Source organism: Amycolatopsis minnesotensis, assembly GCF_039529815.1.
Taxonomy (GTDB): domain Bacteria; phylum Actinomycetota; class Actinomycetes; order Mycobacteriales; family Pseudonocardiaceae; genus Amycolatopsis; species Amycolatopsis minnesotensis.
Map to the genome: position 1 here is coordinate 1 of NZ_BAAANN010000012.1, position 57,149 is coordinate 57,149.

At 70.7% G+C, this 57,149-nt stretch carries 53 protein-coding genes and 1 pseudogene (1 of these 54 running past the window's edge); 17 read left to right on the forward strand and 37 right to left on the reverse strand.

Annotation, left to right across the window (positions count from 1 at the left end):
• A partial coding sequence (locus ABD256_RS16280) for an HNH endonuclease signature motif containing protein (RefSeq protein ID WP_344418567.1) occupies positions 1–317 on the forward strand: 317 nt, incomplete at its 5' end.
• Positions 318–762: 445 nt separating this feature from the next.
• Here the strand turns inward: ABD256_RS16280 and ABD256_RS16285 are convergent.
• The 6 genes from ABD256_RS16285 to ABD256_RS16310 form a co-directional block, all read right to left on the reverse strand.
• Positions 763–3,087: a polysaccharide lyase 8 family protein gene (locus tag ABD256_RS16285; protein WP_344418570.1), complete on the reverse strand. Its 2,325-nt coding sequence runs from the start codon at positions 3,085–3,087 to the stop codon at positions 763–765.
• 80 nt (positions 3,088–3,167) lie between these two features.
• Entirely contained in the window at positions 3,168–4,631 is a 1,464-nt protein-coding gene (locus ABD256_RS16290; protein WP_344418572.1) for an aldehyde dehydrogenase (NADP(+)), read from the reverse strand.
• A gap of 13 nt (positions 4,632–4,644) precedes the next feature.
• Positions 4,645–5,799, reverse strand: a complete 1,155-nt coding sequence (locus ABD256_RS16295; protein ID WP_344418575.1) for a hypothetical protein — start codon at positions 5,797–5,799, stop codon at positions 4,645–4,647.
• 2 nt (positions 5,800–5,801) lie between these two features.
• Entirely contained in the window at positions 5,802–7,058 is a 1,257-nt protein-coding gene (locus tag ABD256_RS16300) for a glucarate dehydratase family protein (protein ID WP_344418578.1), read from the reverse strand.
• Positions 7,055–7,999 carry a 5-dehydro-4-deoxyglucarate dehydratase gene (locus tag ABD256_RS16305; RefSeq protein WP_344418581.1) on the reverse strand — a complete coding sequence of 315 codons (945 nt, stop codon included), beginning with the start codon at positions 7,997–7,999 and terminating at the stop codon, positions 7,055–7,057. The genes ABD256_RS16300 and ABD256_RS16305 overlap by 4 nt, the downstream gene beginning before the upstream one ends.
• A 51-nt stretch (positions 8,000–8,050) precedes the next feature.
• Positions 8,051–9,562: a sodium:solute symporter family protein gene (locus tag ABD256_RS16310; RefSeq protein WP_344418584.1), complete on the reverse strand. Its 1,512-nt coding sequence runs from the start codon at positions 9,560–9,562 to the stop codon at positions 8,051–8,053.
• 170 nt (positions 9,563–9,732) lie between these two features.
• Here ABD256_RS16310 and ABD256_RS16315 point away from each other — a divergent pair, with 170 nt between their 5' ends.
• A complete protein-coding gene (locus ABD256_RS16315) occupies positions 9,733–10,533 on the forward strand; it encodes an IclR family transcriptional regulator (protein ID WP_344418587.1) in 801 nt (266 codons plus the stop codon).
• 37 nt (positions 10,534–10,570) lie between these two features.
• Entirely contained in the window at positions 10,571–11,392 is an 822-nt protein-coding gene (locus ABD256_RS16320; protein ID WP_344418590.1) for an NAD-dependent epimerase/dehydratase family protein, read from the forward strand.
• Positions 11,393–11,441: 49 nt separating this feature from the next.
• Here ABD256_RS16320 and ABD256_RS16325 read toward each other — a convergent pair whose 3' ends face one another.
• The gene (locus ABD256_RS16325; protein WP_344418593.1) at positions 11,442–12,674 is read right to left on the reverse strand and encodes a lipase family protein; all 1,233 of its coding nucleotides are present in this window, start codon (positions 12,672–12,674) and stop codon (positions 11,442–11,444) included.
• A 142-nt stretch (positions 12,675–12,816) separates the two neighbouring features.
• Between ABD256_RS16325 and ABD256_RS16330 the strand changes: the two genes are divergently transcribed.
• The 3 genes from ABD256_RS16330 to ABD256_RS16340 all read left to right on the forward strand — a co-directional run bounded on the left by ABD256_RS16330 (position 12,817) and on the right by ABD256_RS16340 (position 14,747).
• Positions 12,817–13,425: a TetR/AcrR family transcriptional regulator gene (locus ABD256_RS16330; RefSeq protein ID WP_344418596.1), complete on the forward strand. Its 609-nt coding sequence runs from the start codon at positions 12,817–12,819 to the stop codon at positions 13,423–13,425.
• A gap of 9 nt (positions 13,426–13,434) precedes the next feature.
• Complete coding sequence (locus ABD256_RS16335; protein WP_344418599.1) at positions 13,435–14,328, forward strand: NAD(P)-dependent oxidoreductase; 894 nt, start codon at positions 13,435–13,437, stop codon at positions 14,326–14,328.
• Positions 14,329–14,390: 62 nt separating this feature from the next.
• Positions 14,391–14,747 (forward strand): EthD domain-containing protein, encoded by a 357-nt coding sequence (locus tag ABD256_RS16340; RefSeq protein WP_344418602.1) that lies wholly within the window; start codon positions 14,391–14,393, stop codon positions 14,745–14,747.
• Positions 14,748–14,752: 5 nt separating this feature from the next.
• On the opposite strand, the gene ABD256_RS16345 is transcribed toward ABD256_RS16340, so the two are convergent.
• The 13 genes from ABD256_RS16345 to mbhE form a co-directional block, all read right to left on the reverse strand.
• On the reverse strand, positions 14,753–15,733 hold the full coding sequence (locus ABD256_RS16345) for a DUF6461 domain-containing protein (protein ID WP_344418604.1): 981 nt from the start codon (positions 15,731–15,733) through the stop codon (positions 14,753–14,755).
• 444 nt (positions 15,734–16,177) lie between these two features.
• The gene (locus ABD256_RS16350; protein WP_344418607.1) at positions 16,178–17,503 is read right to left on the reverse strand and encodes a M1 family metallopeptidase; all 1,326 of its coding nucleotides are present in this window, start codon (positions 17,501–17,503) and stop codon (positions 16,178–16,180) included.
• A complete protein-coding gene (locus tag ABD256_RS16355) occupies positions 17,500–21,420 on the reverse strand; it encodes a Pls/PosA family non-ribosomal peptide synthetase (RefSeq protein WP_344418610.1) in 3,921 nt (1,306 codons plus the stop codon). Before ABD256_RS16355 ends, ABD256_RS16350 begins: the two co-directional genes overlap by 4 nt.
• 343 nt (positions 21,421–21,763) lie before the next feature.
• On the reverse strand, positions 21,764–23,197 hold the full coding sequence (gene der / locus ABD256_RS16360) for a ribosome biogenesis GTPase Der (RefSeq protein WP_425546460.1): 1,434 nt from the start codon (positions 23,195–23,197) through the stop codon (positions 21,764–21,766).
• Entirely contained in the window at positions 23,194–23,874 is a 681-nt protein-coding gene (locus tag ABD256_RS16365) for a lysophospholipid acyltransferase family protein (RefSeq protein ID WP_344418616.1), read from the reverse strand. The genes der and ABD256_RS16365 overlap by 4 nt, the downstream gene beginning before the upstream one ends.
• Positions 23,871–24,572, reverse strand: a complete 702-nt coding sequence (gene cmk / locus ABD256_RS16370) for a (d)CMP kinase (protein WP_344419198.1) — start codon at positions 24,570–24,572, stop codon at positions 23,871–23,873. Before cmk ends, ABD256_RS16365 begins: the two co-directional genes overlap by 4 nt.
• A 77-nt stretch (positions 24,573–24,649) precedes the next feature.
• Positions 24,650–24,964 (reverse strand): monovalent cation/H(+) antiporter subunit G, encoded by a 315-nt coding sequence (mnhG, locus tag ABD256_RS16375; protein ID WP_344419201.1) that lies wholly within the window; start codon positions 24,962–24,964, stop codon positions 24,650–24,652.
• Between the two features lie 23 nt (positions 24,965–24,987).
• Positions 24,988–25,254, reverse strand: a complete 267-nt coding sequence (locus ABD256_RS16380; RefSeq protein ID WP_344418618.1) for an MrpF/PhaF family protein — start codon at positions 25,252–25,254, stop codon at positions 24,988–24,990.
• Positions 25,255–25,402: 148 nt separating this feature from the next.
• Positions 25,403–25,906, reverse strand: coding sequence for a Na+/H+ antiporter subunit E (locus ABD256_RS16385; protein WP_344418621.1), 504 nt, complete (start codon positions 25,904–25,906; stop codon positions 25,403–25,405).
• Positions 25,903–27,438: a Na+/H+ antiporter subunit D gene (locus tag ABD256_RS16390; protein WP_344418624.1), complete on the reverse strand. Its 1,536-nt coding sequence runs from the start codon at positions 27,436–27,438 to the stop codon at positions 25,903–25,905. The genes ABD256_RS16385 and ABD256_RS16390 overlap by 4 nt, the downstream gene beginning before the upstream one ends.
• Positions 27,435–27,830 carry a Na(+)/H(+) antiporter subunit C gene (locus ABD256_RS16395; RefSeq protein ID WP_344418627.1) on the reverse strand — a complete coding sequence of 132 codons (396 nt, stop codon included), beginning with the start codon at positions 27,828–27,830 and terminating at the stop codon, positions 27,435–27,437. The genes ABD256_RS16390 and ABD256_RS16395 overlap by 4 nt, the downstream gene beginning before the upstream one ends.
• On the reverse strand, positions 27,827–28,336 hold the full coding sequence (locus tag ABD256_RS16400) for an MnhB domain-containing protein (protein ID WP_344418630.1): 510 nt from the start codon (positions 28,334–28,336) through the stop codon (positions 27,827–27,829). The genes ABD256_RS16395 and ABD256_RS16400 overlap by 4 nt, the downstream gene beginning before the upstream one ends.
• Positions 28,333–30,657 carry a hydrogen gas-evolving membrane-bound hydrogenase subunit E gene (mbhE, locus tag ABD256_RS16405; protein ID WP_344418632.1) on the reverse strand — a complete coding sequence of 775 codons (2,325 nt, stop codon included), beginning with the start codon at positions 30,655–30,657 and terminating at the stop codon, positions 28,333–28,335. The genes ABD256_RS16400 and mbhE overlap by 4 nt, the downstream gene beginning before the upstream one ends.
• A 199-nt stretch (positions 30,658–30,856) precedes the next feature.
• On the opposite strand from mbhE, the gene ABD256_RS16410 reads away from it, so the two are divergent.
• The 4 genes from ABD256_RS16410 to ABD256_RS16425 are packed head-to-tail and all read left to right on the forward strand — an operon-like array spanning position 30,857 to position 34,654.
• A complete protein-coding gene (locus tag ABD256_RS16410; protein WP_344418634.1) occupies positions 30,857–31,339 on the forward strand; it encodes a cation:proton antiporter regulatory subunit in 483 nt (160 codons plus the stop codon).
• Positions 31,340–31,345: 6 nt separating this feature from the next.
• Positions 31,346–32,539, forward strand: a complete 1,194-nt coding sequence (locus ABD256_RS16415; protein WP_344418637.1) for a cation:proton antiporter — start codon at positions 31,346–31,348, stop codon at positions 32,537–32,539.
• A 13-nt stretch (positions 32,540–32,552) separates the two neighbouring features.
• On the forward strand, positions 32,553–33,581 hold the full coding sequence (locus tag ABD256_RS16420) for a CobW family GTP-binding protein (protein WP_344418640.1): 1,029 nt from the start codon (positions 32,553–32,555) through the stop codon (positions 33,579–33,581).
• 41 nt (positions 33,582–33,622) lie between these two features.
• Positions 33,623–34,654 (forward strand): DNA polymerase IV, encoded by a 1,032-nt coding sequence (locus tag ABD256_RS16425; protein WP_344418643.1) that lies wholly within the window; start codon positions 33,623–33,625, stop codon positions 34,652–34,654.
• Positions 34,655–34,780: 126 nt separating this feature from the next.
• Here ABD256_RS16425 and ligD read toward each other — a convergent pair whose 3' ends face one another.
• The 4 genes from ligD to ABD256_RS16445 form a co-directional block, all read right to left on the reverse strand.
• Positions 34,781–35,776 (reverse strand): non-homologous end-joining DNA ligase, encoded by a 996-nt coding sequence (gene ligD / locus ABD256_RS16430; RefSeq protein ID WP_344418646.1) that lies wholly within the window; start codon positions 35,774–35,776, stop codon positions 34,781–34,783.
• Complete coding sequence (locus ABD256_RS16435) at positions 35,773–36,852, reverse strand: ATP-dependent DNA ligase (RefSeq protein ID WP_344418649.1); 1,080 nt, start codon at positions 36,850–36,852, stop codon at positions 35,773–35,775. The genes ligD and ABD256_RS16435 overlap by 4 nt, the downstream gene beginning before the upstream one ends.
• Before the next feature lie 74 nt (positions 36,853–36,926).
• A complete protein-coding gene (locus ABD256_RS16440) occupies positions 36,927–37,391 on the reverse strand; it encodes an NUDIX hydrolase (RefSeq protein WP_344418652.1) in 465 nt (154 codons plus the stop codon).
• 47 nt (positions 37,392–37,438) lie between these two features.
• Entirely contained in the window at positions 37,439–38,365 is a 927-nt protein-coding gene (locus tag ABD256_RS16445) for an NADP-dependent oxidoreductase (protein WP_344418655.1), read from the reverse strand.
• A 76-nt stretch (positions 38,366–38,441) separates the two neighbouring features.
• Here ABD256_RS16445 and ABD256_RS16450 point away from each other — a divergent pair, with 76 nt between their 5' ends.
• Complete coding sequence (locus ABD256_RS16450; protein ID WP_344418658.1) at positions 38,442–38,759, forward strand: winged helix-turn-helix transcriptional regulator; 318 nt, start codon at positions 38,442–38,444, stop codon at positions 38,757–38,759.
• 59 nt (positions 38,760–38,818) lie between these two features.
• Here ABD256_RS16450 and ABD256_RS16455 read toward each other — a convergent pair whose 3' ends face one another.
• Complete coding sequence (locus tag ABD256_RS16455) at positions 38,819–39,361, reverse strand: hypothetical protein (protein ID WP_344418660.1); 543 nt, start codon at positions 39,359–39,361, stop codon at positions 38,819–38,821.
• Between the two features lie 67 nt (positions 39,362–39,428).
• Between ABD256_RS16455 and ABD256_RS16460 the strand changes: the two genes are divergently transcribed.
• On the forward strand, positions 39,429–40,022 hold the full coding sequence (locus ABD256_RS16460; protein ID WP_344418663.1) for a TetR/AcrR family transcriptional regulator: 594 nt from the start codon (positions 39,429–39,431) through the stop codon (positions 40,020–40,022).
• Here ABD256_RS16460 and ABD256_RS16465 read toward each other — a convergent pair.
• From ABD256_RS16465 to ABD256_RS16475, 3 genes and pseudogenes are all read right to left on the reverse strand, one after another.
• Positions 40,000–40,101: pseudogene (locus ABD256_RS16465) on the reverse strand (YnfA family protein); the annotation flags it as partial. The gene ABD256_RS16460 and the pseudogene ABD256_RS16465 overlap by 23 nt on opposite strands.
• Positions 40,102–40,113: 12 nt before the next feature.
• The gene (locus ABD256_RS16470) at positions 40,114–40,467 is read right to left on the reverse strand and encodes an ArsR/SmtB family transcription factor (protein WP_344418666.1); all 354 of its coding nucleotides are present in this window, start codon (positions 40,465–40,467) and stop codon (positions 40,114–40,116) included.
• Positions 40,457–40,885, reverse strand: a complete 429-nt coding sequence (locus tag ABD256_RS16475; protein ID WP_344418669.1) for an SRPBCC domain-containing protein — start codon at positions 40,883–40,885, stop codon at positions 40,457–40,459. The genes ABD256_RS16470 and ABD256_RS16475 overlap by 11 nt, the downstream gene beginning before the upstream one ends.
• A gap of 412 nt (positions 40,886–41,297) precedes the next feature.
• On the opposite strand from ABD256_RS16475, the gene ABD256_RS16480 reads away from it, so the two are divergent.
• Together ABD256_RS16480 and ABD256_RS16485 are read left to right on the forward strand one after the other, a co-directional pair.
• Positions 41,298–42,083, forward strand: coding sequence for an SDR family NAD(P)-dependent oxidoreductase (locus ABD256_RS16480; protein ID WP_344418673.1), 786 nt, complete (start codon positions 41,298–41,300; stop codon positions 42,081–42,083).
• 347 nt (positions 42,084–42,430) lie between these two features.
• Complete coding sequence (locus ABD256_RS16485; protein WP_344418676.1) at positions 42,431–42,559, forward strand: hypothetical protein; 129 nt, start codon at positions 42,431–42,433, stop codon at positions 42,557–42,559.
• A gap of 99 nt (positions 42,560–42,658) precedes the next feature.
• On the opposite strand, the gene ABD256_RS16490 is transcribed toward ABD256_RS16485, so the two are convergent.
• On the reverse strand, positions 42,659–43,936 hold the full coding sequence (locus ABD256_RS16490; protein WP_344418679.1) for an MFS transporter: 1,278 nt from the start codon (positions 43,934–43,936) through the stop codon (positions 42,659–42,661).
• Positions 43,937–44,360: 424 nt separating this feature from the next.
• On the opposite strand from ABD256_RS16490, the gene ABD256_RS16495 reads away from it, so the two are divergent.
• From ABD256_RS16495 to ABD256_RS16505, 3 genes are all read left to right on the forward strand, one after another.
• A complete protein-coding gene (locus ABD256_RS16495; protein WP_344418682.1) occupies positions 44,361–44,738 on the forward strand; it encodes a PepSY domain-containing protein in 378 nt (125 codons plus the stop codon).
• A 150-nt stretch (positions 44,739–44,888) separates the two neighbouring features.
• A complete protein-coding gene (locus tag ABD256_RS16500) occupies positions 44,889–48,485 on the forward strand; it encodes a GH116 family glycosyl hydrolase (RefSeq protein WP_344418685.1) in 3,597 nt (1,198 codons plus the stop codon).
• Positions 48,486–48,585: 100 nt separating this feature from the next.
• Positions 48,586–49,206, forward strand: a complete 621-nt coding sequence (locus ABD256_RS16505) for an L-threonylcarbamoyladenylate synthase (RefSeq protein WP_344418687.1) — start codon at positions 48,586–48,588, stop codon at positions 49,204–49,206.
• A 4-nt stretch (positions 49,207–49,210) separates the two neighbouring features.
• On the opposite strand, the gene ABD256_RS16510 is transcribed toward ABD256_RS16505, so the two are convergent.
• The 8 genes from ABD256_RS16510 to ABD256_RS16545 form a co-directional block, all read right to left on the reverse strand.
• Positions 49,211–49,855 (reverse strand): response regulator, encoded by a 645-nt coding sequence (locus tag ABD256_RS16510; protein WP_344418690.1) that lies wholly within the window; start codon positions 49,853–49,855, stop codon positions 49,211–49,213.
• An 18-nt stretch (positions 49,856–49,873) separates the two neighbouring features.
• The gene (locus tag ABD256_RS16515) at positions 49,874–51,325 is read right to left on the reverse strand and encodes a sensor histidine kinase (protein WP_344419205.1); all 1,452 of its coding nucleotides are present in this window, start codon (positions 51,323–51,325) and stop codon (positions 49,874–49,876) included.
• A gap of 14 nt (positions 51,326–51,339) precedes the next feature.
• Positions 51,340–51,963 carry a phosphatase PAP2 family protein gene (locus ABD256_RS16520; RefSeq protein ID WP_344418693.1) on the reverse strand — a complete coding sequence of 208 codons (624 nt, stop codon included), beginning with the start codon at positions 51,961–51,963 and terminating at the stop codon, positions 51,340–51,342.
• Between the two features lie 99 nt (positions 51,964–52,062).
• On the reverse strand, positions 52,063–52,926 hold the full coding sequence (locus ABD256_RS16525) for an ECF transporter S component (RefSeq protein WP_344418696.1): 864 nt from the start codon (positions 52,924–52,926) through the stop codon (positions 52,063–52,065).
• Positions 52,923–54,524: an ABC transporter ATP-binding protein gene (locus ABD256_RS16530; protein ID WP_344418699.1), complete on the reverse strand. Its 1,602-nt coding sequence runs from the start codon at positions 54,522–54,524 to the stop codon at positions 52,923–52,925. Before ABD256_RS16530 ends, ABD256_RS16525 begins: the two co-directional genes overlap by 4 nt.
• Complete coding sequence (locus ABD256_RS16535) at positions 54,521–55,600, reverse strand: CbiQ family ECF transporter T component (RefSeq protein ID WP_344418702.1); 1,080 nt, start codon at positions 55,598–55,600, stop codon at positions 54,521–54,523. Before ABD256_RS16535 ends, ABD256_RS16530 begins: the two co-directional genes overlap by 4 nt.
• Positions 55,587–56,447: a hypothetical protein gene (locus ABD256_RS16540; protein ID WP_344418705.1), complete on the reverse strand. Its 861-nt coding sequence runs from the start codon at positions 56,445–56,447 to the stop codon at positions 55,587–55,589. Before ABD256_RS16540 ends, ABD256_RS16535 begins: the two co-directional genes overlap by 14 nt.
• Positions 56,444–57,149 carry the final stretch of a hypothetical protein gene (locus tag ABD256_RS16545; protein ID WP_344418708.1) on the reverse strand. It continues 797 nt past the right edge of the window, so only the last 706 of its 1,503 coding nucleotides appear in the window; its start codon lies beyond the right edge, outside the window; its stop codon occupies positions 56,444–56,446. Before ABD256_RS16545 ends, ABD256_RS16540 begins: the two co-directional genes overlap by 4 nt.

Genomic DNA, 57,149 nt, shown 5'->3' on the forward strand with positions numbered 1-57,149 from the left:
GACGAGCCAAACGCCTGGTCACCGAAGCGATCCGATACATGCTCGCCATCCGCGATCGCGGATGCGCCTTCCCCGGATGCACCCGCAAACCGAGACATTGCGAAGCGCACCACGTGCTGCCGTGGCACGCGGGCGGCAAGACGGACCTGGGTAACCTCGTGCTGCTATGCGGCTACCACCACCGCCTGCTACACAACAGCGACTGGACACTCCGCATGGTCAACGGCATGCCAGAGTTCACCCCACCAGCATTCCTCGACCCCTGGCGAAAACCCAGAACCAACACTATCCACACCGCCCAACCCCGCGCCGCCTAACCCGGAACCCCGCCACACCAGCGGGACCCCCGGCAGCACTCGTGGACGGTTTACCGACAGGGGCCAGCACCACCCGCCCCTGTCGGGAAGACTTACTCGCCCGCCCCACCACCACCGCGCGCGGCCCGGCGAGCAATCCATTGCGTCCACAATGGATCACCAACTCCTGCCGCCACACAATTCCGACCTCGCCCTCGGCCCCCCAGTCTGGGGGCTACCGGGCTCTGCCCGCCTACCGATGTCAGCCGGGTACGGCAGCCACGGCGGCCACCTTGTCCGGTCCCTGGGGAACTGACGCTGGTGACCCACGACGCGACCCGCGCCGACGAGCGGCAGTTTCCCACGGCGCGCCACAGGCGTGCCTGAAACCCTCACCGCGCCCACCAAACACGCGAACCAAGACAAGCCGCTCCCGGATAAGGGACCGCCATGAGCCAAGCCCCAGCTACAACTGGATGATCTGTGTCGCGCCCAGGGTGCCCGCCACCTTCACCTCGACCGTGCGGCGGCGAACCGTGACCCGGATCGTGTCCTGCTGCTGCGTCGGGTCCGAAACCGCCAGGCGACAACCGGCCCGTGAGCGTCCTAACGCGACAGAAGCGGGCGCGGAGACCGAAAGCTCGTCCACAGCGCCTGCGGCGAAGAAGTTGGCGAGCAGGGTGTTGTCCCACAGGCGAACTGCTTGCGCGGTCGGCGTGTTGGAGCGGACCCGCCATGCGCCGGCCGAGGCGATGGTGCCGACCGGTGAAGCCGAAGGCAGTACCGCGTAGGCGTACTTCGCGTTCGTGGGAGCGGCGCCGTGGTCGATCACGATCTTCTGGTAGCGGCGGGTGTACGGAGTTGTGGTGCCGCCGGTGTTGGCGCCCGTGTCGACGTCGTGCCAGCTGCCGGTGCGGTCTTCGCGCAGCAGGGAGACCTCGGCGTCGTCGAGCAGCACGTATCCGGCCACGTCGTCGAGGTGCAGCCAGCGGGGATGGCGGAGGGTCGACGTCTTGCCTAGGCGGGTGTCGACCGGCCGGCCGTCGACGAGGAGCGAGCCGCCGTCGATGCTGCGGTTTTCCACGGTGGTGCGGACCTTCGCGCCGGAGGCGTCCATGATCCCGGCGCCGAGGCAGACGATGCCGGACGGGGTGAAGAACCACGACTTCTTGGCCGAGAGCGTGCCGTCCTGTGAGACGAAATCGAGCGCGTAGGTGCCGTGTTCGTCATCGAGCCGGACGCCGCCGGAATGCGCCTTCGAGGTCACCGGAACCTGTTCCAGCTTGGGCGGGTCCGAGTCCTTCTCGGTGGTGCCGGGGATCAGCTTCGCGTCCACCGTCGGCCAGTACGCGTCGCTGTAGTGGCCTTCGGCGCGGGGCAGGAACACGTACAGCGCGCCGTCGCCGGTGTACCAGCCGTGCAAATTCATACTGTTGACCGACTCGTACCGGCAGATCCGGGTGGAACTCACGCCGAGGGACGCCGACCAGTCCCGCGTCACGTGGACCATGCGGTCCTCCTGCGCGAAGATCCGGTGCCGGGACACCAGCGGCGGACGCTTCGGCCGGGTCGCCAGCAGTTCCTGCGCGTACTCGACCTCGGGTACGCCGACCGGTTGCAGGCCGCCCGAAAACCGCTGCACGTCACGGACATCGAGGAACGGCGCCCACTTGCCGCGGTCGATCCAGTCCGCGGCCAGCCCGGCGAGCCGCGACCTCGCTGGATCGGGTGCGGTGCGTGCCAGCAGCACTGCGGCGGCGGTGAGCTGGTGACCCGCGTCGTGGCCGGTCTCTCCCTGCCGCGACAGCATGCGGCCGCGCGCTGGTTCCATCAGGCAGCCCGAGAACATGAACGGCGCGCAGGCGTCGGGCAACACGTCGTAGATCTGCTGCCGCACCGGCGGCGGAAGCTCCCACGCCGTGCCCGAAGTGATCTCCAGCAGGCTCGCCACCGCCTGCAACAGCACGAGCGCGTAGTGCCCCGGATAGGGCACCACGTCGTGCTGGAGGAACGAGCCGTCGGTATGGAAGCCATCACCGTGGGTCACCCGCTCGACCAGGCTCGCCGCACCGCCGCCCGCCACGTCGGTCACCGCGTCGATCCCGACCTGGACGCGCTTCCCGTCGCCGAGCAACGCACCCGACACCACGGCGATCAGGGCCTTGTCCGCCCGGTTCGCACCCGTTTCGACCACGCTCGTGTTGTTCGTCCTGACGTTCGGGTCCGCCACGAACCGCAGCACCGGGCGCAGGTGGCGTTCCCGGTCCGCCGCGGGCAACTCGTCGCCGAGTGCCAGCAGGATCTGCAGCACCCAGTACGGCACGCCGATCTCGTACACGTACCAGTTGCCTTTTTCGGCGGTGTTTTCGTTGTACTGCAAGCGGTACAGGGTGTCCAAAGCGGACCGGATGCGCTCCGCCCGGCCCGGTTTCCCCGACAGCGCCGAGCCGGGTGTCGCCCAGTCGACGGCGATCGTGCGCAGCCGGTAGTACATCTTCGGGAAGTAGTCGCTGCCCTGCTGCACCGGAAGGTCCGCCCACAGCTGGTCCGCACCGCCGTTCATCGAGGCGTCGTACCCGGTGGCCACCTCGTCGAGTGCCCGCACCGCCTGGTCGCGCTCCTCGGACCGGCGACCGGTGCCGATCTGCAGCGCGCGGTAACCGGAAACGATCTTCGCGAAGTCCTCGGGCGGCGAGGTGACCGCGAACGCCGTCGCGGATCCGGTGGTGACGGCGATCGAGGCCGCGGCCGCCGCGCTTCCGCGCAGCATCGCCCTGCGGCTCAACGGCATTGTCGTTCCTCTCGGCAGGGAAAGGGAATGGCGGCGGCGGAAGCGAGGGTGCGGGCGGGGTGGCCCCCGCCCGCACGCGGTCAGCTCAGGGCGGCCGAACCGTCGGTGCGGCGGGGCAGCTGCCACGGGTTGCCCTCCCGCAACGCGGGCGGCAGCAAGGCGTCGGGGAAGCCTTGCCAGGCAACGGGGCGCAGGAACCGTTCGATCGCCGCGGTGCCCACCGAGGTGGTGGTCGGCGCGGTCGTCGCGGGGTACGGCCCGCCGTGCTGCTGCGCCCAGCTCACCGTCACCCCGGTGGGCCAGTCGTTCCACAGCAGCCGCCCGGCCAGCCTCGTCAGCGCGGGCAGCAGCGGCCGGACGTAGTCCACATCGGACTCCTCGCCCTGCACCGTCGCGGTCAGCCCCGGTTCGAGATCGCCGAGCAGTGCGAGCAACTCGGCCGAGTCCGCGTAGGTGACGATGAGGGAAGCAGGCCCGAAGCACTCCGACCGCGCCGTCTCACCGCCCTCGACGAACGCCTTCGCGGTGGTGGACAGCAGGGTTGCGGCGACGCCGGGGCCGTCCGATTCCGGTGAGGCGAGCACCGAAACACCGGGCAGTGCCCGCAGTTTCCCCAACCCGGACGCGAACCCGTTCGCGATGCGCTCGTTCAGCATCGGCTGTGCCGAGGTGGCTCCGACGGCTTCGCGCAGCACGTCATCGAGACCGTGTCCCTCCGGCAGGAACAGCAGCCCCGGCTTGGTGCAGAACTGGCCCGCACCGAGGGTGAACGAACCGACGTACCCCTTGGCGATCTGCTCCCCACGCGCCGCGACCGCACCCGGCGTCACGACCACCGGGTTGACGCTGCCGAGTTCGCCGTAGAACGGGATCGGGTTCGGCCGTGCCGCGGCGATGTCGAACAGCGCGCGCCCGCCGGGAACCGACCCGGTGAACGCGGCGGCCTGGATGCGCGGGTCCGTCAGCACGGTGACCCCGGCCTCGACACCGTGCACCACCTCGAACACGCCCTCGGGCGCACCCGCCTTCACCAGCGCGTCACGCAGCAGTTCACCGGTGCGCGTGGACAGTCCGGGATGCCCCGGGTGCGCCTTCAGCACCACCGGGCAGCCCGCGGCCAGCGCCGACGCGGTGTCCCCACCGGCGACGCTGAACGCGAACGGGAAGTTGCTCGCCGCGAACACCACGGTCGGCCCGATCGGCACGTTCGCGCGGCGGATGTCGGGCCTCGGGCCCATCGGCCACGCCGGGTCGGCGTGATCGACGGCGGCCCCGAGGAACGCGCCGTCCCGCAGCACCTCGCCGAACAGGCGTAGCTGGAACGTCGTCCGCGCCAGCTCGCCCTTCAGCCTCGGCGCCGCGGGCAGGTGGGTCTCCGCCGCCGCGAGCGGGATCAGCTCTTCGGCGGCCGCGTCCAGCGCGTCGGCACCCGCGGCGAGCCAGGCCGCGCGCTCGGGCGGTGTGCTCTCGGCCAGTGCGCCCGCCGCGGTCACCGCGGCGGCGACGATCCGGTCCAGCTCGTTCGCCCTTGTCTCCTCAGTCATCGAAATCCCCTTGCTAGACAACAGCTCGTGCACCACCGATGGCGGCGTGCAGGTCGGCACGACGGCCAGGTCCCGCGAGTCCGAGATGGTACAGGTGCAGTTCGGCGGCACCCGCGTTGCCGAGTTCGCCAACGTAGGACTCGATATCGGGAACCGGGTTCGCGCCCACCACCGTGACATAGCTCCCGATGTCCACAGTGGAGGGAAGTGAGGTACGCGCCGCCGAGACCGCATCGAGGCTTTCCATACCGGGAACCCAGTTCTGCAGCACCACGGCATCGACGTCCTCGGCGGCGGACGGAGTGAGACCGGGCAGTGCGCCGGTGACCCACGGGTCCACCGCGCCGTGCAGCACGATCCGCCTGCCACCACCGATCGCGGCCAGCACCTCGCGGCGGAGGTCGTCGGTGGAGCGCTGCCGGGCGGACAGCAGCCCATCCCGGAGCCCGCCCGGCAGCTTGTCTTCGGTGACGGCGAGATCGCCGGTCTCGATCAGCCGACGCACTTCGGCCCGCAGTTTCCGCTCGACCTCGTCCGGTTCCAGACCGGCCGTCGCCCACCGGCCACGGCACGCCGCGCAGCAGCACACCGAAAGCAGCCGGGAGGTCGCCGGCGCCCACACGGCATCGGTCTTCTCGTGGTGGCACTGGTGCACCGCGCCGAGCTGGCCGCACGCCTCCAGGACCACCGTCGGCACGTCGAGGTCGGCGACGCATTCGGCGGCGAGCGTAGCCGCGTAGGTCCGCACTTCCTCCTGCGCCGGGCACAGCGCCCACGGGTAGCTCTCACCGAAGCAGTTGCGCACCGCGACGTCTGGGAACTCCTCGCCCAGCCTGGAGTTGTGCGTCAACACGAGCCAGGCCGCGGTCGAGATCCCCGCGTCGCGGAGCGCGGTCACGGCGTCGCCCGCGCTGTCCTCGCGGTCGGCCCAGTCCGGGACGCCCGGCCGCAGGCGCGCGCCGTCCCATACCTGTTCGCGCACCGGCCGGTAGAGCGCTGCGTGCCTGGCGAGCACCGCGGTGCGGTCCGGCGCGTACGGGGTCGCGGCCCTGGTCGTGTGGTACGAGACGGCCACCGCGACCTCGTCCACGCCGAGTTCGAGCGCGCGCTCGGTGAAGCCGGGGGCATCGAGAACGTCCCACGGATAGGCATATCCGGTCACCCGCATGCTCACCACCGCGCCGTGTTGGGTTCGAAGTCCGGTACGAACCGGCGCATGTAGGTCACGTCGTCCCGTTTGGTCTGTCCGCATCGGACATAGTCCTCGTGCGCCTTCGCCAGCGCGTCGCGGTCGAGCACGACCCCGAGACCGGGCCCGTCCGGTACCGCCACCGCGCCTTCCCGGAACTCCAGCGCACCCGGCTCGATCACGTCCGCGGCTTTCCACGGCCAGTGCGTGTCGCACGCGTAGGTCAGGTGCGGGGTCGCCGCGGCCACGTGCACCATCGCGGCCAGGCTGATCCCCAGGTGGCTGTTCGAGTGCATGGACAGCCCGACGCCGAACGTCTCACACGTCACCGAAAGCGCTTGCGTGTCACGGAGACCGCCCCAGAAGTGGTGGTCGGAGAGCACCACCCCGACCGCGCCGGCGCGGAACGCCGGTGCCACGTCGGCGAAGCGCACCACGCACATGTTGGTGGCCAACGGCATCGACGCGCGCTCGGCGACGCGTGCCATGCCTTCGATCCCCGGCGTCGGGTCTTCCAGGTATTCCAGCACGCCTTCGAGCTTTTCGGCGACGTCGAACGAGGTTTCCGGTGTCCACGCGGCGTTCGGGTCGATGCGCAGCGGATGCGAGCCGAACGCCTCCGCCAGCGCCAGCACGCCTTCGACCTCCTGCTGCGGCGGCAGCACGCCGCCCTTGAGCTTGATCGAGCCGAAGCCGTACTCGTCGACCATCCGGCGCGCTTCGCCCACCAGCGCCTCCGGGGTCAGCACCTCGCCCCACGAGTCCTCCGCCGCGCCGACGTGCGCGCCGTACTTGTAGAACAGGTATGCCGAGAAGTCGACAGCGTCCCTCGCCCGCCCGCCGAGCAGGTCCACCACCGGGCGCCCGAGGCACCGGCCCTGTGCGTCGAGTGCGGCGACCTCGAACAGCGAATAGACGCTGGCCAGGGTCTTGCTGACCGAGAACCCGCCGGTGAGGCCGTGCTCGTCGGCGAAGACGGCATCGCCGAGCGCGCGCGCCACGCGGCGGCGCAGTCCGGGGAGGTCGAACACGTCCAGGCCGGGCAGCGCGGGGATCACCTTGCGCACCTGGTCGAGGAACGCGAGGTCGCCATAGGACTCGCCGAGCCCGATGACCCCGTCCTCGCACACCATTTCCAGCACGCCCCGCAGCGCGAACGGTTCGTGCACGCCCATCGCGTTGAGCAGCGGTGGATCGCTGAACGCCACCGGCGTCAGCACGAGCTCGGTGATCTTCACTTGCCCTCACCCAGCCCGGCGAGAACCGACGCGCCGCGGTCGAGCAGCGCTTCGAGCCGGTTGAGCTGATCCACCGACGGTTCCGTCAGCGGCGGGCGCACGCCGCCGACCTTGTGCCCGCGCAGCCGCGCCGCCGCCTTCACCAGCGACACCGCGAAACCGGGTGTTTCGTCGCGTAGCTGCACCAGTGGCAGGTAGAACCCGTCCAGCAACGCGTCCAGCACCGCGTTGTCCCCTTCGGACAGTGCGCGGTGGAACCGGTGCGCGATCTCCGGCGCGAAGCAGTGCACCGCCGAGGAGTACCTGGCGACCCCGATCGACGCGTACGCCTTCGCCGACATCTCCGCGGTAGGCAACCCGTTGAAGAACAAGAAGTCCCTCGCCCTGCCGGACCCCTCGGCCCTGATCGCGGTGACGATCCTGGTCATCAGGTCGACGTCGCCGAACCCGTCCTTCAACCCGGCCACCGACGGGATCGTGAGCAGTTCCCGCGCCGCGTTCGCGGTGAACACCCCCGTCGAACGGTGGTAGACGATGACCGGGATGCCGCTGTCCCGCAAGGTGAACCGCACGTGGTCGACGAGACCGGACGGCGGCCCCGTCACCAGGTACGGCGGGAGCAGCAGCACTCCGTCCGCGCCACCGGCCTCGGCCGCCGCGACGCCGGCGCGCGCCGTCGCCGCGCCGCCACCGGCACCCACCCAGATCGGCACCCGCCCGTCGGCGACCTCCTTCGCCGTGCGCAGCAGCGCGGCGAGTTCGTCCGGCGAGAGCGAGCTGAACTCCCCCGTGCCGCACGCCACGAACAACGCGCCGGCGCCCGCGTCCACATGAGACTCGACATGGTGCGCGAACGCGTCGAGGTTCAGCTCGAGATCGTCGGTGAACGGGGTGAGCGGGAAGGCGAGCAGGCCATCCAGCTCGATCTTGGGCTGGCTCATGTATTCAGCTCTTTCGTCCTCGTCGGTGCACGACCTGGTGCGGGTCGCGTTTCATGCACGCACCGCCTCGCCCTCTTCGGGCGCCTGAGCCGGTGCGGAACTTTCGCTGTTGACGGCCTCGATGATCCGGTCGGTGGTCTCCGCGCGTTCCGGGGCCGCCCAGCCGAGACCGGCGTACAGCACGAGCGAAACCAGGATCGGCGTCGCGATCAGCGTCGTCTGGTTCGCGTCGAACACGTAGTAGACCAACGCGTACGCGAGCAACCCGCCGGCCCAGGAAACCAGCGCGGCACGGGACCCGCAGCGGCGGAACCACGGCAGCATGCCGAGCAGCAGCGGGATCGAGATCGGGCCCATCAGCGCGGCGACCCAGTTGACGACGATCTGCAGCACGCCGCCGAGGCCCTCGGCCTGGGTCGCGACGAACATGGTGATCGCGACGAACACGACGGTGGTGACCCGCGCCGCGCGCAGCCCCTGCACCTCGGTGAAGGCGCGCGCCTTCCGCCACAGCACCGGCATCATGTCGCGCGTGATCACCGCGGAGATCGCGTTGGCGTCGGAGGAGACCATCGCCATGGTGTGCGAGAAGATGCCGGCCAGCACGAGGCCGACGAGCCCCGGCGGCAGGAACGTGGTGGTCATGATCGCGTACGAGTCGTTGGGGTTCTTCACACCGGGGATGAGCAGCGGCGCGGCGAACATCGGCAGCATCAGCACGATCGGCCAGAACAGGTACAACAGCGACGAAAGCCGTGCGCCGCGCCTGGCTTCCGCCGTGCTCGGCGCCGCCATGTAGCGCTGCGCCAGGTTCCACATACCGCCGTTGTACTCCAGCGTCTTCACCAGCACGTAGACCAGCAGGAAGATGGTGGTGTACTTGGCAGTCGCCGGGTTGAGGTGGTTCGAGGGCAGCTTGTCCCACATCGTCCAGAGCGCGGAGATCCCGCCGAGCTTGCCGAGCACCACCACGATCATGACGACCGCCGCGATGGCCTGGATGACGAACTGGCCGAAGTCGGTGAGCGCGTCCGCCCAGAGCCCGCCGACCGTGCAGTAGACCAGCGTGACGGTGCCGGTGATCAGGATGCCCCAGTTGTAGTCGACGCCCGCGAACACGTGCAGCAGCGTCGCGACGGCGTACCACTTGGCCGCGATGTCGAAGATCTTGAGCAGGCTGCCGCTCCACGCGAGCGCCTGCTGCGTCGGGACGTTGTACCGCTTGGCCAGGTACTCCAGCGGGGACGCGACGCCGAGCTTCGAGCGCAGCCGGTTCCAGCGGCCCGCGAAGAGCCAGCTGCCGATCCCGACACCGATGCCGATGCTGGCGAAGCCCCAGAAGTACACGGTGATGCCGTCGGTGTACGCCACTCCGGCGTACGCGACGAAGAGCACCGCGCTGTACCCGGACATGTGGTGCGAGATGCCGGCGAGCCACCACGGCATCTTGCCGCCTGCGGTGAAGAAGTCGCTGACGTTGTTGACGCGCCGGTGGGACCACACCCCGATGACGATCATCAGCAGGAAGTAACCGCACACCATCGTCCAGTCGAGTACGTGCACCGCGGGACCCCTTCCTTGTTCATATGTATGAACGGGATCTGTTATAGTGATTATGTTCGCCTACAAGAACGTTGTTCGGGGACGCTAATATGGCCCAAGTCACGTGTCAACGGCCGTTCGGCGCACCCGGGAGGCACGAGTCGGACACGAATTCAGCTGGAGGTACTCCGATGGCACAGGGCACTGAGACGGTCGCCGTGAGCGGCACCGAGCCCGCCGGTGTCAAGTCCGCCCGCCGCGCGATCGAGCTGCTCGAAACGTTCGCGGCCAACGACGTCTGGCTGTCGCTGTCCGATCTGCACGCGCGCACCGGTTTCCCGCGATCGAGCCTGCACGGCCTGCTGCGCACCCTGCACGAAGCGGGCTGGCTCGAGTCCGACAGCTCGACCACCAAGTACAAGCTCGGCGTGCGCGCGCTCATCTGCGGCACCGCCTACCTCGACCGCGACCCGATCGTCCCCTACGCCACCGAGGCGCTGGAGCAGGTGCGCGAGCAGACCGGGTTCACCGCGCACTACGCGCGGCGCAACGGCACCGAGGTGGTGTACCTGGAGACCCGCGAGTCCCGCCAGTCGACCCATCTCGTGTCCCGCGTCGGGCGCACGCTGCCCACGCACGCGACGGCGCTCGGCAAGGCGCTGCTCGCCGAGCTGACCCACGACGAGATCACCGCACTGCTGCCCGCCCCGCTGCCCGCGCTGACCCCGAACACCGTCACCGATCTCGGCGAGCTGCACGAGCAGTGCGCCGCGATCAGGGAGCGCGGGTTCGCGTCCGAAGTGGAGGAAGGCACCCCCGGTGTCCGGTGCGTGGCCGCGGTGATCCCCTACCGCATCCCCGGCACCGACGCGATGAGCTGCTCGATGCAGGCGGACCAGGTGAGCGACGCCGACGCGCTGCGCGTGGGCGAACTGCTCGCCGAGACCACCGCGGAACTCGGCCAGCGGCTGCGCCGCGCCGGGATCCGGTGACCCCCTTTCCCCGCCAGCACACCAGAAAGAGGACCCCATGGCAGACCAGCGCGTCCTGATCACCGGCGCGGCAGGCGTCGTCGGCACGCTGATGCGCCCCCGGTTGCGCCGCGACGGGCGAGTGCTCCGGCTGCTGGACGTGACCGCGCAGCCGCCAGCCGCCGGCGATGAGGCCGTCGAACTCGTCACCGCCTCGGTCACCGACGGCGACGCGATGGCGAAGGCGTGCGAGGGCGTCGACGCGCTCATCCACCTCGGCGGGCACAGCCGCGAAAACACTTGGGGGGCAACGCTCGACGTCAACATCAACGGCACGCAGATCGTGCTCGACGCGGCGCGCTCGGCCGGGATCAAGCGCGTGATCCTGGCCTCCAGCAACCATTCCGCCGGCTTCCGCACCGTCGACGAAGCGGGCGAGCACGGGCTGCCCGCCGACTCGACCCCGCGCCCGGACACGTACTACGGCGTCAGCAAGGCCGCCATCGAAGCGCTCGGCAGCCTGTACCACTCGCGGTTCGGCATGGACGTGATCGTGATCAGGATCGGCTCGTGCTTCGAAACCCCGCACAAGCTCGGCGTGCGCGGGCTGACCACGTGGCTCTCCCCCGACGACGGCGCGCGGCTGTTCGAAGCGTGCCTGAGCCACCCGTCACCGGGTTACCGGTTGATCTGGGGTGTCTCGGACAACACCCGCCGGATCTACTCACTCGCCGAAGCCGAGGCACTCGGGTACCGCTCGCTGGACAACGCCGAGAAGTACGCCGAAGAGCTGACCGCGCCCGCATCCCCGGCACCGGACGCGAAGTACGTCGGCGGCCCGTTCTGCAGCGCGCCACTCGGCTCGCCAAACCCGCTCTGAGCAAACCGTCCGATGTGGAGGGCCAAGACTCCACATCGGACGGTCGCGGTCAGCAGTTGCTCGGCGCGCGCTTCCCGGCCAGCCGGTCGTTCAGATAGGACAGTGCGCCGGGGATCCCGGTCACCGCGATCGACACGTGCTCACCGAGCAGGTAGCGCTGGTACTGCACCGGAACACCCTTGCCGCAGTAGTTCTTCACCAGCGCGTCCACCGGCGGGCTCGGCGTCAGCTCGTCGAGAATGCCCTGGTAGTAGTAGATCGGCGCGCCTGGCTTGCGCTGCCCCATGGTGACCTCCTTGATCACCTTCTTCACCGCGGGCACCTCCAGCAGCTCCGGCACGGTGACGTAGTCGCGCATGCGCTGGAACGCGTGCGACACCGAGAACTGCGCGATGCACCCCTTGCCGATCTGCTCGAAGGCGGCCTTGCCCTTGGCGTTGAGCAGGGTTTCGGTGTCGATCTCCGGGTACGCGCGCGACAACCCGACAGCGGCGCCGAAGTACACACCGGACAGCGCGGTGCCGTCGATCTTGCGCGCGACGTAGTCGAGGTCCGCCGGCACCCCGCCCGCGGCGACCCCGGCGAACTTCAGCTCCGGCGCATAGCTCGGCTGGAGCTCGTTCGCCCACGAACTGGCCAGCGCGCCACCCGAATAACCCCACAGCACGGTCGGCGTCTTCGGCCCTGCCAACCCGGCCGGTTCGAAGTTCTGCGCCGCGCGGATCCCGTCGAGCACGCCGTGCCCGGTGTTGATCGCCGCCGTCCACTGCGAGTCGGGGCCCTCGTAGTCGGCCGTCACGACGGTGTGCCCCGCCATCAGGAGCGGAGCGAACGCGGCCTGTTCGACCGCGGGGACGTTGAGCCCGGTGGCCATCGAGTACGACGGCGCGCAGTCGGTGCTCAGGCCGTCCTGCGCGGTCTGGTACGACACCAGCTTGCGCCCGCCGGCGGGCGGCGGGCCGAGCGGCTGGATGATCGTGGCCACGTCCGCGATCGGCTTTCCCTTGGTGTCAGTGGATTTGTACTTCACCTGCCAGGCACGGAACGGCAACGGGATGGTCAGCGCCCGCACCGTGCTCGGGCGCGCGTCGAGGATGGTGCCGGGCGGGACGTCCGGGAACGGGCTCGGCTGGGCGTAGAACGGATCGTCACGGGGGTTCGGGGGCAGTGGGTCCGCCGCGGCGGGCGTGGCGAGCCCCGTCGTGGCGAGCAGGCAGGCGAACAGTGCGGGAAGAACCGCTGATCGCCGTCGTTTCCGGGTGCGCCGCGCCGGTGCGGACATCGCAACCTCCAGCTCGATACCGAACGGTATTGGATACCCTTGGGTACCAGGTGGCCTGGATCACAGTCAAGGTTTCTCCCTCGAACGGTCGGCGGCGCTTTCCGTATCGGCATTCGCTCCGCACGGGGTAGCGTTTCGTGCCATGCCCGCTGACCGACGGCGCCCGACGAAGGCGCAGACCCGTCGCCAGATCCTGGACGCGGCGGCCGCCGTGTTCGCGGAACGCGGTATCGCCGCCACCTCGCTCAACGACATCGCGAGCACCGCGGGCCTGACCAAGGGCGCGGTGTATTCCAGCTTCGACAGCAAGGACGAACTGGTGCTCACCATCATGGAGGAGCACATCGTCGACCGGATGGCCCACGCCACCGCGGTGTTCGACGAGATCGCGGATCTCGGCGACGCCACCAGCGAAGCGGGCGCGCGGCTGCTGCACGGCATCAGCTCGGACTCGACGTGGCACCGGCTGCTGCTCGAATACTGGGGTCTCGCCATGCACGACCCCGAACTCCGCGACGGGCTCGCCGAACGGCGGAACGCGCTGCGCGAAGCCATTTCGAACGCCATCCGCCGCATCGCGGACCTTCGCGAGATCACCCTGCCGCTGCCGGCCGAACACCTCGCCGTCGCGATGCTCGCGCTGTCCAATGGCCTCGCCGTGGAACGCGGCATCGAACCCGGCGCCGTCCCGGACGGCCTGTTCGCCGAACTGCTCACCCTTCTCATCGGTGAACGGCCGTCGTGGGGCTAGCCTCGGCGAATGTCTCGGATCGGATTTGCCGGTATCGGCCGGATGGGGCTCCCGATGTGCGCGAACCTGGTCGGTGCCGGCTATGCGGTGACCGCCTTCGACGTACGAGCCGAACGGAAGGAGGCGGCGATCGGCTGCGGCGCCCGATGGTCCACGAATCCCCGTGCGGTCGCCGCCGGTGCAGACGTGTTCATCACGATGGTGCCGGGACCGCCGGAGGTGCGGGACCTGATGTTGCGAGACGGCGTCGCCGAGGCCCTGCCGCCGGAGTCGGTCTGGCTGGACATGACCAGCAACTCGCCGGAGGTCGTGCGGCCGATCCGGGAGCGGCTGCTGGCGCGAGGAGTGCGGGTTCTCGAGGCCCCGGTGGGCGGTGGGCCTGCCGAGTCGCGGGACGGCAGCCTCAAGCTGTTCGTCGGCGGGGAAGCCGATCTGGTCGACCAGCTCCGGCCACTGCTGGCAGTACTGGGCGATCCGGACCGGATCGTCCTGGCCGGCGGGCATGATCACGGGTACACCGCCAAACTGCTGGTGAACCTGCTTTGGTTCGGGCAGGCGGTGGCGACGGCCGAGGCGTTGCTGCTGGGCAAGAGCGCGGGTCTCGACCTTGGCGTACTGCGCGACGCACTGCGCGACAGCGCGGCAGCGGGCGCCTTCCTGCACAAGGATCTCGACGCCCTGCTCGCCGGTGACTACCTGCGTTCCTTCGGCCTGGACCGGGTGTGCGAGGAGTTGGCCACCCTGACCGATCTCGGCCGCGACCACGGGACTCCCTTCGAACTGTCCGAAGTGGTGGCTCGTACCCACCGTCGCGCTCTCGCCCGCTACGGCCCGGCGGACGGGGAGCTACTGGCCGTCGCCCTGCTGGAAGAAGAGGCAGGCCTGCGACTGCGCGACCCCTGACCCCGGCACGGTCAACACCGGTTCGGAAGCCCTGGTGCGCAACCGAAGCTAGGCTCGACGACATGATCATCCTGGTGAGTTTGCTGCGACGCCTGCCCGAGGTGTCCCACGAAGAGTTCGTCCGGCACCACCGCGAGACGCACGCGCCGTTGTTCGTCGCGACCGAGACGGTGCAGCGCGTCGTGCGGCGCTACACCGTCGACCATCCGAAGCCGTTCGGCGTACCGGGGGTGGCGGACACGACCTTCGACGCCGTTGTGCGCCAGTGGTTCGACGACGCGGGCGCCATCGGCGAGCTGATGACCTCGAAGGACTACCTGGAGACGATCAGGCCCGACGAAGCGCGGTTCATCGATTTGAGCCGCAGCGAGTTCTACCTCGCCGAGGATCAGGTGTTCCTCGGCGAGCCGACTCCCTGAACGCGCTACGCGTCTTGTAGTCGCTGCTGGACGGTCCGGTGCAGGATCGCGACCCGAGCGGGCCCCGTGACATCCGCGACTTCGGGCCAGACGCCAGTGAGCTGGCACAACAGCTCCAAGTCGTCCAGGAGGTTGGCGTCGTCGGAGTCGAACTCTTCGATGTCGCCGATGCCCATCCTGGCCAGCGCCTCGGTCAGCACGCCCGGCTCGGCGCCGTCGGCTTCGCTCGCGACGTAATCCATGAAGTTCGCGAGGGTCTCACCGTCCCGGCTCACCAGGAACTGGTGCACGCCGTGGCCACCCAGGTACGAGGTGACCGCGAACGTGCCACGGGACAGGTCGGGGCGGCCGATGGCCTCCCAGCCGTTGTCCTCGACGAGCAGTGTGTGCCGGCCCAGAGCGAACGCCGCCACGACCATGGAAACCGAATCGGTCTCTTCGTAGCTGGCGCGCCGGCCCAATTGCGCCCAGGTCGCGGTCGAGATCTCCTTGTCCTCGGCCCCGAACCGGCGCAGCGCTTCGTCCGGGTCGACATCGTGGATCACCGTCACGCAGTACGCGTCCGCCACCTGCAAAGTCGCCAGCCAGCCCTGGCCGTCGCCCGGTTCGAGGAACCGGCTGCCGTGGATCTCCGCCAGCGGTGCCCGGTCGCCCGGTGACACGGCTTCGATCGGACCGTGCCGCAAGCTGTACTTGGGCAGCCCGTGGTGGTAGATCACGCCGTCCCCGTCGTCGGTCACGCCCATGGCCGAGTAGCGGAGCTTGGGCAAGTCGGCGCGCCACACGACCTGATCGCCCTCGCGAACCGCGAAAACACCCTCCGGTTCGAGCGCAAGGGTGCCCGCCGCCCCAGCGGTCCAAGTGGCCGTGCCGTTGCGGTCGCTGATCTCCGCGCGGCCTTCGTCGTTGTAGCGCAGGGCCCACTCGCCCGACGGTGAGGTCACCGGCTCAGTCAAGGTCTCGAACTGGCGCAGCAACTCGGTCATCGTCAGGACTCCTGGATTCGACGGGATGATCCGTCGTCACCGTACGTGCGCGACTTCGCCGCCTGCGAACACGAACCGTTAAGTTTGTCCCGCGGGACAACAGTTTCGGTTCGTTCGTTCCAGGAGGGCAGGCCCCACGGTTGCGAGGCGCCGTTCGCGGGTACCGGGCCGACGTGAAAGTCCGGGCGGTCCCCCGCGCGGTGCACGAACACTTCCTCGCCGCGGCGAAGCTCGATCCGGAGGTCGCCGTTCGGCAGGCGCTGCGACCGGATCGGCCGGTGCCCGAGCGCGAGAAGCCCGCCGGGGCCCTGAAGGACGCCCTCGCGGCACCAGGCTCCCCCAAGGGCCCCTTCGGGGCATGCGCGGCGGACTTCGCCGACCGCTATAGGAGCATCCACGCGGACAGCGCGCCGCAGCAGGGCCGGGGGAAGGGGCAGCGCGGAGTCAGGGCAGTGGCGGGAGCCTGGTGTCGAACAGCCAGGGTTCGAACAGGTCGGTCAGCGGCTCACCGGAGGCTCGTTCGGCCAGTGCGGTGAACTGGTCCGTGGTAACCGTGCCGTGGCGGTGTTCGAGCGCCCACGCGCGCAGCAGTGCGAAGAAGCGTTCGTCCCCGATCCGCGTGCGCAGCGCGTGCAGCGTCAGCGCGCCGCGCTTGTAGACCTGCTCGTCGAACATCCGGTCCACCCCGGGATCGGCGACCTTCAGGTCCGCCGGTTCGCTCGCCATGCGGCCGTACCACTGGCGGGCCATTCCGGCGGCGGAGACACCGCCGGACGCCTCGGACCACAGCCATTCCGCGTAGGTCGCGAAGCCTTCGTTGAGCCAGATGTGGCGCCAGTCCGCGACCGACAGGCTGTTGCCGAACCACTGGTGCGCCAGCTCGTGCACGACGAGCCGCTCGTGCGTGCGCCTGCCGTCGATCAGGTTCGCGCCGAAGACCGACAGGCCCTGCGCCTCGATCGGCTCGTCGAGCGGGTCGTCGGTCACCACCACGACGTACTCGCCGAACGGGTAAGGGCCGAAATGCCCCTCCAGCACGTCCATCATCTGGCTGTGCCGCCCGAAATCTCGCGCGAACGGCCTGCGCAGCCGTGCGGGCAGGGCGGCGCGCTGCGGGAACCGGCCGCCGCCGAGGTCCACTTCCTCGTACCGTCCGATGTGGACACCCATGAGATAGGTCGAGGTCGGCTCCGGCCGGTCGAACACCCAGGTCGTGGTGCTCGCGGAACGGCGCTGCGCGACCAGGTTCCCGGTCACCAGCACGGTGTACGGCGACGACGTGGTGATCGTGACCCGGTAGGACGCCTTGTCCGCGGGGTGGTCGTTGCACGGGAACCACGACGGCGCGCCGACCGGCTGGCTCGCCACCAGGGCGCCGTCGGTCAGTTCGTCCCAGCCGATCTCGCCCCAGTTCCCCGAAATCGGGCTCGGGTTGCCGACGTAGCGGATCTCGACCGTGAACTCCGCGCCCGCTGGCAGCGACTTCGCCGGTTTGACGTGCAGCTTGCCGACACCGCGGGTGAACCGCGCCGCGCGGCCGTCGACCTGCACCCGCGCCACCCGGAACCCGGCGAGGTCGAGGCTCAGCCTCGACAGCGCCTGCGTGGCCACGGCGGTGATCCTCGCCTGCGCGGCCAGCCGGTTCGAAACGATCCGGTAGTCGAGCTCCAGGTCGTAGTGCCGGACCCGGTAGCCGGAGTTCCCGTGCGATGGCAGGTACGAATCACCCGACCCGGACTCGCCCGGTGCGGGTGGCAATACCTTCTTCAAGCCCTGCGTCCTCCGGTCGCCGCCCACGCCGAGATGGGGTTGCCGAGCCAGCGGGAATCGGCGGGCACCGCGTCACCCCTGGTCACCAGCGAACCGGGGCCGACCGTGGTGCGCGCGCCGATGCTGGCGCCGGGCAGCACGATACCGTGCGGGCCCAGCGTCGCGCCTTCGGCGAGGGTGACCTCGCTCATGCTCATGATCCGGTCGTGGAACAGGTGCGTCTGGACCACGCAGCCGCGGTTGATGGTCGCGCCGTCGCCGAGGCGCACCAGGTCCGCCTCCGGCAGCCAGTACGTCTCGAGCCACACGCCGCGCCCGATCTTGACGCCCATGGTGCGCAGCCACGCGGTGAGCAGCGGGGTGCCGCCGACGGAGCCGATCAGCCACGGCACCGCGAGCGCTTCGACGAAGGTGTCCGCCAGCTCGTTGCGCCACACGAACGAACTCCACAGGGGATGCTCGACCTCGCGGAACTTGCCGACCAGCAGCCATTTCACGACGGTCGCGGTCAACGCGGCCACGGCACCCGCGGCGAGCAGGACCACGCCGGAGAGCACGGCCGCGAGCCACAGCCCACTTGCGAGGGTGAGCGCCTGCAAGGCGGCGACGGCCAGCACGGCCAGCGCCACGCTGCACATCACCGGCACGATCCGGCACAGCTCGATGACCGCGCGGGCGACCTTCAACCGCCGCGGCGGGGCGAACGTGCGGCTCGCGTCGGACTGGTCGACCGCGCGCCGCAAGGGCCGCGGTGGCATGCCCAGGTAGGACGAGCCCTTCTTCGCCTTGCGCGGCGTCGACGACAGCACGCCGACGAGCCCGCGCTTCGGCACCGACCGGCCGGGCGCGGTCATCCCCGAGTTGCCGAGGAACGCCTGCTTCCCGATGCGCGCCGGTGCGACGTGCAGCCAGCCGTGGCCCAGTTCGTAGGTGCCGACCATGGTGTCGTCCGCGAGGAACGCGCCGTCGTCGACCTGGGTCATCTTCGGCACCGCGAGCACTGTCGAAGCCTCGACGCCCTTGCCGATCTTCGCACCGAGCAGCCGCAGCCATACCGGCGTGAAAAGGCTGGCGTACAACGGGAACAGGCCGTCGCGGGCCATTCCCATCAGGCGCTCGGTCGCCCACACCTGCCACGCGGTGCGGCCGTGCACCGGGTGGTAGCCCTCCTGCATGCCGATGCTGAGCGCGCGCACGCCGGCGAGCACCAGCAGGGCGTAGGTCAGGAAGTAGATCGCCGTCGCGGCCGGGGTGAGCAGCAGCGCCGTGCCGAGCGCGGAGCCGAGCGAGCCGGTCCCCGCCACCGCGAACCCGACGAAGAGCACACCGGGCACCGCGGCGATCGCGGGCAGCAGGCCGAGCACGAGCGACGCGACGCCGTACGCGGTGATCCAGAACCGGGACCGCGGCGGGCGGCTCGGCGGCCACTTCAGCGCGTCCTTGGTTTCGACGGCCGCGGGCGAACCGGCCCAGCGCTGGCCAGCCGGGACGGCGCCGACCACGGTCGACCCGGCCGCGATCTCCGCGCCCTTGCCGATGCGGGAACCGGGGAACAGCGTGCTGCGCGAGCCGATCCGCGCGTCTGCGCCGATCCGGATCTTGCCGATGTGCACGCGGTCGCCGTCCACCCAGTGACCGGACAGGTCGACCTCCGGCTCCACCGCGGCACCGCGGCCGAGCTTGAGCATGCCGGTGATCGGCGGCGCGGAGTGCAGGTCGACGTCGTTGCCGATCTTCGCGCCGAGTGCCTTGGCGTAGTGCGTCATCCACGACGCACCGGAAAGGTCTTCGACACCGCTGAACGCGGCGAGCTGCTCGGCCGCCCACAGTCGCGTGTGGACACTGCCGCCGCGGCGGTAGGTGCCGGGGCGCAGGTCGCGCAGCAGCAGCCGCGCGCCGCCGGCCGCGATGCTGATCCGGCCTGCCGGGCTGAACAGCACTAGCCACGCCAGCGCGAGCAACCACCACGAAACCGAAGGCGCCCAAGCAACTCCGGTGAGCGCGAGCACGTTCGACAGCGCCGCGAGCACGGTCGTCCAGCGGAGGCCGACGAGCGTCATCAGCGGCACCATCAGCAGGCTCTGCACGATGCCGGTCGCGCGCGGGATCGGCGCGATGTCGCGGCGCTGCGTGGTCGCGCCGTCGAGCGCGTCCAGCATCGCGGCGAGCGCGCCCAGTTTCGGGTGCTCGTAGATGTCCGAAACGGACACCTGCGGGTGGCGGGCGCGGATGCGCGCGATGAGCTGCGCGGCGGTGAGGCTGCCGCCGCCGTTGCTGAAGAAGTCGGCCTTCGGGCTCTTCACCGGCACGCCGAGGATCTCGGCCCAGCCCTCGGCGAGCCACGTCTCGGTGGCGGTCAGGCCGCCCGCGGCGGCGTCCACCCCGGCCAGCGGCCACGGCAGCGCGGCGCGGTCGACCTTGCCGGAGGTGCGGGTCGGCAGGTCGTCCACCACCGCGAGCAGCGGTACCAGCGCCGCGGGTAGCTGCTCGCGCAGCGCCGCGGCCGCGCCGTCGGCGTCGAACTCGGTGCCCGCCTTCGGCACCACGTACCCGACGAGCACCTGGTTGCCCGCCTTGGTCCTGCGGATCGCCGCGGCGGCGCCGACGACGTCGGGCAGCGCCTGCAGCGCGGCGTCCACCTCGCCCAGCTCGATGCGGCGGCCGCCGAGCTTGATCTGCTCGTCGGCGCGGCCGAGGAAGAGCAGGCCCTCGGGCTCGGCGCGGACCATGTCCCCGCTGCGGTAGGCGCGCTGCCAGCCCAGCGACGGCAGCGGCGCGAACTTCTCGGCGTCCTTCGCCGGATCGAGGTAGCGGGCGAGGCCGACGCCGCCGATCACCAGCTCACCGGAGGACCCCATGGCCACCGGCCTGCCGTCCTCGTCGACGACGGCGAGCTGCCAGCCGGACAGCGGCAGCCCGATGCGCACCGGCTCCTCGCCGGTCAGCTGCGCGGCGCAGGCGACGACGGTGGCCTCGGTGGGGCCGTAGGTGTTCCACACTTCACGGCCCTCGACCGCGACCCGCTCGGCGAGTTCGGGAGGGCACGCCTCGCCACCGAAGATCAGCAGGCGGACGTCTTCGAGCGCGTCGGCAGGCCACAGCGCGGCGAGCGTCGGGACCGTGGACACCACGGTGATCCGCTGCGCGACCAGCCAGGGACCGAGGTCGACGCCGGTGCGGACGAGCGAGCGCGGCGCGGGCACCAGGCACGCGCCGTGCCGCCACGCGAGCCACATCTCCTCGCACGAGGCGTCGAAGGTGACCGACAGCCCGGCCAGCACGCGGTCACCGGGTCCGATCGGCTCCTCGGTGAGGAACAGGTCCGCCTCGGCGTCGACGAAGGCGGCGGCGCTGCCGTGGCTGACCGCGACGCCCTTCGGCTTGCCGGTGGACCCGGAGGTGAAGATGATCCACGCGTCGTCCGACGGCATCGGAGTGCCGTGGCGCCCGCCAGGCTCGGCGCGCAGGGTGATCGCACCGCCGTCGCCGAGCACCGCCGACACGCCCGCCTCGCCGAACACCAGCTCGGCGCGCTCATCGGGGTCGTCGGCATCGACGGGGACGTAGGCGGCACCGGCCGAGAGCACGGCGAGGATCGCGATGTACAGCTCCGCGGTACCGGACGAGATGCGCACACCGACGCGATCGCCGACGCCGATCCCGGCCTCGGTGAGGCGGCGGCGGACGACGTCGATCTCCTCGGTGAGCTTGCGGTAGCTCAGCGCGACGCCGTCGGCGTCCAGCGCGGCCGCGTTGGGGTGGCGCGCGGCGGTCTCCGCGAGCACGTCGAGCAGGGTCCGCTCGCTCGCGGCGAGACCGGACCAGAAGAGCGCGCGATCGGCCACCGGCGCCGGAGACGGCGCGACAGTGACTTCGGCGACGCAGGTGAAGGGGCTGCTGTCCGCGGTCAGCGTCACCGCGAACTCCCTGTTCGAATGGCGGGCATTCGCTCGGTGGGCATGGTCGAACCTCGGGCGTGCATGCAGCCCATCACTCACCTTTCAGACGAGCGTCATTCGGGCTGGCTCTCCGAATGAGGCGCCCGCTTCAGACCGATCAGAATACGTGAGATGAAGGCCAGGTATCCCGAGGGTCTCGATTGAGTGTCGGCAGTCACGCGTCGCGCGTTACCGCTCACCTGCTGGTTGTTACCACCGCCACGTCGGTCCTTGATGGCCAGCACGACGGCACTGGATGCCGTCGTGCTGGCCATCAGGGGCGAAAAAGGTCACTCGAAAAGGTGACGCGGGGCACGTGAAATCATTTCTTCTTCGTGCCGGGCTTGGGCTTCTTTTCCCGGACGCGCACATTGATGCGGACCGGGCTGCCCTCGAAACCGAACCGCTCGCGGAACTTCCGTTCGATGAACCTGCGATAGCCTGCTTCCAGGAATCCCGTGGTGAACAGCACCAAGGTGGGCGGGCGGATCCCGGCCTGCGTCGCGAAGAGCACCTTCGGCTGCTTGCCGCCCCGGACCGGCGGCGGGGTGGCCGCGATCAGGTCGGCGAGCCAGCCGTTGAGCTGGCCCGTCGGCACGCGCTTGTCCCACGACGCGAGCGCGGTGCGCAGCGCGGGCGCGAGCTTGCGCACCGAGCGGCCGGTGAGCGCGGAGATGTTCACCTTCTCCGCCCACGGCACCCGCACCAGGCCGCGTTCGAGCTCGCGCACCATCTGGTAGCGGCGTTCCTCGTCGACGAGGTCCCACTTGTTGAACGCGAGCACGCACGCGCGGCCCGCCTCGACGACCATCGTCAGCACCCGCAGGTCCTGCTCCGCGAGGGGCTCGGCGGCGTCGAGCAGCACGATCGCCACCTCGGACGCGTCGATCGCGGTCTTGGTCCGCAGCGACGCGTAGTACTCGGCACCGCTGGAGGTCTGCACGCGCTTGCGCAGGCCGGCGGTGTCGACGAACCGCCAGGTCTGCCCGTCCAGCTCGACCAGGGAGTCGACCGGGTCGACGGTGGTGCCCGCGACCGAGTCGACCACCGAGCGCTCCTCGCCGGAGAGCTTGTTCAGCAGGCTCGACTTGCCCACGTTCGGCTTGCCGACCAGCGCCACGCGGCGAGGGCCGGTGCCGAGGCGGTCGCCGCGCGGCGCCTCGGGCAGCACGCCGACGATGACGTCGAGCAGGTCGCCCGAGCTGCGCCCGTGCAGGGCGCTGACCGGGTACGGCTCGCCGAGCCCGAGGTTCCACAGCGAAGCCGCGTCCGCCAGCAGGCGCTCGTCGTCGACCTTGTTCGCGGCCAGCAGCACCGGCCGCTTCGAGCGGCGCAGCACCTTCGCCACGGCCTCGTCCGTCGCGGTCGCGCCCACCGAGGCGTCGACCACGACGAGCACCGCGTCCGCGGTCGACATGGCCAGCTCGGCCTGCGCCGCGACCGAGCCCTGCAGCCCGGTCGCGCTCGGCTCCCAGCCGCCGGTGTCCACCACGGTGAACCGGCGACCGGCCCACTGCGCGTCGTAGGCGACCCTGTCCCTGGTCACGCCCGGCACGTCCTGCACCACGGCCTCTCGCCGGCCGAGAATCCGGTTCACCAGCGTCGACTTGCCCACGTTCGGCCTGCCCACCACCGCGAGCACGGGCTGGGCCAGCTGCTCCTCTGCTTCCGCCTCGTCGCCTGCCACCTGCGCGTCGAGCGCGGTGAACTCCGACTCGTCGGACCAGGTCCCGTCGACCCCGTCCACTTCGGTCACTTGTGCCTCCTCGGCGCGTCGAATCCGTTTTCGGCGCGCCATTCGTCCAAAGTCTTCACGAGCGCGGCGAGTTCGCCGCGCAGCAGCTCGGTGCCCTCTTCCAGCCCGGTGCGGCCCTTGCCGATCTCCGGGGTGACGGGCTCGCCGAACATGATGTCCACCCTCGGCCGGAACCGGCGCCCGCTGCCTTCGGGGCGCAGCGTGCCGCGCGTGGCCACCGGCAGCACCGTGGCGCCGGTCGCGCGCACGAGCCAGGCCGCGCCGCGTTCGGCGTTGGCGACGTCACCGGTGCCGCGCGTGCCCTCCGGGAACACGCCGACCAGGCCGCCGTCCTTGAGCACGCCGACCGCGGTGACCAGTGGTTTCCGGTCCACCTCGCCCCGTTTGACCGGGATCTGGCCGAGCCGGCGGAAGAACCGGCCGACGAGGCCGCCCGCCGCTTCGAACAGCTCCGCCTTGACCAGGAACACCGACGGCCTCGGCAGCATTCCGAACAGCAGCTGCGGTTCCGCCATGGTGCTGTGGTTCGCGATCACGACCAGCGCGCCGTCGCGCGGCACGCGTTCGACACCGTGCAGCTTCACCCGGAACGCCGGGCGCACGATGAACTTGCCGATGCCCCTGCCGAAGTGGTGCACCCACTTCGTGGCGCCTTCCGGAAGTATCGTCTTGCTCACTTGGCCGCCTTCGAGCACTCGTCCAGCAGGCCGCGGCGGCACGCCAGTTCGCTCAGCGCCACGATGACCTGGTCGATGCTCAGCTCCGAGGTGTCCACCTCGACGGCGTCCTCCGCGGCGCGCAGCGGCGAGGCGATCCTGCTGGAGTCCAGTTTGTCCCTGCGGTCGACCGAAGCCCTCGCATCGTCCACTGTGGACTGACGGCCCGCCGCGGAGTCCTGCGCGCTGCGCCGCGCGGCCCTGATCTCCGCGGACGCGGTCAGGAACACCTTGAGCGGGGCGTCCGGGGTGACGACGGTGCCGATGTCGCGCCCCTCGACGACGACGCCGCCGACGGTTCCGAGCACGCCTTCGATGATCCGGCGCTGCTCGGCCACGAGGAACTCGCGCACCTTCGGCACGGCCGAGACCGGCGACACCGCGTGGGTGATCTCGGGACCGCGGATCAGCGCGGAAACCTCTTCGCCGTCGAGCAGCATCCGGGGAGCGGACGGGTCGGTGCCGATCTCGTACGAGATCCGCGCCGCGACCTCGGCGACCGCATCCGCGGCGGCGGGGTCCACGCCCGCGCGCAGCACGGCCAGCGTCACGACCCGGTACATCGCGCCGGTGTCCAGGTAGCCGGCGCTGAGCCGGTCGGCGAGCGTGCGGGCCACGGTGGTCTTGCCCGTGCCCGAAGGTCCGTCCAGCGCGACCACGCCGCGTAGGGCTCCCACCGTTCCAGCTCCTCGCCGTAGTTCGTCCGCTCGTGCGCCGCCATTCTGCCTGGCGCGGGTCAGGACGCTCCGGGCCGGTCGGCAAGGCGCTCGCCGAGGTCGTCGGTTTCGAGCGCATCCCGTTCGTCGGCACCGGTGGCGTAGGCGGCGCGCCCGAACAGCTGCGACAGCACGGGCGCGGTGATCACCTGGAACAGGGCGACCAGCACCAGGCCGACCGCGTACTTCGCGGGAAGCTGGAGCGCGACGCCGGCGAGGATCAGCAGCAACCCGAGCGTCTGCGGCTTGGTCGCAGCCTGGAGCCTGCTCAGCAGATCGGGGAACCGGACGAGGCCGAGCGCGCCGACGACGCAGGACAGCGCGCCGAGCAGCATCAGCGCCGCGGAGAGCACGTCGATCACCGGTGGCCCTCCTTCCGCTCGGCGAGGCGGACCACGCTCGCGGAGCCGACGAACCCGAGCAACGCCACCGAGACCAGCAGGGACAGGTTCATCCCCTGCCCGGTCATCGCCATCTCGACCGCGACCCCGGCCACGATCAGCACCACCAGCACGTCGATCGCGAGTACCCGGTCGAGCGTGCGGGGACCGCGTACCAGCCGGATCAGCGAGAGAAGCCCGGCGAGCACCAGCAGGGAGAAGGTGACCAAGTACACAGTGTTCATGGCTCCTCCGCTGGGAAAAACACGTCGTCGGCGTTCATAGCTCCTCCGCTGGGAAAAACACGTCGTCGGCGCTCATGGCTCCTCCGCTGGGAAAAACACGTCGTCGGCGCTCATGGCTCCTCCGCTGGGAAAAACACGTTGTCGGCGCTCACAGCGGATCCTCCTCGGAAGCCCCGAAAGCACGCAAGACCCGCCGTTGCAGGTGCAGCACGTCGTCGCGCACGCGCGCGGGATCGCCGGGGTTCAGCGCGTAGACGTAGAACACGCGGCCCTTCCGGTCGAGCTGCACCACGGATTTGCCGGGCCCCAAGGAAAGCAGGTTCGCCGCCGCCGCGACGAGCCAGTCCACATCGGACAGTACCGGCACGGCGATCACGGCACCCCGTACCGCGCGGCCGTGGCGGAGCACCTGCCAGCCCACCTTCACCGCGGAGGTCACCAGGTCCGCGACCAGGTATCCGGCGAGCCTGAGCAGCGCGATCGGACGCGGCCGCAGGCCGGAGCACACCGGACGCACCGGGTAGAGCGCGAGCACGCCGACCGCGACGAGGACGCCCAGCACGACCAGCCCGATGTCGACGGACCCCCACAGCAGGAGCCAGACGAGCACCAGCCACAGGAACATCGGCAGCCTGCGCAGCATCGCGGTCATCGGGCCCCCAGCACCGCGGTCCGGTACGGCGCGCTGTCGAGCAGATCGGCCGCCGCCCGGCCGCTCAGCTCCGAGAGCGGTCCCGCGAACAGCGCGATCGCCACCCCGGCGACGACCAGCACCGCGGTCGCGCCGATCATCCCGCGCGAGGTGGACCCGGTGCCCACGGTCACCTCGTCGGTCGGGTCGGGATCGGGCAGCGGGGCGCGCACCTCGCCCCAGAAGGCGCCGACCCAGATCCGCGTCACCGCGTAGAGCGTGAGCAGGCTCGTGAGCACGGCGCCCGCCGTCACGACGTACGCCACCGGCGTGGCCGTTTCCGCGCCCGCGCGCAGCAGCGTGATCTTGGCGACGAACCCCGAGAGCGGCGGGATCCCGGCCAGGCTGAGCGCCGGGACCGCGAAGAGCACGGCGATGAGCGGATACGCCTTGGCCACCCCGGACATCGCGCGCAACGACACCGTGCCGGTGTGCCGCGTGATGAGCCCGCCGACGAGGAACAGCGCGGCCTGCACGGTGATGTGGTGCACCACGTACAGGATCACGCCGGTCAGCCCGACCACGTTGAACAGCGCGAGCCCGAAGATCATGTACCCGATGTGGCTCACCAGCAGGAACGACATGAGCCGGTTGAGGTCGTTCTGCGCGATGGCGCCGAGCGCGCCGACGATCATCGTCAGTATCGACACCACGAGCAGGAACGTCGACGCGCCCGACGTACTGCTGTGCGGGAAGACCAGTGTCTGCGTGCGGATCAGCGCGTACACGCCGACCTTCGTGAGCAGGCCCGCGAACACCGCGGTGACCGGTGCGGGCGCGGTCGGGTAGCTGTCCGGCAGCCAGAAGTGCAGCGGCACCAGCGCCGCCTTGATGCCGAACACCACGACCACGAACAGCCCGAGGCTGGTGCGGACACCGGGCGAGAGCAGCGCCACCTTGTCGGCGAGATCGGCGAGGTTGACCGTGCCGGTCGCCGCGTAGACGAGCGCGATCATCGTGATGAACAGCAGCGAAGACATCAGGCTGACGATCACGTAGGTCATCCCGGCGCGGATGCGCGGCGCCGTGGTGCGGCGGGTGATCAGCACGTACGACGCGGACAGCATGATCTCGAACGCGACGAACAGCGTGAACAGGTCACCGGTGACGTAGGCGAGCGACACGCCCGCGCACAGCACCAGGTACATCGGGTGGAACGCGGTCGAAGTGGTTTCCCTGCCGTAGTCGGTGATCCGCTGGCCGATCGAGAACACCAGCACCGCGAGCGTCACCACGGCGGAGACCAGCAGCAGCAACGCGGACAGCCGGTCGGCGATCAGCGTGATGCCGTACGGCGGCGCGTACCCGCCGAGCTGCAGCACGAGCGGGCCGTGCCGGTCGGATTCGGCGAGCACGAACGCGGCGTCGACGACGACCCCGCTCAGCACCACCACGCCGATCGCGCGCTGCACACCGGGAAAACGCCCGAACACCAAGGAAAGCGCGGCCGCGAGCAGCGGGAGCAGCACCGGGAGCGCGACGAGGACGTTCATCGGCTCGCCTCCTCTTCCGGGGCGAGGTCCGCGTCTTCCTCGCTGTCGCGCACCCGGCGGTCTTCGAGATCGTCGCGGACCTCGTCGTCGCCGAGCAGCACCCACGAGCGGTAGGCCAGCGCGAGCAGGAACGTGGTGAGCGCGAAGGTGATCACGATCGCGGTGAGCGCCATCGCCTGCGGCAGCGGATCGACCATCGAGGTGAGCACGCCGAACCCGATGAACGCGGGATCGCCCGGCGGACCGCCCGCGACCTGGAGGAACAGGTTCGCGCCGTGCCCGAGGATCACGATGCCCAGCAGCACGCGCATCAGCGAACGCTGCATGATCAGGTAGAACCCCGCCGAATACAGGCACGCCATCAGCACGGCCATGGTCAGGTTGATGGTCACGAGTCCAGCCCGCCCTGCTCGATCCCGGTGCCGAGCGTGCGCAGCAGGTCCAGCACCACGCCGATGATCAGCAGGTAGACGCCGATGTCGAGGAACAGGCTGGTGGCGATCTTGAAGGTGCCGACGAGCGGCAGCGTGACCGTCCACAGCGCAGTCGAGAGGATCGGTGCGCCGAACGCGGCAGGCACCAGCGCGGTGATCACGGCGATGCTCATCCCGGAGCCGATCAGCACCGGCGGCCGCAGCGCGCGCACCGCGGCCAGTTCGGCGCTGCCGCCCGCGAGGTAGCGCAGCACGAACGCGAGCCCGGCGACCAGCCCCCCGCTGAACCCGCCGCCCGCGTCGTTGTGCCCGGCCAGCAGGAGGTACACCGACATCACGAGCACGGTGGGGAACACGATCCTGGTGCACAGCTCGAACAGCAGGGACCTCGGCCAGCCCCCGCGCTCGCGTTCGGTGAGCAGCCAGCGCTCCTTCGGCGCGTCCCACTCCGTCCACTTCGTCATCCGGTCACCTCCTCGGTCTCGTCCCGCTCCGGTCTGCGCCGCGCCCGGTGCGCGCCGAGGATCAGGCTCGCCGCCCCCGTCGCCGCGACGGCCAGCACCGCGATCTCGCCGACGGTGTCGAACGCGCGGAAGTCGACGATGATCGCGTTCACCACGTTGCTCGCGCCCGCCGACGGCTCCGCGCGCTCGATGTACTCGCGGCTGACATCCGGCAGCCCGTCCCGGCTCGCCGACACGATCATCGCGAGCCCCGCGACGAAGACCCCGCCCGCGATCGCGATGACCGCCTTCGTCCAGCGCGCCTTCTTGCCCGGCGGGCGGTCGTCCCTGACGAACCGCTCCGGCAGGCGGCGGAGCACGAACACGAACACCACGAGCGTCAGCGATTCCACGAGGAACTGCGCGAGCGCGAGATCCGGCCCGCCGTCGACGAGGAACAGCGCGCCGATGCCGTAGCCGATCACGCCGGTGAGCAGGACCGCGGTGAGCCTGCGGCGCGCCACCAGCACGGTCGCGGTCGCCACCAGCACCAGCACCGCGATCGGCACCTGCATCGGCGAGTCCCACAGCCGGAGCGGGCCGGGCGAATCCACGCCCGCGAGCAGCCCCGCCCCCGGCACGACGATCGCGGTCAGCAGGATGACGCCCAGGTACACCGGCAGCGACCCCACCTGCAGGCGCCCGGTCACCCGGCGGGCGAGCGCGTCGAGCCCGCGCACCGCGGCCCGGTACCCGGCCTGCGCGTCGGCGTACTTCGGCCACCGGACATCGGGCAGGCCCGCCCGCTGGACGTGCCGGTGGACCAGGTACCCGCCGAGCACGACGAGCGCGGAAAGTCCTAACGGGACGGTGAACCCGTGCCAGAGCGCGAGGTGGTAGCCGTGGCCGGGGTAGGCGTCCGCGTACCCGGCGAGCAGCGGTTCGAGCCACGGCACCGCGAACGCGCACACCAGGCCGGCGGTGGCCGGGATCGCCATCGGCACCACCAGCCCCTGGCCAGGCCAGGTCGCGGCGATGGGCGTTTTCCCCTGCGGGGTACCGAATCCGCCGACGACGAAGCGCAGGCTGTAGGCGAAGGTCAGCGCCGAGCCGAGCACGAGGCACACCAGCACGATGGTGTCGCGCGCGCCGCCGGACCCGAACGCGGTGAACGCCGTCTCCTTGCCGACGAACCCGAGCAGCGGCGGGAAGCCGGCCATCGAGGCGGCGGCCAGCACGACGAACCCGGTGAGCACCGGCCACCGGCGGCCGACCCCGGAGAGCTCGCGGATGTCCCGCGTGCCGGTGGCCTTGTCGAGCACGCCGACGGTGAGGAACAGCGCGGACTTGAACAGCCCGTGCGCGAGGATCAGCGTCGCGCCGGCGAGCGCGGTGACGAACCCGCCGGAGCCGACGAGCACCATCAGGAACCCGAGCTGGCTCACCGTGCCGAACGCGAGCAGCCGCTTGAGATCGTGCTCGCGCAGTGCGCGCACCCCGCCGAGCAGCATCGTCCACAGGCCGAGCACCACCACCGGGACCCACCACGCGGCCAGGTCCGAGAACCCGGGCGCGAAGCGCGCGACGAGGTAGACGCCTGCCTTCACCATCGCCGCGGCGTGCAGGTAGGCGCTGACCGGCGTCGGCGCGACCATGGCCGCGGGCAGCCACGGGTGGAACGGCACCTGCGCCGATTTCGTCAGCGCGCCGACGAGCACCAGCACCACGGCGACGGACGTGACCGCACCACCGGGTGGGTGGGCGATGATCTCCGAGATCCGGTAGGTGCCCGCGGCGGTGCCGAGCAGGATGAGCCCGAGCAGCATGGCGAGCCCGCCGAACCCGGTCACCAGCAGCGCCTGCGTCGCCGAGCGCCGGATCGCCGGGGTCAGCCCCCTGCCGCCGACGAGCAGGAAGGAGCAGACCGTGGTCAGCTCCCAGAACAGGTACAGCGAGAAGATGTCGTCGGCGAGGACGAGGCCGAGCATGGCGCCCGCGAACACCAGGAGCAGCACCGATTCCCGTGTGATGCCCTCGCCACCGGGCTTCGCGTAGCGCGCCGAGTAGCACAGGACCAGCGCGCCGACGCCGGAGACGAGCACGATCATGAGCAGCGCGAGCGGGTCCATGCGCAGGCTGATCTCCAGCCCGATCCCCGGCGCCCACGCGAGGCTCTCCTCCGGCGCGGCGCCTGCCAGTACGCCGCCGAGCCGGTTCAGCGCGAAGACCAGCGATGCGGCGGGTATCAGCGCTGCGACGTAGAAAACGTTGCGGCCCCAGCGCTTCGCGATCGCGGGCAGCGCGGCGGCGACCGCGAAATGCGCCACGATCGCCACCAGCATGCGCTTCCACCCATCGTCGTCGAGTGCTTCGGTTCGCTCAGGACAGCACCGGCCACGCACTCCTCGTCCGCGGAAGATCACGGGCGGCGACGGCGCCGATTCTACGTAACGCGCGTACTGTGTGCCTGGTGAGATCGGTCAAAACACCCAAACTCGACTACCGGGAACCAACTTCCCCCGATCGGTTACCGTGGAGAACGTGAACGTTGAAGTGACCCCGCTGCCCGGTATCGGCGTACGCAAGGACTTCGCCATCCGCAACGGCAGGCGGGTCGGCGTGGTGACCCACCGGGACGGCCAGATCGAGCTGATCGTGTCCAAATCGGACGACCCGGACGCCTGTCTCGCGTCACTCCCGCTGAGCACCGACGAGGCGGGGGCGCTGGCGAACCTCCTCGGCGCGCCGCAGCTCGTCGCGCAGCTCACCGAGGAGCACCGGGACCTGCCCGGGATCAACACCAAGCAGCTCCCGATCAAGAACGCGTCCCCGTTCGACGGGCGCACGCTCGGCGACACCGGGATGCGCACGCGCACCGGCGTGTCGATCGTCGCGGTCATGCGGGCAGGCCAGATCCACCCGTCGCCGACCCCGGACTTCACGTTCACCTCGGGCGATCTGCTGGTGGCCGTCGGCACCTCGGAAGGGCTCGAAGCCGCCATCAAGATCCTCAAGTACGGCTGAGCCGCGATGGATCACACCGCGCTGTCCTTGATCGAACTCGGGGCGGTCTTCTTCGTGCTGGGCGCGCTCGGCCGCCTGGCCGCGAAGATCGGCATGTCCCCCATCCCGCTCTACCTCATCGGCGGCCTGTGCTTCGGCCAGGGCGGGCTCATCCCGCTCGCCGACATCGGGCCGTTCACGCACCTCGCCAGCGAGATGGGCGTGGTGCTGCTGCTGTTGCTGCTCGGGCTGGAGTACTCCGCCGCGGAGCTGTTCACCGGCCTGAAGCGGTCGTGGATGGCGGGCGTGCTCGACATCGTGCTCAACGCGGCACCCGGCGCGGCGGTCGCGCTGATCCTGGGCTGGGGGCCGGTCGGCGCGCTCGTGATGGGCGGCGTCACCTACATCTCGTCGTCCGGGATCATCGCGAAGGTCCTCGGCGACCTCGGCAGGCTCGGCAACCGGGAAACGCCCGTGGTGCTGTCGATCCTGGTCTTCGAGGACCTGGTGATGGCGCTGTACCTGCCGATCCTGACCGCGCTGCTGGTGGGCGTGAGCGTGGTCGGCGGGCTCAAGGCGGTCGGCATCTCGCTCGCGGTGATCACCGTGGTGCTGGTGGTGGCGCTGAAGTTCGGGCGGTACGTCTCGGCACTGGTGGACAGCCCCGACCGCGAGGTGTTCCTGCTCAAGGTGCTCGGGGCCGCGCTGCTCGTCGCGGGTGCGGCCTCCGCGCTCCAGGTCTCCGCCGCGGTCGGCGCGTTCCTGCTCGGCATCGCGATCTCCGGCTCGACGGCCGAGAACGCGACCCACATGCTCGAACCGCTGCGCGACCTGTTCGCCGCGGTGTTCTTCGTGGTGTTCGGGCTCAACACGAACCCCGCGGAGATCCCGCCCGTGCTGGGCTGGGCGATCGCGCTCGCGGTGGTCACGACGCTGACCAAGGTGGCCACCGGCTGGTGGGCCGCCCGGCGCCAGGGCGTCGGGAAGATGGGCCGGGCCCGTGCCGGTGCCGCGCTCGTCGCGCGCGGCGAGTTCTCCATCGTGATCGCCGGGCTCGCGGTCAGCTACGGTGCCGTCGACAGCGAACTGGCCGCGCTGGCCACCGCGTACGTGCTGCTGATGGCGATACTCGGCCCGACTGCGGCGCGGCTCGTCGAACCGGCGGCGCGAGCCTTGCAGCGCAGGGGAAGTACCGCGTCGGAACCGTCCACCGCGTCCTGATTCGGAGGGCACTTTGAGCGGGAATCGGATCCCGGTGGTGATCCTCACGGGTTTCCTCGGGTCGGGGAAGACCACGCTGCTCAACCACCTGCTGACCCGCGGCGACGCCCGCGTCGGGGTGATCGTCAACGACTTCGGCAGCATCGGCGTCGACGCGATGTCGGTCGCGGGCCAGGTCGACTCGATGGTCTCGTTCGGCAACGGCTGCCTGTGCTGCGCGGTCGACGCGAGCGGCCTCGACGCGATGCTGGGCAAGCTCTCCGCGCCGTCGGCAGGCATCGACGTCATCGTGATCGAGGCGAGCGGCGTCGCCGAGCCCCGCGACCTGCTGCGCCTGATGATCGCCAGCGAGAACGAGGAGATCGCCTACGGCGGGCTCGTCCAGGTGCTCGACGGCGCCGAGTTCGACCGGACGCGTGCCGCGCACCCCGAGCTGGACCAGCACCTGGCGCTCGCGGATCTGGTGGTGCTGAACAAGACCGACCGGATCACCGGCGCCGACCGCGAACGACTGCTCGGCACGATCGAAGAGCTGAGCCCCGGCAAACCGGTCGTGCCGACCTCGCACGGCCGCATCGATCCCGCGCTGTTCTTCGACGCCGAGCGCGAGCGCCCCGACGACGGCCAGCTCTCGTTCACCGATCTGCTCGCCGAAGAGCACGATCACGCGGATCATCTGCACACCGCGTACGACACGGTCTCGTTCACCTCCGAGCAGCCGCTGAACCCGCGGCGGCTGATCAAGTTCCTGGAGGGCCGCCCCGCCGGGCTGTACCGGATGAAGGGTTTCGTGGACTTCGGCGCCTCCGGTGAGCACGACCGCTTCGGCCTGCACACCGTCGGCGGGTTCCTGCGGTTCGACCGTGGCCGCTGGCCGTCCGGGCGGCGGCGCACCGAGCTGGTGCTGATCGGCGCGGGCATCGACACCGACGCCCTGCTCGCGGCGCTTGCCGGGTGTCGCGAGGACAATCCTGAAAACGTCGACGAACGCGGCATGCTGCTGGTGCTCCGGCACGTCGAGGAGCCAGAGCCGGTCGGGTAGAAATCCGGCACTATGGGCCGCAATAGACCACTATGGACGGTGTGGCCGAACCGTGGTGGGTCCTGCACGTCGATCTCGACCAGTTCATCGCCGCCGTGGAGATCGCACGGCGGCCCGAACTGCGCGGCAAGCCCGTGGTGGTGGGCGGCGCGGGCGATCCGGCGCAGCGCGCCGTCGTCGCCACGGCTTCCTACGAGGCGCGCGAATTCGGGATCCAGTCGGGGATGCCGTTGCGGCTGGCGGCGAAGCGCTGCCCCGACGCGGTGTTCCTGCCCACCGATCCCCCCGCCTACGACGAGGTGTCCGAGCGGGTGATGGCGACACTGCGGGAGTTTCCCGTCGTCGTGGAGGTGCTCGGCTGGGGCGAGGCGTTCCTCGGCGCGCACATCGGCGATCCCGAGGCGCTGGCGGAGGACATCCGCCGCCAGGTGCACGCCGAGACGGGTATGTCGTGCTCGGTCGGCATCGGCGACAACAAGCTGCGCGCCAAGCTCGCCACCGGGTTCGCCAAACCGGCCGGGATCTACCGGCTCACCAAGGAGAACTGGGCCGAGGTCATGTTCGACCGGCCGACGGACGCGCTGTGGGGCATCGGGAGCCGCACCGCGAAGAAGCTGACCGAGCTGGGCCACACCACGGTCGCCGAACTCGCCGCCGCCGATCCCGACGCGCTCGCCGCGCGGTTCGGGCCGACGATGGGCCCGTGGTACCGGGCACTCGCGCGGGGCGCCGGGGAAGCCGAGGTCTCGGCGACGCCGTACGTGAACAAGTCCAGGAGCCGCGAGACGACGTACCAGGAGAATCTCACCGATCGCACCCGCGTCGACGAGGAGATCGTCGTGCTCGCGAAGCGGGTGGCGCAGGACGTCCGCGAGGAGGGGCGGCCCGCGGCACGGGTGGCGGTCAAGATCCGGTTCGCGCCGTTCTTCACCCAGACCCGCAGCGTCACCCTGCCGGAGCCGACGAGCGACGCGGCCGAGATCGAACGCGCCGCACTGGAGGTCACCGCCCGCTTCGACCACGGCAGACCAGTGCGCCTCCTCGGCGTCCGAGCCGAATTCGACCGGCGATAGGTCCAAGGCCGGTCCAGACGGCCACCGGGCAAAGCCGTGGCTCACGGGTGGTCCTGGCCGCCACTCATGTTCCTCGTACTAAAAGCCAGAGGCCAAACCTTCAGCGGTAGTGCCGGGACGGTCCGGTTAGGAGTGCTTCGCCCTGCTCGGTGCCACCCGGGGCGGCTCGTTGGGCTGTTTCGGGTAGACGGGTGGCCACGGCGCGTCCATCAGGCCGCTCGCCATGTCCTGGCGCGACATCTCCAGCAGCGGTTCGATGGACTGCGGGGTCGCCGACGCCCACGGGTCACCGGACTCGGCGACGCGGGCGGGCACGGTCGCGATCGTCAGCGCGTCCGGTTCGACGGTCGCGAGTTCGTCCCAGCGGATCGGCGTCGACACCCGCGCGTCCGCTCTCGGCCGCACGCACCACGCGCCGAAAACCGTCTTGTGCGGCGCGTTCTGGTTGAAGTCGACGAACACGCGCGAGCCCCGTTCCTCCTTCCACCACTGCGCGGTGATGAGCCCGGGGTGCCTGCGTTCCAGCGCGCGGGCGAGCGCGACCGCCGCCGCCCGCACCTGGTAACTGTCCCATGTGGACTCCAACCGCGAGTACAGGTGCAGGCCGCGGGAACCGGAGGTCTTGAGGCAGGCTTCGATACCGAGTTCGTCGAGGAACTCCTTCGTCAGCGCGGCCGCTTCGCGGAGCTGGTCGAACCCGACGCCGGGCGAGGGGTCGAGGTCGATGCGCAGTTCGTCGGTGAACTCCGGGGTGTCCGCGTGGAACGGCCACACGTGGAAGCCGAGGCAGCCGAAGTTCACCGCCCACACGATGTGCGCGAGATCGGCCGCGACGAGCGCGTCGCTCGTGGTGCCGTTCGGCGTGGACACCACGGTGGTCCGCAGCCACGGCGGCGCCGACTTGGGCACCCGCTTCTGGAAGAACGACTTCCCGCCGGCACCAGCCGGGTACCGCTCCATCAGCAGCGGCCGCCCGCCCAGCGCGGTCAGCAACGGGCCCTCGATCGACTGGTAGAACCGGATCAGGTCCAGCTTCGTCTCCCCGCGTCCGGGGAAGTACACCTTGTCCGGGCTGGAGACCTTGACCTCGACCCCGTCGAGATCGAGCAGCACGTCGCTCACCTGGCAGCCCCTTCGCCGAACAACGCGGTCAGCTCGGCGGGAGCCGCCTCTTCGAGCTGGCCGTAGGTGCACGAAGCCGGTTCGCGGTCCGGCCGGAAGCGGACGAGCCTGCCGCCGTGCCGCAGCCGCCCGCCCTGCAGGTGCTCGTACCGGACCTCGGCGACCAGTTCGGCGCGCACCGGCTCCCAGGACAGGTCCTTCTGCGGGCTCCACCTGCTCTGGCCCCCCGGTACGCGCTGGCCCGTCGTCTCGATCTGCGCCTCGGCCCACGCCCGCCAAGGATGCCCTTCGACCGCGTTCTCCCGCAGCGGCGCCAGCTCGTCGACCAGCTCCCGGCGACGCACCGCGGTGAAGCTGCTCGCGACGCCGACGTGGTGCAGAACGCCGTCCTCGTCGTACAGCCCCAGCAGCAGCGATCCGACCCCGGCGTCCTTGTGCCAGCGGAACCCGGCGACCACGCAGTCCGCCGTCCGCTCGTGCTTGACCTTCCACATCGCGCGCTTGTCCTGCTCGTAGGGCAGGTCACCCGGTTTGGCCATCACCCCGTCGAACCCGGCGCCCTCGAAGCGGGTGAACCAGTCCTCCGCGACGTCGGGATCCGACGTGAGCGGTGTCAGCACCACGCGCGCGAACCCGTCGTCCAGCACGCCTTCGAGCAGCCGCCGCCGCTCGGTGAACGGGGTCTCGGTGAGGTCGCGGTCGTCGAGGGCGAGCAGGTCGAACGCGACGAAGCTGGCCGGCGTCTCCGCCGCGAGCTTGTTCACCCGTGACGCCGCGGGGTGCAACCGGTTCTGCAACGTCTCGAAGTCGAGGCCGGACCCGGTCACGAGCACGATCTCGCCGTCGACGACGCAGCGCGGCGGCAACGCGTCGCGCAGCAGTTCGACGAGTTCGGGGAAGTACCGCGTCAGCGGCCGGTCGTTGCGGGACCCGAGCTCCACCTCGTCGCCGTCGCGGAACACGACGCAGCGGAACCCGTCCCATTTCGGCTCGTAGGTGAGTCCGGGCGCGCGCGGCACTTCGTGCACGGCTTTCGCCAGCATCGGCTTCACCGGCGGCATCACAGGCAGGTCCACAACCGGATCCTAGGCGTTTCACCTGCGAAAACAACAGCGATCGCGCGATCACCCGATCGCGTGGCGTGGCCGGATCAGGCGCCGAGCAGCCCGCCGAGCCGCTCCAGGAACGCGCGCTGGCCCTTCACGAGCTTCTCCCCCGCGGTGGCGAGATCGACCCAGGCCACCCTGTCCAGCTCGGGGAATTCCTGCGTCTTCCCGCTCCGCGGCGGCCATTCCAGCGCGAACGTGCCCGGCACGACCTTGGCGGGGTCGAGATCGCCCTCCACCGCCCAGACCGTCACCTGCTTGCCCGACTGCCGGACGGTGCCCAGCTCCGCGTAGTCCCCTTCCGGGGCGGGAAGGCCCAGTTCCTCGGCGAACTCGCGGCGCGCGGCCTCCTCCGGCGCTTCGCCCGGCTCGCATTCGCCCTTGGGGATCGACCACGCCGCGTCGTCCTTCTTCGCCCAGAACGGACCGCCCATGTGTCCGATGAGGACTTCGGTCTCCCCCGCCACCGTGCGGTACACGAGAATCCCCGCGCTGTGCTTGCCTGCCATACCGGCCAGCCTGCACCATGCGCCGCCACCCGGTGACGAGGGCCTCCTCAGAGGGTGAGGACGAGCTTGCCCCGGAGGTGCCCGGCGTCGAGCAGCCGGTGCGCGTCGGCGACGCGCTCGAACGGGACCGCCTCCTGCACGTGAACCTGGAGCCTGCCCTGTTCGACGAGCTCGACAAGGCCCCGCAGGGCAACCGGATCCGGGTCGACCGCGATACCGCTGAAGCGCATGCCCGCCGCCTCGAACTTCGCGATGAGCTCCGTGTCCTCGTCGGCTACCGCCGTCACCAGGTGCCCGCCTGGCCGGAGCACGCCGAGCGACCGCTCGACGGTGTCGCCGCCGAGCGTGTCGAGCACGACGTCGATGTCGCGGACCGCCTCGGCGAAGTCGACCGTGGCGTAGTCGATCACTTCGTCGGCGCCGAGCCCTTCGACGAACTCCCGCTTGCTCGCGCCGGCGGTCGTGATCACGTGCGCGCCGCGTGCTTTCGCGATCTGGATCGCGACGTGGCCGACCCCGCCGCCACCGCCGTGGACCAGGACGCGGTCGCCCGCCGTCACACCGGCGAGGTCGACGAGGCCCTGCCACGCCGTCAGCCCGACGATCGGCAGCGCCGAAGCCTCGACGTGCGAGAGCGACGCCGGCTTGCGCACCAGGTGCAACGCCGGCGCTGCCACGAATTCGGCGTACGCGTTGGCCGCACGGGGGAACAGCGGCATCCCGAACACTTCGTCGCCGGGCCGGAACCGCCAAGTCTGCGCCTGGTCGACCACGCCGCTGATGTCCCAGCCGAGTACGAACGGCGGCTTGCCGAGCAGCGGGAACTCGCCGTCGCGCAAACGCGCCTCCAACGGGTTCAACCCGATCGCCTTCACGCGGACGAGGACCTCGGTCGGCAGGGGCCGGGGCGCGGGCGCGTCCACGATGGTGAGCACCTCGGGACCGCCGAGCTGCTGCTGGGTGATGACTCGCATGACTCGTTCTCCTGGTTCTGGGTGGGAGAACCCCAGACTAGGATTCCGATGGGAACCAGCAGGTACCTTTGGCGCCATGAGCGGTTTCGGTCCCGGCGAACCCTTTCTCGCCGGCCTCAGCAGGGGCCCGGTGCGCCACGGCGAGCTGATCGAGCTGATCGGCGGTATCTCCCGCAAGGTGCTCACCCAGGCGCTTCGACGGCTCGAAGCGCACGGGCTCGTCCGCCGCCACGCGTATGCCGAGGTGCCGCCCCGCGTCGAGTACGAACTCACTCCGCTCGGCGCGACGCTGACCGATCCGATCCGCGCACTGACCGAGTGGGCGAGGGTGAACGGCGAGGCGGTCCTCGATGCGCTCGACGCCGGTTCCGAGCCGGTCACCCAGCACGGCTGAATCCTCGCCGGTCAATTCACCGGCACCTACTGTCCTTTGTGGACTCCGCAGTGCCCGCGTCAGACCGGTCGCTTCTCCGTCTTCTCCGCCAGCGCGGCGAGCCGGTGCAACTGGTGCCGCATCATCAAGAGGTCGCCCCAGGCCAGTGGCGGCCTCGTCAGCGCGCGGATCGGGCCGCCCGCCGTGGAAACGGCGAGCTTGACCACGAGCCGTGTCACCCCCGGCGCCTCGGCATGAACGGCGTAGGTGACGGCCAGCTTGTTGAACGCCCATTCCGCCGCACGATCGTCGATGCGCAGGGTGAGCTGCCGATCCGGTTCGAAGTCGACCAGTTCGAAGATGCGCATGAACCGCTGCCCCACCGCCAGTTCGTCGACACCCGGCGTGAGCTCGCGCGGGCTCCGCTTGCCCGGATTGTCGATGAGGTCGTAGCTGTACGGGCCGACCTTGAGCTGGCAGAGCCAGCGGAACACGGTGTCCGGCCCGGCGTTCACCGTCACCGCGCGGAACCAGCTCGTGGTCCCGCCGTCGATGAACCGGTCGCACGGGTACTCCCGCGACACCTCGTCCGCGGTCGCGCCCCATATTCGCGAGATTCCCATCGCACTCTCCGTTCCTCCGCCCCGCCCCGATTATAGAGAGCATCATCTAAAAAGCTAGGGTGAGCGCATGGGACGTCCGCCACGCCACGACGCCGAGAGCCTGCTCGACGCCGCCGCCCACCTCGCCGCGGAACAGGGGCCGCGCGGAGTCACGATGACGGCGGTCGCCCGCAAGGCAGGAGCGCCGAGCGGGTCGGTGTACCACCGCTTCCCCGGACGGCCGGACCTGCTGGCCGCGCTGTGGCTGCGATCGCTCGACCGGTTCCAGTCGGGATTCCTCGAGGCCATCACCGATCCGGATCCGCTGGCCTCGGCACGAGCCGGTGCGGCGCACGTGGTCCGCTGGAGCCGGGAAAACCCGAGCGACGCCGCGATCCTGCTCTACAGCGCGGCCGACTTCGGCAGGGCTGAGTGGCCGGAGCCCGAACGCGATCGCCTCGACCGTGCGAACCGGCGGGTCGCCAAGGAGATCCGGAAGCTGGCGACCGCACTGGGGCACGACTCGCCGCGCGACGTCGAGCAGATGCGGATCGCACTGATCGACATCCCGTACGCGCTGGTGCGACGGAACTACCGCGCGGGCAAGAAAATCCCCAAGTACGCCGAGGAACTGGCCGCGGACTGCGTGACGGCCCTGCTCACCCGCGAGGCGCGTGCATGATCACGGCGAGGCCCACGAGGCAGATGAGCGCGCCGATGACGTCGAACCGGTCGGGGCGGTACCCGGCGGCGATGCGCCCGATCGAACCACATCAGTCCGAATCGGACGGTCGCGCGCCGAGGTAGTCGGCCAGCGAAGACAGGTTCCGGTCCCAGTCGCGGGCGAGCGCGGCGAGGAACGACTGCGCCACCGCCATCGGCCCCGAACGGAGGTGGAACCGCACGCGGCGGCGTTCACCCTGTTCGGCGTGGACCAGACCGGCCTCCGAGAGCAGCGCGAGGTGCTTGGCGATGGCCTGCCGGGAAATCGGCAGGCGCGCCGCGAGATCGGTCGCGGTGGCGGGCCCGCGGCTCGCCAGTTCGGCGAGCACCGCGCGCCGGGTCGGATCGGCGAGCGCGGAGAACACCGCCGCCGCGACCGCTTCCGTGTCGTGCTCAGGCGGCATCGAGGTATTCAACCAGCTCGCCCAGTTCCTTGCGCCAGCCGGACACGTTCCCGTCATAAGTGGTCTTGAGCTCGTCCGGCAACTGCGCGAAACCGGTCTCCACCACGGTCAGCCGGGTGCCGTCGCCATCGGGCTCCAGGGTGAACTCGACGTGCGTCCGGCGCGGATCGCTCTCGGGAAGCCCGTAGATGGCCCAGGTGTACGCGAACCGGCTCGGCGGCTCGACGACCTGGATCCACAGGGTGGCCGCGTGCTCGTCACCCCAGCGGAGGTGCGCCTCACCGCCGGGCCGCAGGTCCACGTCGGCCTCGGAACCGAACCACCCGCCGAGCCCCTCCGCGGTGGTCAGCGCCGCCCACACCTTCTGCGGACCGTGGGCGAGTTCGATCTGCCGCTCGATCCGATCGGGAACCGTCATCACTACCTCCATCGCAGCCGTTCGATTGCCGCGATAGTATCGCAACCAGTAGGTTGCCACAAGGTCCGAGTCCACCCGGCGCGAGAGCACCGTCGCCCTGTGGTAGGAGGAGCCACGCCACGAACTCGCGGAAAATCGTTGGCACACCGGGGAACCGACACGGCACCGAGGTCGTCGGACTGACGCAGTCAAGATCACGACAACCCGGCGGCAGCGACACCGCCGGTCCGGCGCGATGGGGGTCATGCCGGCCCGGCGGTGTCGTTCGCATGCCCGCCACCCGCACCAAGGGCGAGCCGACGCGCCCCGCGCGGCGGGGAGCGTCTCGGCAGCGCGAATTCCGACGACCGATGAAACAACACGGTCCGAAAGCCGCCAGCGGGGCATCCGCTGTCACGGCAGGCTTTGCCGCATGGAACTGATGCTTCAGGACAAGACGGCAGTGGTTACGGGTGGCAGCAAGGGAATCGGGCTCGCGGTGGCGCGGGCACTGGCGGCGGAAGGCGCTCGGGTGTTCGTCGGCTCGCGTGGTTCGAGCGAGGGGTTGGAGAAGCTCTGCGCGGAGCACGACGTGACGGCGGTGGAGGTGGACCTCGCCACGGCGGAGGGGCCTGCCGAACTGATCGCGGCGGCCGGTGAGCTGGACATCCTCGTCAACAACGTCGGGGCGAGTGAGCCGGGTGCGTCGGCGGCCACCTTCACCGACGAGCAGTGGAACCGGATCTTCGACATCACGTTCTTCAGCACGGTGCGCGCGGTACGAGCCGCGGTCCCGCTGCTGACCGGCAGGCCCGGCGCGAACATCGTGACGGTGGGCTCGGTCAACTCGCGGATGCCGGCGGGGATGATCGCGCCGTACAGCGCGGCGAAGGCCGCGCTGGCGAACTTCGGGAAGGCGCTGGCGGACGAACTGGCACCGCTGGGGATCCGGGTCAACACGGTGTCGCCCGGCCCGGTTCGCACTCCACTGTGGATGGCCGAGGGCGGGTTCGCGCACCTGATGGCCGCGCAGGCGGGCGTCACCGCCGAGGAGGTCATGGACAAGCTGGTCCCCGAATCGATGGGGATCCCGAGTGGCAGAGTCGGCGAGCCGGACGAGGTGGCGGCGGTGGTCGCGTTCCTCGCCTCGGACAAGGCCTCGAACATCACCGGCGCCGACTACGTGGTCGACGGCGGGCTGCTCAAGACCGTGGCGTAGGGCTCCTACGTTCGCGGGCGTACGCGATCTGCCGCTCACTGCCGGGGGCGCGGCTCTCCAGGTGAGCGGTAGTTGAGTTGCGGGCGCCCCCGCCGTCGCAAATTTGGAGGGCCTGGCGGCCCTGCGACCGACCGAGACGCTCCCCGCCGCGCGGGGCGCGTCGGCTCGCCGGTGCCCGGCTGGCCCGGCGAGGCCCGGGCCTCCGGTGCGGACCGCGGGCGGGCGCGCGAGTGTTGGAGATCACCGGCCTGGGGGCTGTGAGGGCGAAATACTAACGACTCCTCCGGCGATATGCAGGGTGGATCCGGGAATCGGAATCCGACCGAGACTCTCCGAGGAGGAAGCAAATGCTGTTCGCTGCGTTGGCGATCGAGACCGCGGTGGCAGTGGGTGTGGCCGCTGGCCTGACGGCGTGGATCCGGCGCCACGTCGCTTCCGAGGCCACCACCGTCGCCCCGGTGGAACTCGCCCAGTAACACCCGCAGTGCGGTAGCACCGAAGTTCGGCAGTGGGCCGACGGCATGCTTGCCCGCCGGCCACTGCCCAACCGAGCCGAATCTTTCAGGTCGCCGTCGTCAGACGGCGGCCTTCTTCGCGTCCGGAGCGGTGTCGTCGATCTGTTCGATCGGCACGCCGGAGGTCTCCGGGATCTTGATGATCGGCACGATCGCGATGAGCGCCGCGACGATCAGGTAGTACGCGGGCCAGTCCTTGTCACCGGTGCCCTGGATGAGCGCGGTCACGATCACACCGCAGGTGCCGCCGAAGATCGACGTGGACAGGTTGTACCCGATCGCGAACGAGCCGTACCGGACCCTGGTCGGGAACATCGCCGGGAACGTGGACCCGATCACCGCGAGCATGAACACCAGCAGCGTGGCCACGATCAGGAACCCGACGACCAGCAGGAAGATGCTGCCGGTCTGCATCAGCTTGAACGACGGCCAGCTCAGCACCGCGAACCCGATGGCCGCGGTGAGCAGCAACGGTTTCCGGCCGATCCGGTCCGACAGCGCACCGAGTGGCGCGATCAGCAGGATCTGGAACAGCTCGACGCCGATCACGATCAGGGTCGCGGTGTTGTCGTCGATCTTCAGCGTGCTGGTGAAGTACGACGGCATCGTCGTCAGCAGCATGTAGTCCGCGATGTTGAGCAGCAGCACGATGCCGATGAGGTTGAGGATCATCCGCCAGTTGCGGACGAAGGTCTCCTTGAGCGGGGCCTTCTCGGACTTCTCCCCCGCCGCGTCGAGCCGCCGGAACTCCGGTGTGTCCTCGAGCTTCGACCGCAGGTAGAGCCCGACGAGGCCGAGCGGCAGCGCGATGAAGAACGGGATCCGCCAGCCCCACGACTCGAGTTGTTCGGTGGACAACGCCAATGCCGCGACGAGCACCACCGTGTTGCCGAGCACGTATCCGGCCAGCGTGCCCATTTCGAGGAAGCTGCCCCAGAACCCCCGTCGTTTCGTCGGCGCGTATTCGGCGATGAACGTCGCCGCGCCGCCGTATTCCCCACCGGTCGAGAAGCCCTGGATCATGCGCAGCAGGAGCAGCAGGATCGGCGCACCGATGCCGATGCTGTCGTAGCTGGGGAGACAGCCGACGAGGAAGGTGCAGCCGGACATCAGCAGGATGGTCATCGCGAGGACCTTTTGCCTGCCGAGCTTGTCGCCCAACGGCCCGAAGAACGCGCCACCGAACGGGCGCACGATGAAGCCGACCGCCACCAGCGCCAGCCCCTTCAGCACTGCCGCGGCTTGGGTTCCCTCGGGGAAGAACACCGATCCGATCGTCGTCAGCACGACGCCGGAGGTGAACACGCCGTAGTCGTACCACTCGGTCGCATTGCCCATCGCGGATGCGATAACAGCCCTTCTGAGGGTCCGTTCGTCCACGTTCGGCCTCGACACCGCCGCCTCTTCCATATCGCGCACTGACCTCCTGGATGCGTGCCACTGGGGATGAGGGGTGTGACCCTAACCGCCTCCGACTCAGTTTCGCTGGCTCACCGGCGATTCGCCGGGCTTCGTTTCCATCAATAATTCGGACATACAGCACCAAAGCTTCACGTACCGGATTAATCGACGTTGCCGTTTCACCAACTGCCCGCCAAATGCCCAGCTAGAAGGCTTACGGGCGGAGATCGAACGCTCACCCTGAGACACACTTCAGGGTGACCCCACGGGTCACCCTCAGGGGTCTCACCGATGCGGCGGGCGCGCGCGTGAGAGACCGTGAAACGGTCCGGAACGCAACAAGAGACTGGAGCCACGAACCATGCACCGCACGGCAGCCGGAATCACCACCGCCACCGTCGCACTCGGACTGGCACTCGGACTGTCCGCGTGCGGGAACGACGCGCCGGCACCACCCGCGCCGCCTGCCGCACCGGCACCGCCCGCCGCACCGGCGCCGCCTGACGCGCCCCAGCCCGGCTCCGGCACGCCGGGGTCGACGACGGCGCCGAAGGTTTCCTCGGACCAGGCGGGCAAGATCGTCACCGGCCAGTACGGCGGCGAAGTGATCAACGTCGAGCCCGACACCGCGAAGGGCGAGCCGAGCTGGGAGGTCGAGGTCCGCGACAGCAAGCAGGGCCGGATCGAGGTCGACGTGTCGCAGGCGACCGGCGCGGTCCTCGAAATGGAACACGACTGAGCCACCGGCGGGTGGCGCGTGGGGCGCCACCCGCCGGAAGCTGGGCCATTCGGCGTATGGACGGATCAGGGAGCCGTGATTACCGTCGTGAGTAATCGATTACTCGATCCCTGCCAGTAGTTCCTCGGCTGGCCTCACCGTGGAGGCTCCGTGTCCGATTCGTGCTGCCCTGATGGCTCCTGCGAGCCGGGTCCTTCCCGCCGCACCTTCCTCACCCTCGGCGCCGCGGGCCTTGGCCTGCTCACCGTCCGCCCCGGCATCGCCGAAGCACTCGGCCTCGACGAAACGCGGCTGGTCACGGTCCCGGAGGACAAGAACCTCACGCCCGACGCGGTCAACGCGCTGCTCTCGCGCGGCAAGCCGACCGAGTACGCCGGGGCCGCGCTGCGGCGCATCGGCATGCCGGTCGGCGGCGGCTGCACCGGTCAGGTCTACCTGGCCGGCGACGGCAGGCTCTGGGCGTGGGACATCCTCAACCCGTCCTCCTATCCGCTCGGCGGCGCCAGCGGCGACGGGCCGCACTACGCGAACCCGTTGTCCACCACCGCGCCATTCCGCCAGGGCTTCTCGATCCGCACCACCGCTGGCGGCAGGGATCGCACCAGGACACTGGATTCGGACGGGTTCGGCGACACGCGGTTCGCGGGCAGCTACCCGATCGGCACCACCACCTACCGCGCGCCGGACAGCCCGGTCGAGGTCGCCTGCGAGGCGTTCTCCCCGTTCATCCCGTTGTCCACCAACGACTCCACGCTGCCCGCGACCGTGCTGGCGTTCACCGTCCGCAACTCCTCGCGCGACCGGGTCAGGGTCGAGCTGACCGGCAGTTCGGAGAACCCGGTGTGCCTCGACACCCGGCAGGGCCAGCCGGTCGCGCTGCACGGCGAGCGCTACACGGGTCGCGGCGTCCGCGGTGTCGAGTTCTCCGCGAGCGAGGAATCCTCCAGCAGCAACGACATCGTGTTCGAGGACTGGGAAAAGGACACCTTCGAGGGCTGGACGGTCACCGGCGACGCGTTCGGCACCGGCCCGGTCCGCTCGCAGGACGTGCCGGCGGAAATGCGCCGCTTCGGCGACCTCAACCTCTCGGGCAACCGGTTCGTCACCTCGTTCGACCTGCGCACCGGCAAGCGCGACGCGTTGCAGGGTTCCTTGCGCAGCAAGGAGTTCACCGTCGAACGGCGGTATGTCGCCGCGTCGGTCGGCGGCGGCGCCCATCCCGGCAAGACCTGCCTGAACGTGCTCGTCGACGGCAAGGTGGTGGCGAGTGCGACCGGTGCGAACAGCGAGCCGGTGGTGCCCGCGACGCTCGACGTGAGCGCCCACCTCGGCAAGCGCGCCACCATCGAGATCGTCGATGCCTCCTCCGACGGCTGGGGACACGTCAACGTGGACGCGATCGTGTTCACCGACGCGGCCGACATCGTGTTCGAGGACTGGGAAAAGGGCACCTACGATGGCTGGACCGCCACCGGCGACGCGTTCGGCGCGGGCCCCGTCCGCCCGCAGGACACCCCGGACTACTTCCGAAGCCCCGGCGAACTCAACGTCTCGGGCACCTACTTCGTCACCTCCCACAACTACCGGGCCGGTGGCGGCGCGCCGGAGGCCGACCGGCACACCGGCAAGCTGACCAGCAGGCCGTTCACCGTCGACCGGCGGTTCGTGACGATGTGGGTCGGCGGCGGCAGCGCCCGCGACGCGACCTGCGTGAACGTGGTCGTCGACGGCAAGGTGGTCGCCGCGTTCACCGGCAGCAACCGCGAATCGCTCGCCGCGAGATCCGCCGATCTGCGCCAGTGGGCAGGCAGGACCGCGCACATCGAGGTCGTCGACACCGCCACCGGCGGGTGGGGCCACGTCAACCTCGGCCGGATCCTGTTCAGCGACCGCACCATCCGCAGGCGGCCGGTGGCATCGTCGCCCGACTTCGGCACGTTCTCCCTCGCCGCGCTGGAGGACACCGCGAGCGTGCGCGCGTCCGATGTGGACGGTTCGGTGACGGTGCCGTTCACCCTTGCGCCAGGGCAGTCCCGCACGGTCCGCTTCGTCTTCGGCTGGTACTTCCCGACCCCGGACCCGGTCAGCTTCGGGTGGCTCAAGGACGGCCAGCGGCTCAAACACCACTACGCCAGCAGGTTCGGCTCCGCCCGCGAGGTCGTCTCGTACCTGGCCAGGGAACGCGACCGGCTCGAGTCCGGCACCCGGAAATGGGTCCGGACCTGGTACGAGGACTCGTCGATGCCGCGCTGGTTCCTGGAGCGCACGCTGGCCACGGCGTCCACTTTGGCCACGAACACGTGCTACCGGTTCGACAACGGCCGCTTCTACGCGTGGGAGGGCATCTACTGCTGCGTCGGCACCTGCGGCCACGTCTGGAACTACGCGCAGTCGGTGGCGCGGCTGTTCCCCGATCTCGAACGCGACACCAGGGAGCGCGTCGACCTCGGCATCGCGCTGCTGCCCACCGGCGAGATCAAGAACCGGGGCGAGAGCGGTGACGGCTGGTTCGCCGACGGCCAGTGCGGCACGATCCTGCGGGTGTACCGCGAGCACCAGATGGCGCCGGACGGCCGGTTCCTCCGGCGGAACTGGCCGCAGGTGCGCAAGGCCGTCGACTGGCTCGTCAAGCAGGACGGCAGCGCGCCCAACGGGATACTCGAAGGCAGCCAGTGGAACACCCTCGACGCGCAGTGGTTCGGTGAGATCCCGTGGATCAGCGGCCTCTACGTCGCGGCGCTGCGGGCGGCCGCGGCGATGGCCGACGAAATGGGCGACCGCGCGTCGGCGAAGCGGTATGGCGGGCTCGCCGACCGCGGCGCGAAGTACCTCGCCGACGAACTGTGGGACGACGAGTACGGCTACTTCGTGCAGAAGGTCGATCCGAACCACCCGACCGCGGTGAACTCCAACCGCGGCTGCTACATCGACCAGATGTACGGGCAGGCCTACGCCGCGCAGCTCGGCCTCCCGCGCGTGTTCGCCGCGGACCAGGCGAAAACGGCGCTGCGCAACGTGTTCCGGAACAACTTCCTGCCCGATCCGGCCGGGTACCGCCCACCCGGCATCCCGATCGGACGCGTGTACGCGACCAAGGGCGAACCGGGCACGCTCATGTGCACCTGGCCGAACGGCGGCTCGGCCGAAACCGGCAGGGACGGGCCGGTCGGCTACTTCAACGAGGTGTGGACGGGCCAGGAGTACCAGTTCGCCGCGCACCTGTTCGCCGAGGGCATGACCACCGAGGCGCTGGCGGTGACCAAGGCCGTCGACGACCGCTACCACGGGGAGAAGCGCAACCCGTACAACGAAATCGAGTGCAGCGACCACTACGCCAGGGCGATGATGAGCTTCGGCACCTACCTGGCGGCGTGCGGGTACGAGCACCACGGGCCGCGCGGGCACCTCGGGTTCGCGCCGAGGATCACGCCGGAGGACTTCCGCGGCGCGTTCACCACGGCCGAGGGCTGGGGTCTCTACAGCCAGCGCCGCCGCGGCGACCGGCAGACCAGCGCGATCGAAGTCCGGCACGGCAGGGTCAGGTTGTCCACGCTGGCGCTCGAAGTGCCCGGCACCCCGCGCGACCTGGCGCTCTCGGGTGCGGTCGACCCGGCGCTGACCGCGTCGGCGAAACCGGTGTTCGAAACGAGCCAAGGCGTGACCGGGACACGCGTGGTGATCCGCTTCCCGTGGCCGGTCACCCTGCCGGAGGGCGCACGGCTGGAGTTGACGCTCTCACTCGGCTGACCCGCCCGGTGCGAGGGCGCGGGCGGGCATCGGCCCCGGCGAACGCCACGCCGGGGCCGATGCCGGGGCCCCGCGGGCGAAGCTCCTAAGGTGGCTTCCCATGGCCAAGTACTTCGACGTGCACCCGGACAATCCTCAGCGGCGCTCGATCGGCCAGGTGGTCGACATCGTGCGGGGCGGCGGGCTGATCGCCTATCCGACGGACTCCTGCTTCGCGCTGGGCTGCCAGCTCGGCAACAAGGACGGCATCGACCGGATCCGCACCATCCGGCACCTCGACGACCGGCACCACTTCACCCTGGTCTGCCAGGACTTCGCCCAGCTGGGCCAGTTCGTGCACGTCGACAACGCGGTGTTCCGCGCGATCAAGGCGTCCACCCCCGGCAGCTACACCTTCATCCTGCCCGCGACGAAGGAGGTGCCGAGGCGGCTGCTGCACCCGAAGAAGAAGACCGTCGGCGTGCGCATCCCCGACCACGTCGTCACGCAGGCGCTGCTGTCCGAACTCGGCGAGCCGATGCTGTCCAGCACCCTGCTGCTGCCCGACGAGGAAGAGCCGATGACGCAGGGCTGGGAGATCAAGGACCTGCTCGACCACTCGCTGGACGCCGTGATCGACTCCGGCGACTGCGGCACCGAGCCCACCACCGTCATCGACTTCTCCGCCGACGAACCCGAAATCGTCCGCCGCGGCGCGGGTGACGTGACCCGTTTCGAATGAGGCGTCACGGTTCCCGCGGGATCAGCCCCGCTTCGTAGGCGACGATCGCGGCGCGCACCCGGTTGCGCACCCCGAGCCGCCGCAGGATCGTGCTGACGTAGACCTTGACCGTGCCCTCGACCACGTTGATCCGGTTCGCGATCTCCACATTGGACAGACCGGCGCCGAGCAGCCCGAGCACCTCGCGCTCGCGCGCGGTCAGGTCGGCGAGCCCCTCGGTCACTTGTGGACGGTCCGCGAGCCGGTCGACGACGCGGCGCGCCACCAGCGGCGAGAGGTACGCCGCACCGGCCGCGACCGCGCGCACCCCGGCGACGATCTCGTTCGGATCGCCGGTCTTCAGCACGAAACCACCGGCGCCCTCGCCCAGCGCGCGCGTGATGTAGGAGTCGTCGGCGAAGGTGGTGAGGACGAGCACCGCGGTGTCCGTGCCGAGCCGCCGGATCTCGGCGGCCGCGTCGAGCCCGTCGAGGCCCGGCATCCGGATGTCCAGCACGGCCACGTCGACGCGGTGCGCGCGCACGCCCTCGACGGCGTCGTGGCCGTTCTCCGCCTCGGCGACCACGTCGATGTCCGGCGCGGACGCCAGCACGGCACGGACGCCCATCCGGACCACGGCCTCGTCGTCGGCGAGCAGTACGCGAATCATGCGGTCATCCTCCCGTGGTCACCGGCTCCGGTGCACCAGGAGGTCCTTGCCCGTGAGCACGCCGTCGCGGAAGCACAGGCGGAAGAGGTCGCCGTGCCGCTCGTCGAACGGGTTCGCGTGGGTGCTGTAGTACCGGCACGCCGGATCGGCGGGCGCCACCCTGGTCCGTCCCGGCAGCACGCGCGCCACGGACGCCTCGTCCTGACCGATCGCGAGCCGGTCGAATTCCGCGGGGTCGAGGACGGACGACGCCGCGTCGAACACCCTGTACCCGGCCACGGCGGCCACGACCGCCGCCGCGACCCCGACGGCCACCGCGATCGCCCGCTTGGCGCTGCGCCGGACGTCCTGGCGCATCCGGGTGCGGTACGCGCCGGTCGACGTAGGCGCCTCGGGCTCGGCGGGGACGAACGCCTCCACCACGAAGCCCTCGTCGGTCTTGCCCGCCTCGAAGCGCCCACCGATCAGGCCGACGCGTTCGGCGAGCCCGACGAGTCCGTGGCCGCCGCCCGGCCCGTCCCCGCCGGTGACCCCGGCGGTGGCGATCCGGAGATCCGTGCCGTCGTCGCCGTGCGTCACCAGCACGGAGACTTCGCTTCCCGGCGCGTGCTTCACCGCGTTCGTGAGTGCTTCGGCGAGGACGCGATGGATCGTGCGCGCGATGATCGGATGGCTCTGGTGCTCCCCTTCTTCGACGAGGGCCACCGCCAGCCCGGACGCTCGCGCGCCGTCCACGACGACCGCGACCGGTTGGACCGGCGCCTCGTGCTCGGTGCGGAGGAGGCGCACCACGTCGGCCACGCGTTCGGCCGCCGAGGTGACCGCGGCCCGCGCGCCCTTCGCCGCGTCGCGATGCTCCGGTGACAGGCCCGTGTCGACCTCGAGCGCCCCGATCCTCAACGCGGCCAGTGCCAGTTCGTGGCCGAGGAGGTCGTGCATCTCGCTCGCCAGCCGCGCGCGTTCCCGCGCCTCCGTCTGTTCCGCCTCCCGCTCGAGTTGCTCCGCGCGCTCCCAGCCGCCACGGACCAGTTGCTCGTACCGGCGCCGGTACCGGCCCGCTGTCCACGGCACGACGGCCAGCACGGCGACGCCCGCACCCGAAGACAGCGCCGAGTCCAGCGCGCCCAGCACGGCGAGCGGTACGGCGACCGCGGCCGAGGTGCCGAGTACCAGCACGACCACACCGTCACGGCCGGACGCCGCGCCACGACCGGCGAAGAAGGCGACCGCCGCCAGTCCGAGCGCGGGGGCGCCCATTCCGATCGCCGAGTCGGCCTGGGCGTGCGCGGTGTAGGTGACCACCCAGCCCGCGATCCCGACCGCGAGCGCGGTCGCAGGCGAGCGCGAGACCGTGAACGCCACGACGAGAAGCACCGCGAGCGCGAACGCCGTCTCGGCAACGGAGAACCGGCCCGGCCCGGACACCACGGCCGCCCACAGCACCGGTACCGCGGCCACCACGAACAGCATGCGCACGCGCCCCATCATCGCTGACCGGGCACCCGCGGGATCCGCACGGTCGGCGTGTCCTGGCCAGGTCCGCGGCCGAGCACCACGGGCAGCCGCGACCGCAGCCGGGCCACGACCGGGGTCAGCGGCCGGGCCAGCAGGGGAAGCATCGTCGCCACCGCGGCGCCGAGCAGGAGGCCGACGAGCACGTCGTGCGGATAGTGCACGCCGACGAACACCCGCGACGCGGCCGCGAGCAGTGCGACCGGTACGGCGATCCAGGCGGCACGGCGGTTCGCGAACACGATCGCGACCGCGGCGGCACCCGCGAGCACGGCGTGGTTGCTGGGAAAGGACCAGTCGCCGTATTCGGGGCAGTCCGCGATGACGTGGCGCGCACGGCACGGCCGGTCCTCCTGCCACAGGGTCTTCACCACCTCGCTGACCAGGTAGGCCGCGGTGACGACGACGGGCGCGAGCGCCGCAGTCGTCACCGCCGCCGCCGACCTGGACCGCGCGCGCCAGAAGTTCACCGCGCACACCAAGGCGAGCAGGACGAGCAGTGCCTGCGTCGCGACGGCGGCGAAGGCTCGCACGAACGCCGGCGCGGCGTTCGCGATGTCGACGATGTCCAGGTAGAGGCTTTCGGTTTCGAGCATGCGGACGACGGTAGGAAGATCGCGGGCGCGGATCATGCCGCTTGCGGCACCGGGCGCACCTGTCGATCGGCAGTGCGCCGGCCCTGTCGGTCGACAGGGTCAGGGCTTCGCGCGCGTGGCCGACAGCGGGGGCTCGAAGCTGGCCGTGGCGTCGAACGCGGCGCGGCGGGAAGCGCGCCGCAAGGTCGCGAGCACCGCGGGCCCGACGAGCAGGATCGCCACCACGTTGGTGATGGCGCGGCCGGTGTCCCAGCCCAGCGTCGAGGTGAGCAGCGAGAACACGACGAAGCGGTTCAGGTTTTCCAGCAGTGGCGCGCCCGGCACGAATTCGAGGCCGGTGGTCGCGCCGGTCGTGGAGGTGCCGACGAGGAACGGCCACGACCACATGTTCATCGCGAACCCGAAGAAGTACGCCGCGAACACCCCGTAGACGGCGAGCATCGCGATCTCCGGCTTCCCCCGCGGCCGTCGCGGCAGGAGCCCCGCGCCGAGGCCGAGCAGCGACGACGCCAGCATCTGGAACGGCAGCCACGGCCCCACGCCCGCGGTCAGCAGCGCCGATACGAACAACGACGTCGAGCCGAGCACGAACCCGAAGCCGGGCCCGAACACGCGCCCCGCCAGCACCAGCAGGAAGAACACCGTCTCGATCCCGCCCGTGCCCGCGCCGAGCGGGCGCAGCGCCGCGTTGATCGCGGACAGCACCCCGAGCATCGCGAGCGCCTTCGAATCGATGCCGCCGCTGCTCAGCTCGGCCAGCACGATGGCGATCAGCACGGGCAGGGTGACCAGGAAGACGTACGGCGCGTCCGTGCTGTGCGCCCGCACCCCCGGTTCCGGTGACACGAACAGCGGCCAGAAGAAGATGGCCAGCCCGAGCACGACGGCCACGGTCAGCACCAGCGTGGCGCGCAGGCTGATCCCGACCGCGCCCGGCCTGCCGAGGAACCGTTCGCCGTTCATCGGCCCAGCGCCTTCTCGACCTCGGCGACGGTGAGCCATTCCTGTGGTGCCAGCACTTTCGCCACCTGAGGAGCGAACGCGGGCGAGGCGACGACGACCTCGCGGGTCGGGCCGTCGGCGACGACCTCGCCCTCGGCGAGCACCACCACCCGGTCCGCGGCCGAGGCGACGAACTCGACGTCGTGCGTCGCGACCGCGATCGCGTGCCCCGCCGCGGCGAGTTCGCCCAGCACCGAGGCGAGGTGCCGTTTCGCGTGGTAGTCGAGCCCGCGCGTCGGCTCGTCGAGCAGGAGCACCGGCGGCGCGGCGACGAGCTGGATCGCCAGCACCAGTGCCAGTTTCTGGCCCTCGGACAGGTCACGCGGGTGCCGCCCGCCGTCGATGCCGGGGGTGAGCCGGTCCAGCAGCGCGCGGCAGGAACCGGCTGCCGCACCGGATTCGGCGTCCGCCTGCGCGCATTCGGCGTCGACCGAGTCCAGGTAGAGCAGATCGGACGGCGTCTGCGGCACGAGCCCGACGAGCGTTCTCGCGTGCTGCGGCTTCAGTGCCTTCGGGTCCTTCCCCCGCACGGTCACCGTGCCGTCCGCGCGCGTGCCGCTGCCCTGCACCGCCCACAGCAGCGAGGACTTCCCCGACCCGTTGCGCCCCATCATCGCGACGACCTCCCCGCCGCGGAGGTCGAGGCTCACCGCGCGTACGGCGAGCACGTCGCCGTAGCGCACCACGACTTTCGACGCCGCGAGTACCGTTTCCCCTTGCCGCCCAAGGCAATCCGAGCGGGTTGTCTCGGCGAGCCGCGCTCGCAGCGGTGCCGCGGCACGGCGGGCGTCGCGGACCGACAACGGCAACGGGTCCCACCCCGCGACGCGGCCCAGCTCCACGATCGGCGGCGCCACATCGGAAATCTTCATCATCGACGCGGGCTCGCCGTCGCGGACGGTGCCGTCGCCGGGCAGGTACAGCACGCGGTCGGCGTACTGGACGACGCGTTCCATCCGGTGCTCGGCGATCACCACCGTGGTGCCGAGGTCGTGCACGAGCCGGGTGATCGCGGCGAGCACCTCCTCGGCCGCGGTCGGATCGAGCGCGGAGGTCGGCTCGTCGAGCACCAGCACCGCGGGGTGCGCGGTCAGCACCGCCCCGATCGCGACCCGCTGCTGCTGGCCGCCGGACAGCGTCGCCAGCGGCCTCGCCCGCAGCTCCGCGATGCCGAGCAGGTCGAGGGTTTCCTCCACCCGCTTGCGCATGACCGCGGCAGGCACGGCGAGCTGCTCCATGCCGTAGGCGAGCTCCTCTTCGACGGTGTCGGTGACGAACCCGGCGAGCGGGTCCTGCCCCACGACACCGACCAGCTCGGCGAACTCCCTCGGTGGCTGATCCGCGGTGTCCACTCCGGACACCCGGACGCTGCCGCGGAGGCGGCCACCGGTGAAATGCGGCACCAGCCCGTTGACCAGGCCGAGCAAGGTCGACTTGCCCGCACCGGTGCGCCCGGTGACCAGGCACAGCTCGCCTTCGGCGACGGTGAAGTCCACATCGGACAGCACGGGCGCCACCTCGTCGGTGTAGGTCACTTCGACACCGGAAAACTCGATCACACGGCCGCCTTCACCAGTTCGGGCGGTGGCGCCAGCACCGCGGGGAGCGCACCGAGCAGCAGCGAGCCCGCGTGCCACAACGAAAGTTCCGGCCACTGCAACGGCGTCAGCGACGGCACCAGATTGCCGGGGTCGACCACGCCGGTGAGGAACAGCGACGCGCAGGCTCCGACACCGGAGCACACCACCGCGATCTCCTCCCAGCGCCACGGATCCGGCCGGTACACGCTGCGCCGGATCCGCCTGCCGCCGAGCACGAACCCGGCGCCGGAGACCACGAGCCCGGCGATCAGCAGCGGCACGCCGAGGACGGTCGACGTGCCGTCCAGTACGCCGTACGTCCCGGCGCACACGCCGACGAGCCCGCCGAGGACGCAGCACCCGATCAGCGCCCTGGTGCGCCGGGTCAGCGAGCCGAGGCGGCCGTACCCGCGCGAGTCCATCGCCGCGGCGAGCTGCAGCGAGCGGGACAGCGCGTCCTCGAGCACGGGGATCGCGATCCCCTTCAGCGCGCGAAGCCCGCCCTGACGCCCCGCCCGCAGCCGTCGCGCCCTGCGCACCCGCTGCACGCTTTCCACCAGCTGCGGTGCGACCGACAGCGCCACCGTGACCGCGGTGCCCACCTCGTACAGCGCGCCAGGCACCGCTTTGAGCATGCGCTTCGGGTTCGCCAGCGCGTTCGCGGCACCGACGCACAGCACCATCGCGGCCAGCCGGAGCCCGTCGTAGAACCCGCCGAGCAGTTCCTCCGCCGAGGTCGGCCCGAGCAGCGTGATCCCGGCGGCGAAATCGGGCAGCGGGATCCTCGGCAGGGTGAACAGCACGTGGCCGCCGTCCTGCCCGCCGAGCAGGATCCGGAACAGCACGCGCATCACCACGATGAACGCGGCGAGGCAGGCGTAGAGCCGGAAGGCCAGTGCCCACGGCGCGTCACCACGCCGCGACGCGACGACGAACGCCACGATCGCGATGATCAGCGCGAGCAGGATCGGGTTGGTGGTGTGGCCGGCCGCGACCGCGAGCGCCAGCGCCCACGCCCACCAGGCACCGGGGTGCAGTGTCCTAGGCAGCCGCACGGTTGCGCCGCCAAGCCAGGTATCCGGCGCCACCGCCGAGCACGAGGGCGCCGGCGCCGCCGATCAGGGCGCCCCACGGGAAGCCCTTGTCCGCCTGCCCCGGCAACTCGCCGCCGCCGGTCCAGGCCACCCCGCCCGGCGCGACCCCGCCGACCGGATCGTCCACTGTGGACGTCGTTGGCGCGGGTGCGGTGCTGCCGGGTGGCGGCGGCGCGGGGCTTCCCGCTGGCGAGGGCGGTGACGGCGGTGCGGCCCGCGTGCTGCCGGGGGCCGCGCCCTTCGGCGCCTGTGGCACGCCTTCCCGGCCGGGGATGGCGCCGCCCTGGTCCGGTGGCGGAGCCTCGACCGGCTGGTCGGGCCGCAGCGGCGCGATCCTCGGCGGCGGGGTCGTGCCGGCGGCGCGGCCCTTCGAGAAGGACCAGCCCTCGAACGTGCCCACGGGCGGTTTCCGGTTCGTCAGGCCGTATTCGCTGTGGGTCCACGATCCGCCGTTCGGCGCGTGCCAGTACGACCAGTAGGCGTTCGGCGGCGGGGTGTCGATGCAGGCTTCGGTGTCCGCGCCGGGCTTTCCTTCGATCCGGCAGAGGAACGCGAGCCCCCACCGCTGGACGCCGGTGACCTCGATCCCGGCGTTCTGCACCGCGGTCAGCCCGCTTTCCTGGCCGCCGGGCGCGCACCGGATGACCACCGGCCCGCCGAGGTCCTGGAAGTCGATGACGACGGTGATCCCGTTGCCGTCCTGGCAGTACCCCGGCGTGCCGCGGTGCTGGTCGACCGCCGACGCGGGTGTCCCCGTCACGACGAACGACACGAGCAGCACGGCCGCCGCCAGCAGCCGGGCCTTCACGACGCCTTCCTTCGCATCGCGCGCCGGGTGACGACCCAGTACCCGGCTCCTGCCAAGGCGAAGCCGAGCAGCACCGACGAGCCGATCCCCCACGGCCCGCGCAGGAAGTCGCCGAACCCGTCCGCGGGCGGCAGTGCCTCCGCGTGGCCGACCGGGCCAGCGCGGACGACGGGTGGTGTCGGCGCCGCGAGATCGGGCGGTGCCACCGGCGGAACCGGGGGCAGCGACGCGGCGGGAGGCGCGCCCGCGACATCGGGCAGCAACCCGCCGAAGCCGGGCGCTGCGGGCGAGGATGCCGGTTGCCCGGCGTGTCCAGGGGCCGGAGCGCCTTGCGGTGAACCCGGATTCGCCGGTGACACTGGCCTTCCCGGTGGCACGGGATTTCCTGGTGGCACGGGCTTTCCCGGCCGCGGGGGCACGGTCGTCGGCGCGGTGGCGGCCAGCCCGAGCAGCGCCTGCGCGGTGGCCCGGCGGAGCTGGTCCTGCCTGGCGTTGCCCGCCCAGAAGGCGGCGGGATCGGCCAGGATCTCCGAGTACTTGTCCGCGTTGACCGCGACCGCCCCCGCCATCGCGGGCACCGGGATGTCCTCGGGGAGTTGCATCGAAACGAGCCAGCCGACGGCGCGGCCCGCGGCGGGGGCGGAGCCGGCCTTGGTCAGCGCGACCGCGGCGAGCCCGGTGCTGTTCGCGCTGACCCCGTCC

Bases quoted from the DNA above. Each gene is read 5' to 3' on its own strand.
- ABD256_RS16285 (WP_344418570.1), bottom strand. From the start codon at position 3,087: ATGCCGTTGAGCCGCAGGGCGATGCTGCGCGGAAGCGCGGCGGCCGCG.
- ABD256_RS16290 (WP_344418572.1), bottom strand. From the start codon at position 4,631: ATGACTGAGGAGACAAGGGCGAACGAGCTGGACCGGATCGTCGCCGCC.
- ABD256_RS16295 (WP_344418575.1), bottom strand. From the start codon at position 5,799: ATGCGGGTGACCGGATATGCCTATCCGTGGGACGTTCTCGATGCCCCC.
- ABD256_RS16305 (WP_344418581.1), bottom strand. From the start codon at position 7,999: ATGAGCCAGCCCAAGATCGAGCTGGATGGCCTGCTCGCCTTCCCGCTC.
- ABD256_RS16315 (WP_344418587.1), top strand. From the start codon at position 9,733: ATGGCACAGGGCACTGAGACGGTCGCCGTGAGCGGCACCGAGCCCGCC.
- ABD256_RS16320 (WP_344418590.1), top strand. From the start codon at position 10,571: ATGGCAGACCAGCGCGTCCTGATCACCGGCGCGGCAGGCGTCGTCGGC.
- ABD256_RS16325 (WP_344418593.1), bottom strand. From the start codon at position 12,674: ATGTCCGCACCGGCGCGGCGCACCCGGAAACGACGGCGATCAGCGGTT.
- ABD256_RS16330 (WP_344418596.1), top strand. From the start codon at position 12,817: ATGCCCGCTGACCGACGGCGCCCGACGAAGGCGCAGACCCGTCGCCAG.
- ABD256_RS16335 (WP_344418599.1), top strand. From the start codon at position 13,435: ATGTCTCGGATCGGATTTGCCGGTATCGGCCGGATGGGGCTCCCGATG.
- ABD256_RS16340 (WP_344418602.1), top strand. From the start codon at position 14,391: ATGATCATCCTGGTGAGTTTGCTGCGACGCCTGCCCGAGGTGTCCCAC.
- ABD256_RS16345 (WP_344418604.1), bottom strand. From the start codon at position 15,733: ATGACCGAGTTGCTGCGCCAGTTCGAGACCTTGACTGAGCCGGTGACC.
- mnhG (WP_344419201.1), bottom strand. From the start codon at position 24,964: ATGCTGCTCGGCGCGCTGTCCTGCGTCGTCGGCGCGCTCGGCCTCGTC.
- ABD256_RS16380 (WP_344418618.1), bottom strand. From the start codon at position 25,254: ATGAACACTGTGTACTTGGTCACCTTCTCCCTGCTGGTGCTCGCCGGG.
- ABD256_RS16385 (WP_344418621.1), bottom strand. From the start codon at position 25,906: ATGACCGCGATGCTGCGCAGGCTGCCGATGTTCCTGTGGCTGGTGCTC.
- ABD256_RS16390 (WP_344418624.1), bottom strand. From the start codon at position 27,438: ATGAACGTCCTCGTCGCGCTCCCGGTGCTGCTCCCGCTGCTCGCGGCC.
- ABD256_RS16400 (WP_344418630.1), bottom strand. From the start codon at position 28,336: ATGACGAAGTGGACGGAGTGGGACGCGCCGAAGGAGCGCTGGCTGCTC.
- mbhE (WP_344418632.1), bottom strand. From the start codon at position 30,657: ATGCTGGTGGCGATCGTGGCGCATTTCGCGGTCGCCGCCGCGCTGCCC.
- ABD256_RS16415 (WP_344418637.1), top strand. From the start codon at position 31,346: ATGGATCACACCGCGCTGTCCTTGATCGAACTCGGGGCGGTCTTCTTC.
- ABD256_RS16440 (WP_344418652.1), bottom strand. From the start codon at position 37,391: ATGGCAGGCAAGCACAGCGCGGGGATTCTCGTGTACCGCACGGTGGCG.
- ABD256_RS16445 (WP_344418655.1), bottom strand. From the start codon at position 38,365: ATGCGAGTCATCACCCAGCAGCAGCTCGGCGGTCCCGAGGTGCTCACC.
- ABD256_RS16450 (WP_344418658.1), top strand. From the start codon at position 38,442: ATGAGCGGTTTCGGTCCCGGCGAACCCTTTCTCGCCGGCCTCAGCAGG.
- ABD256_RS16455 (WP_344418660.1), bottom strand. From the start codon at position 39,361: ATGGGAATCTCGCGAATATGGGGCGCGACCGCGGACGAGGTGTCGCGG.
- ABD256_RS16460 (WP_344418663.1), top strand. From the start codon at position 39,429: ATGGGACGTCCGCCACGCCACGACGCCGAGAGCCTGCTCGACGCCGCC.
- ABD256_RS16470 (WP_344418666.1), bottom strand. From the start codon at position 40,467: ATGCCGCCTGAGCACGACACGGAAGCGGTCGCGGCGGCGGTGTTCTCC.
- ABD256_RS16475 (WP_344418669.1), bottom strand. From the start codon at position 40,885: ATGACGGTTCCCGATCGGATCGAGCGGCAGATCGAACTCGCCCACGGT.
- ABD256_RS16480 (WP_344418673.1), top strand. From the start codon at position 41,298: ATGGAACTGATGCTTCAGGACAAGACGGCAGTGGTTACGGGTGGCAGC.
- ABD256_RS16485 (WP_344418676.1), top strand. From the start codon at position 42,431: ATGCTGTTCGCTGCGTTGGCGATCGAGACCGCGGTGGCAGTGGGTGTG.
- ABD256_RS16490 (WP_344418679.1), bottom strand. From the start codon at position 43,936: ATGGGCAATGCGACCGAGTGGTACGACTACGGCGTGTTCACCTCCGGC.
- ABD256_RS16495 (WP_344418682.1), top strand. From the start codon at position 44,361: ATGCACCGCACGGCAGCCGGAATCACCACCGCCACCGTCGCACTCGGA.
- ABD256_RS16505 (WP_344418687.1), top strand. From the start codon at position 48,586: ATGGCCAAGTACTTCGACGTGCACCCGGACAATCCTCAGCGGCGCTCG.
- ABD256_RS16510 (WP_344418690.1), bottom strand. From the start codon at position 49,855: ATGATTCGCGTACTGCTCGCCGACGACGAGGCCGTGGTCCGGATGGGC.
- ABD256_RS16515 (WP_344419205.1), bottom strand. From the start codon at position 51,325: ATGCTGTTCGTGGTGGCCGCGGTACCGGTGCTGTGGGCGGCCGTGGTG.
- ABD256_RS16520 (WP_344418693.1), bottom strand. From the start codon at position 51,963: ATGCTCGAAACCGAAAGCCTCTACCTGGACATCGTCGACATCGCGAAC.
- ABD256_RS16525 (WP_344418696.1), bottom strand. From the start codon at position 52,926: ATGAACGGCGAACGGTTCCTCGGCAGGCCGGGCGCGGTCGGGATCAGC.